The following is a 56,548-nucleotide window of genomic DNA, read 5'->3' as shown; positions in this document are numbered from 1 at the left end:
GCGCCGCGATGCTACGGATGATGGGCGGCGCCCCGGATGCGGGCGAGCACGCGGGTCACGACCACCACTGACAACACGTGCGCGAGAAGTCGGCCTGGCCGACTTCTCGCGCAGGGGCGTTCAGGCGTTGGGGATATCCCCGGTCTTGATGGAGGTGACGAAGGCCGTCCAGGCGTCGGTGGGGAAGGTGAGCGCCGGACCGTGGGGGTCCTTTGAGTCACGGACGGGAACGATGCCGCTGTTGAGGAACGCGACCTCAACACATGCGGATTGTCCGTTGCTGCGGCTGGACTTGAACCACGCCGCTCCTGTCAGGTCAACCGTGTCCATAGCTTCCTGCCACTTCGGAGATCAGCAGCTTTCGACGCCTGTTCACTGAGCGCGGACGACATGTGTGAGAAGTCGGCGTGGCCGACTTCTCACACAGAGGCGTTCAGGTGCTGGGGAGTTCGCCGGTCTTGATCGCGGCGACGAAGGCCGTCCAGGCGTCGGGGGGGAAGATGAGCGCCGGACCGTGGGGGTCCTTGGAGTCGCGGACCGGGACGATGTCAACGAAGCCGTCCGCGACCTCGACGCAGTTCCCCTGGTTGGCGCTGAACCTGCTCTTTCGCCAGATGGCGCGGTGCAGGTCCTGGCTGCTCTGGTCGATGATCATCACTCAAGTTCCTTTGCGATCTGCGCGATAAGCCGCCGTGACGGCGCAACGTCGAGTGCTGCTGCCCGCAGCCGATCAAACGCCTGATCATAGGCAGCGACGTCGTTATCTCGTTCGAGATAGAGGCTACTCGTCAGCGCCTCGGTGTACACCACGTCGAGATCTCCCCGAACAGGAAACTCCAGAGTCGCGAACGACCCATGGACGCCAGCGTGAGCCCCAGCAGAGAACGGCACTACCTGCAAGGTCACGTGTGGCTCGCGGGAGGCGGCGATGAGCTGCTGCAACTGCTTGGCCATGGTGGCTTGGCTGCCGATCAGGCGCCGGAGCGCGGCCTCATCCACGATCGCCCATAGCTTCAGCGGATTCTCTCGCCGAAGTGTCGCGTTCTGGCGAGCCAAACGCACATCGACCAGTGCGTTGATCTCGTCAGGTGTGGCGTCGGACTCAAGCTGTCGGATCAAAGCACGCGCGTAGTCGGCAGTCTGGAGCAGCCCCGGCACGAGCGACGACTCGAAGTTCCGAATCGCCACGGCTTCCGCCTCGAAGCTGATGAACGAAGCGTAGTGCTGCGTGATCACATCGGAGTAGGGCTGCCACCACACCCTGCGTTTGCCCTCGCGTGCCAACGTCGCGAGAGCTTCGCGGGTCTCGGGATCGCTGACCTGGTAGACGTCGAGCAGCATCCCGACCTCGTTCGCGCGCACGCCATAGCGGCCGTTCTCCAGCCGGCTGACCTTGGATTGGTGCCAGCCGAGCCGGGCCGACACCTCGTCAACCGTGAGGCGCAGGTCCTCCCGAATCTTCCGGAGCTTCGCACCCAGCATTCGGCGGCGCACCGTCGGCATTGCAGTCACGCTCCGGCCTCCCCTCATCGCGTTCTGTCGTTGCATCACAGTTTGGCGTGACGGACGGAGTGTCGTCACATCAGATTTGAAAGAGCATATGCGAATTGACGTTCAGGGTTGCGAGATGACATCCGCAAGGGGCATGCTACTTGGCGTAGTGAACCGAGCTACACAGCGTGATCTTCGCGGCTCATCGCTCGGGCATCCCTTTGCCCTCCGCCGCCCTTCGGATCGCGAACTTTCCCACCACTCCCGGAGGAGGCCCCGCCATGCCCGGAACGTTGGAGAAGCCGCCCGCTCCCACCAATCCGTACTCCTGGTGGCTGCCCAGGCACCACAAGTCCGCCGGCTTCGCCCGGCGGCTGCTCCGAACCTTCCTCACCAACCAGCTCGATGGTGAACGGTTCCTCGACACCGGCGAGTTGGTGCTCGGTGAGCTCGTCACCAACGCAGTCCTCCACGCCAAGACCCCGCCGGGGCGGCTCATCTTCATCTGGTTCGAGCTGTGCCCCGACTCGCTCCGCATCGAGGTGCACGACGCCGACGCCAACCGGCCGCCCGTGCCGCACCCCGCTGCCGAGTACGACGAGACGGGGCGCGGGCTCTGGCTGGTCTCCCAGCTGGCGTCCGGCTGGGGGTGCTGCCCGCGTGCGGGTGGCGTCGGCAAGGTGATGTGGGCGCTGATCGGTGGGGGCGCGCAGTGAGTGTCGAACTCCCCTTCCCCGTCATCGTCGAGATCAAGGGCGTTACGAAGGTCGCCACCTTCGCCAAGCTCGCCGACGCCCTCGACGCCATCCGGACCAGCCTGGCCCGGCTCCCGTTGGACGACGATCAGGCCGGCTACCTCGCCGACTACTTCTCCCCGGCCTCCGAAGCCCGAATCGCCCACCAGCTGGTCGAGTTCGGCGAGGTGCGTGCGATCGCCTTCATCGGCGTCGAGTCCGCCCACCCGATCTGCCTGTGCGCGACGGCCCCCGAGTGATCCGTCGCCCCATCTGGGCCCGCATCGAGATGTGGTGGTGCCTCAGTGCCCAGTTCTCCCGTCCGGTCCGGGCCGTCAGCCCCCGCCGCCAGGCCGCCCACGCCGAGATACAGCTCTGGGCGGCCACCCCGGGTAACCCGGAAGCCCTTCTCCGCTCGGTGCTCCGGCAAGCCGCCCGACACCCGTTCGGGTAAACGCCGGTGCCGGGCGATCCCGTGTGGATCGCCCGGCCCTGTTCGTGCGGGTGTTGCTCAGTGCTGGTGGGCGCCGGCCGCCTCGGTCGGGTGGGTGGGGGCGGTCGGGGTGCCGTTCGTCGTCACGGTGAAGGCCGCCGTGTGGACGGTGTCCTGGTGCTGGAAGTCCAGGAAGAGGCGGTAACTCCCGGTGCTCGGGGCGGTGGTGGTGAAGCCGATCTCCGGGCCCGGGGTGGTGGTGTCCGGGTGGACGTGGAGGTAGGCGAGGTCGCCGGCGCGGAGCGCGACGAGGTGGCCGTAGGCGCCGAGGTAGGGCTGGAGGTCGGTGACCGGCGTGCCGTCCTTGCTGACGTTCAGGGTGAGCCGGCCGCTTCGCCCGGGGGTGAGGTCGCCGCCGAGGGTGACGGTGTAGCCGTCGACGGTGACGGTTCGTCCGGCCTCCGGCAGCGGGGCCGGGCTCAGGTCGCCGGCGGCGTGCAGGTCGGCGCCGAGGGTGAGGCCTTCGGCGTCGCCGGCCGGGGTGAAGTCGGCGAAGACGCGGTACTCCCCTGCGGCGGGTACGGCGGTCGGGGCGCTCCAGGTGCCGTCGGCGGCGAGGGTCGGGTGCAGGTGCTGGAAGGTGGACAGGTCGCGCGGGGCGACGATCAGGTGCAGTTCCTTGTCGTGCTGCTGCTGGTAGGCGGTGACCGGCTTGCCGTTCGCGCCGAGGATCCGGAACCGCAGGTCGGTGGGGGAGCCGGCGGTGACGAAGGGGTTCTCGACGCTGAGCGTGTAGCCGCGTTCGGAGATCTGTAGCCCGCCCGGCAGGTGCTCGGCAGTCTGACCGGCGTCGTGATCCGCGTGGCCCGCGTGCCCGGCGGTGGCGGGCTTGGGGGAGGGGCCGCTGCCGGTGGCGTTGCCGACGCCGAGGGCGAGGCCGAAGGCGGCGGCGAGGACGGCGGTGAAGGCGGTGATGCGCAGCGCGGTGTTCATGGCGGGTTCTCCTCGGGCGGTCGTGTCGGCGGTCGTACGGACGGAACGGAAGGGGCTCAGGCGCGCATGAGCCGGGCGATGGCCTGGGAGGCCTCGGCGACCTTCGCGTCGGCTTCGTCGCCGCCGCCCGTGATGGCGTCGTGGACGCAGTGGGCGAGGTGGGAGTCGAGCAGTTGCAGTGCGACGGACTGGAGGGCTTTGGTGGCGGCCGAGACCTGGGTCAGTACGTCGATGCAGTAGGTGTCGGTGTCGACCATGCGCTGGAGGCCGCGGATCTGGCCCTCGACGCGGCGCAGTCTGCGCAGGAGCTGGTCCTTCTCGGTGCGGTAGCCGGCCATGTGGTCCTCCTCGGGATTCCGGCGGGGTGTGCGGGGGTGCAGGAGGCGCGGGGTTGCGCGGCCCCGGCTCGACACCCTCGAGTGAATACCCCCATGGGGTATCAAGTCAAGCAGTCGGGCGCCTCGAGAAATACCTGCCAGGGGTATCCACCGGGGCTTGCCCTCGATACCCCATGGGGGTATAAATGAACCCGGCACCGCCCGCTACCCCTCCTGGGTATGAAGGCCCGGCCGCCGAACGAACCGCACGACGACTGTGACGAGGAGCGACGATGACTACGCAGGCACCCGCCTCCGCGGAGGTGGAACTCTCGATCGGCGGAATGACGTGCGCCTCCTGCGCGGCCCGCATCGAGAAGAAGCTCAACCGGATGGACGGGGTCACCGCCAGCGTCAACTACGCCACCGAGAAGGCGAAGGTCTCCTTCGAGGACGGCGTCGAGGTCACCGACCTGATCGCCACCGTCGAGGCCACCGGCTACACCGCGGCGCTGCCCAAGCCCCCGGCCACCGACGGCCGGGCCGACGCCGGCGAGCCGGCCGAGCCGGCGGACGACCTGGCCCCGCTGCGCGCCCGGCTGTTCACCGCGCTGGCGCTCGCCGTGCCCGTGATCGCGATGGCGATGGTGCCGGCCCTGCAGTTCGACAACTGGCAGTGGCTGTCCCTGACCCTGGCCGCCCCGGTGGTCACCTACGCCGCCTGGCCGTTCCACCGCGCCGCCTGGACCAACCTCAAGCACGGCGCCGCGACGATGGACACCCTGGTCTCGCTCGGCACCGGCGCCGCGTTCCTGTGGTCGCTGTGGGCCCTGTTCTTCGGCGACGCCGGGATGCCCGGCATGCGCCACGGCTTCGAATTCACCATCGCCCGCAGCGACGGCGCGTCCAACATCTACCTGGAGGCGGCGGCCGGCGTCACCGCCTTCATCCTGGCGGGCCGCTACTTCGAGGCCCGCTCCAAGCGCACCGCCGGCGCCGCGCTCAAGGCGCTGCTGGAACTGGGCGCCAAGGACGTGACGGTGCTGCGCGGCGCGACCGAGGTTCGCATCCCGATCGCCGAACTCGCCGTGGGCGACCGCTTCGTGGTCCGGCCGGGCGAGAAGATAGCCACCGACGGCGTGGTGGTCGAGGGCGCCTCCGCGGTGGACGCCTCGATGCTGACCGGCGAGTCCGTCCCGGTCGAGGTCGGGGCCGGCGATCCCGTCACCGGTGCCACCGTCAACGCGGGCGGCCGACTGGTGGTCGAGGCCACCCGGGTCGGCTCGGACACCCAGCTGTCCCGGATGGCCAAGCTCGTCGAGGACGCGCAGAACGGAAAGGCCGCCGCGCAGCGCCTCGCGGACCGGATCTCCGCGGTCTTCGTGCCGATCGTGATCACCCTCGCGGTGGCCACCCTCGGCTACTGGCTGGGCACCGGCGAGGGCTGGACCGCCGCCTTCACGGCAGCAGTGGCCGTGCTGATCATCGCCTGCCCGTGCGCCCTCGGCCTGGCCACCCCGACCGCGCTGCTGGTCGGCACCGGCCGCGGCGCCCAGCTCGGCATCCTCATCAAGGGCCCGGAGGTCCTGGAGTCCACCCGCAAGGTCGACACCATCGTCCTCGACAAGACCGGCACCGTCACCACCGGCCAGATGACCCTGCTCGCCGTCCACACCGCCGGCACCACCACCGAGGCCGAGGTGCTGCGCCTGGCCGGCGCCCTGGAGCACGCCTCAGAGCACCCGATCGCCCGGGCCGTCGCCAACGCCGCCGCCCAAGCCGGCGAACTGCCCGCCGTCGAGGGCTTCGAGAACGTCCCGGGCCTGGGCGTCCAGGGCGTGGTGGACGGCCATGCGGTGGTGGCCGGCCGGGAGGCGCTGCTCAACGAGTGGTCGCAGTACCTCCCGGAGGGCCTGGCCGAGGCCAAGCGCACCGCCGAGGCCGCCGGCCGTACGGCGATCGCGGTCGGCTGGGACGGTGAGGCGCGGGCCGTCCTGGAGGTCGCCGACGCGGTCAAGCCGACCAGCGCCGAGGCGATCCGCAAGCTGCGCGAACTGGGCCTCACCCCGGTGCTGCTGACCGGCGACAACCGGCTGGTCGCCGAGGCCGTGGCGGCCGAGGTCGGCATCAAGCCGGAGCATGTGATCGCCGAGGTCATGCCCCAGGACAAGGTCGACTCCGTCAAGCGGCTGCAGGCCGAGGGCAAGGTCGTCGCGATGGTCGGCGACGGCGTCAACGACGCCGCGGCCCTCGCCCAGGCCGACCTGGGCCTGGCGATGGGCACCGGCACCGACGCCGCGATCGAAGCCGGCGACCTCACCCTGGTCCGCGGCGACCTGCTGGCCGCGGCGGACGCCATCCGGCTCTCCCGCAAGACCCTCGGCACCATCAAGAGCAACCTGTTCTGGGCCTTCGGCTACAACGTCGCCGCGCTGCCGCTGGCCGCCGCCGGGCTGCTCAACCCGATGATCGCGGGGGCGGCCATGGCCTTCTCCTCGGTCTTCGTGGTCGGCAACAGCCTCCGGCTCCGCCGCTTCCGCTGAGTCCGACTCCTGCGGGCGAGGCCCCGGAACCGACACCGGTTCCGGGGCCTCGGTGCGTCCGGGGCCGCCGGGCTGCCGGGCCGCCGGGTCTCGGGGCTGCCGTTACGCACCGTAGCGGGGGGCGATGGCCGGCCGACTCCTCCCAGGTGGGCGCTTCCTCCCGTTCCGGCCTGTTCTTGAAGGGTGTTTTGCGTTCACTTGGGGTAGCGCTCACCAAAGTCCTACCCTGTCGCGACCGGACCGAGATGTGACGCTCCGACACTTGTTAGGCAAGCCTTCCCTGCCCTAGGTTCTGGTGTCGCCAGCCCGGTCCCCCGCGTCGATCGCGGGCCCGTACGGCCGACCCCCGCCACCCTCGGAGGACCCTCACCATGCCCGGAACCACCCTGCCCGGCACCGTCCGACCCCTCGCGGCCCTGTCCCTCCTCGCCGCCTGCGCGCTCGCCCTCACCGCCTGCGGCAGCAGTGGCTCCGGGAACACACCCACGGACTCCGGCACGGCGTCGGCCGGCCAGACCATCACCGTCTACAGCGGCCAGCACGAGCAGACCGTCAAGGCCCTCACCGAGGACTTCACCAAGCGCACCGGCATCAAGGTCGAGCTGCGCTCCGGCGACGAGGCCGAGCTCGCCAACCAGATCCTCCAGGAGGGCGGCGCCTCCCCGGCCGACGTCTTCTACGCCGAGAACCCGCCCGCACTCACCGTCCTCGGCGACAAGGGCCTGCTCTCCAAGGTCGCCCCCGACACCCTCAAGTCCGTTCCGGCCGCCGACAGTTCCGGCAACGGCGACTGGGTCGGCATCTCCGCCCGCACCTCCGCCTTCCTGGCCGGCACCGGCAAGGGCGCCGACACCGCGCCGCCCGCCTCGGTGCTCGACCTGGCCAAGCCCGAGTGGAAGGGCCGCCTGGGCATCGCCCCCGGCGAGACCGACTTCGCCCCCGTCGTGACCCAGGTCCTCAAGGCCAAGGGCGAGGACGCCGCCAAGCAGTGGCTCAAGGGCCTCAAGGACAACGCCAAGGTCTACGACAGCAACGAGGACCTCTCCGCCGCGATCAACAGCGGCGAGGTCGAGGGCGGCGTCATCGACCACTACTACTTCTACCGGATGCGCGACGAGAAGGGCGCCGCCGAGACCCACGCGACCCTGCACTACTTCCCCAAGGGCGACCCGGGCTCGCTGGTCGACGTCTCCGGCGCCGGCGTCCTCAAGCACGGCAAGCACCAGGCCGCCGCCCAGGCCTTCCTCGGCTACCTCGCCTCCGCCCCGGCCCAGACCGTCATCGCCGACTCCGCCAGCTACGAGTACCCGCTGGTCCCCGGCGTCCAGGGCAAGCCCGAACTGCCCGCCCTGGACGGCCTCGGCACCGTCGCCGACCCGGCCCAGCTCGGCGACGGCAAGCAGGCCCTGGCCCTGCTGCAGGACGCCGGACTGCTCCAGTGACATTCCCCCGCGACCCGCTTCGCGCCAAGGGCCCGTCCCCGCTCCGGCGGTGGCGGGCCACCGGCCTGCTCGCACCCGTCGCCGTCGCCGTCGTCGCGGTTGTCGCCTCGCCGCTCGGCTTCGTCATCGCCCAAGCCGCCCAAGCCGGTTGGGGTCAGACCCGGCGGCTGCTCGGCCGCCCGCTGATCGCGACCCTGCTCGGGCACACCCTCGGCCTGGCCGCCGCCGTCACCCTCGCCACCGCCGTCCTCGGCTTCGGCGCCGCCTACCTGGTCGAACGCACCACCATTCCCGGCCGCCGCGCCTGGACCGTCGCGCTCGCCCTGCCGCTCGCCGTACCGGAGTTCGTCCGCGGCTACTCCTGGGTCTCGCTGTTCCGCTCCGTCCACGGCTACTGGGGCGCGGTCCTGGTGATGACCTGCTCGCTCTACCCCCTGGTCTTCCTCCCGGTCGCCGCCGCCCTGCGGCACGGCGACGCCGCCGCCGAGGAGGTCTCCCGCTCGCTCGGCCGCGGCCGGCTCGCCACCCTGTGGCGAGTCACCCTCCCGCTCACCCGGCCCGCCCTGGCCGGCGGCGTCCTGCTCGTCTCGCTCTACCTGCTCGGCGAGTACGGCGCCTTCGCGATGCTGCGCTACACCACCTTCGCCACCGCCGTGTTCACCCAGTACAAGCTCGGCTTCGACGCGGCCTCCGCCTCCCTGCTCACCCTGGTGCTGGTCGGACTCGCCCTGCTGCTCGTCGCCCTCGAGGCCTGGGCCGGCCGCCAGGCCCGGATCACCCGGGACGGCGCCCTCGCCCGCCCCGCCGTACCCGTACGCCTCGGCGGCTGGACGCTCCCGGCCCTGGTCGCACTGGCCACGCTGGTCGGCGTCTCGCTCGGCGTGCCGCTGTACGCGCTGGCGTACTGGCTGGTCAAGGGCAGCTCCACCACCCTGCCCTCCGCCTCCGTCCTCGGTGCCACCCTCGCCACCCTCGGGTACGCCCTCGGCGCGGCCCTGGTCGCGACGGTCTGCGCCATCCCCGTCGCCCTGTACGGCTGGCGGCGCGGCACCCGGCCCGCCCGCGCCGTCGAGCGGATCGCGTACCTCACCCGGGCGCTGCCCGGCATCGCGGTCGCCCTCTCGGTGGTGTTCTTCGCCGTCCGCTGGGCCCAACCCCTGTACCAGCAGCCGCCGATGCTCATCCTCGGGTACGTCCTGCTGTTCTTCCCCCTCGCCCTGACCGCGGTACGCGCCGCCCTCGCCCAGGTACCGCCCGGCGTCGAGGAAGCCGCCCGCTCGCTCGGCACCCGGCCCCTCGCCGTCCTCGGCCGGGTCACCCTGCCACTGGTCCTGCCCGGCCTCGGTGCCGCCGTCGCCATGGTCGGCCTCACCGCCTCCACCGAACTCACCGCCACCCTGCTGCTGCGCCCGACCGGCACCCAGACCCTGGCCACCCAGTTCTGGGTCTACACCAGCGGCCTCGCCTACGGGGCGGCCGCGCCGTACGCGGCGCTGATGGTGGCACTGTCCGTCCCCTCCGTCCTGCTGCTGACCCGTCGAAGCCTAGGGAGCACCCGATGACCGGGTTGTCCGTCGTCGACCTGCACGCCGCCCACGGGCGCAGCCCCGTCCTGCACGGCATCGACCTGACCGTGCCGGACGGCGCCCTCGCCTGCGTCCTCGGCCCCTCCGGCTGCGGCAAGTCCACCCTGCTGCGCGTACTGGCCGGCTTCCATCCGGCCGCCGCCGGGCAGGTCGTGCTGCACGGCCGCGTCCTGGACGACGGCCGCAGCCGGCTCGCCGCCGAACGCCGGGGCATCGGCCTCGTCCCGCAGGACGGAGCCCTGTTCCCGCACCTGAGCGTCGCCGCCAACATCGGCTTCGGACTGCCGCGTTCGCAGCGCCGTGCCCGGGTCGAGGAGCTGCTGGAGCTCGTCGGCCTGCCCGGCCTCGGCGAACGCCGCCCGCACCAGCTCTCCGGCGGCCAGCAGCAACGCGTCGCCCTGGCAAGAGCGTTGGCGCCCCGCCCCCGACTCCTGCTGCTCGACGAGCCGTTCGCCGCCCTGGACGCCGCGCTGCGGGCCGAACTGCGCCGCGAAGTCGCCAGTACCCTGCGGCAGTCCGGCACCACGGCGGTCCTGGTCACCCACGACCAGGACGAGGCGCTCTCCTTCGCCGACACCATTGCCGTGCTGCGGGATGGCCGGATCGCCCAGTCCGGCAGCCCCGACGAGCTCTACCACCGCCCGGCCGACGCCGCCGTCGCCGGCGTCCTCGGCGAGGCGAACCTCATCCCCGCCGAGGCCGGGGGAGTCGACGCCCGCACCGCCTTCGGTGTCCTCCCGCTCGCCACCCCCGCCTCCGGAAGTGCCCTCGCCCTGCTCCGCCCCGCCCAACTCCGCCTCACCGCCACACCGGTGGCGGGCGCCGTCCCGGCCAAGGTGCTCGGCAGCGACTTCCGTGGCCACGACCACCGGGTCGAACTGCGACCCGAGGCCGTCGACCTGCCGGACGGCCTGATCGCTTCCGCCGACCGCCCGTGGCCGGTCGGCGGCGAGGCGTACGTGAGTGCGGTCGGCCCGGTCCACGTCCTGCCGGAGGCCTGATCGGGCCTCGACCCGGGCCGCCTTCGGCGCGGTGAACGACGCGGCCGACCTCCGCTGAGCAGACGGGCGGCCCTACGGCTCCTCCGGCAGCTCGACCGCCTGCCAGCGGTAGGCCGCGTCCTCCTGCCACACCTGCAACTCGCCCTCCACCACCGCCGCCAGGCAGAGCCGCCAGTCGTCGCCCATCGCGAGCGCGACGCGGGTGGCCGGGCGCAGGGTCGGCCGCCACCAGCGCGGCCGGCGGGAGGCGCCGCCGGCCGGCAGCCGCAGCCGTACGCCGCCCGCACCGGCCAGCGCGATGGTCGGGCCGCCGCGGTGGCCCGCCATGGCGATGCCGAGGGAGGGCTCGCCGTCGCCGATCTCGGTGCCCGGCCCGGCGGTGCCGAGGGTGTGCAACTGGACGGAGCCGTCGGGTCGCAGGGTGGCGGCCTGCGATCCGGCGGAGGTGCGGGCCAGTGCCCCGGCGCGCGGCGCGCCGTTCGGGCCGAGCGGGGCGGGCGGTTCGGCGGAACCGGGCCGCCAGCTCAGGACCCGGCCGCGGTGCTCGACCAGGACCAGCCACCAGCCGGGCCGCTCCTCGACGGCCGCGAGCACCCGGTCGGCGGGGCAGCCGGGCAGCTCCTGGCCGGTGAGGGTGAGGCCGGGGGCCCAGCGGTAGGAGCGCAGCGCGCCGCCGACGGCCGTCCAGACCGTCATCTCCCCGGCCGGACCGACCGCTCCGGCCAGCCCGTTGACCCCGCGCGCGGCCTCCCACCAGCCGGCCGACGTGCCGATCCACAGGGTGTTGCCGCGGTCCTCGGCGCAGACCACCAGCTCGCCCTGGCGTCCCGCCCAGCCGGCCATCAACTCCCGTACGGCGCCCGGCCCCTGGCCGGTGGGCAGTCGGTGCCCGGCGCGGCCGGGGCCGGCCAGCGCGGTGCCGTCACCACCACCGGTGACCACCAGGGGGCGCCCGGCCCGGTCGGGCAGGACGGCCAGGCCGGCGGTGCGGGCCACCGGCCGGTGGGCGCGGAGCAGTTCGCGGCCGCGGCCGGCCCACGGGCCGAGCGGGGAGGGGCGGCGTTCCGGGGCGCGGGCCAGCGGCTCGCACGCCCAGCGCGCCAGCTCCTCGCCGTAACCGGCCGCGAGCAGTTCGGCGCGGGCCTGTTCGGCGGCGAGCCGGTGGTCGAGCCGGCCGTGGTCGGGCAGCAGCAGGGTGCGGGCGAGGGTGCCGACCGCGAACAGGTCCTTGGCGGTGGTCGGGAAACCGCCGACCTGTTCGGCCTCCGGCGGGACGTGCCCGGGGGTGAACACCGCGACGGTCAGGGTGTGGTCGAGCGGGGCGAGGAAGGTCAGGTCGATCAGCTTGACGTTGCCCTGGCCGTCCACCAGGACGTTGGCGGGGGAGATGTCGCGGTGCACCCAGCGCTTGCGGTGCAGCTCGTCGACGATCCGGCAGAGCCCGGCCAGGACCTCGGCCACCGCCGCCGGACCGCCGCGCTGGGAGCGGGCCCAGGTGTGCAGCGGCACGCCCTCGACCCAGGGCGAGATCTGGTAGCCCAGCAGCGCGCCGGAGGGCACCGCGCCGGGCCGGTGCGGGGAGGGGCCGAGCAGGAAGCTGGGCACCACCAGGTCGGTGACGTCCAGCCGGTGCGCGTTGTGCGAGACGTCGTCCCAGCGCCCGAGCCAGCGCCGGACCTCGGAGGGATCGCGCTCCAGCATGATCTTCGCGGCGACCAGCTCCTTGCGGCCGTTGTGGCCGGTGCGCACCGCCCGCCACACCTCGGCCTCGCCGCCCCGGTGGTGGAATTCGAGGAGTTCGTACTGCTCGGGGTCGAACTCCGGCCCGAACCGGAGCCCGGGTACCCAACGAGACTCGGACACAGGACCCCCGACGCTTCTGACCGCTCGACGCTGACCGCTCGACGCTTCCGACTGCTCGGCGCTTTTGACCGCCCGCCGCTTCCGACCGCAGTTGACGCGCTTGTTCACGTCCTGCTGACGCGTTGCCCAGGATAGTGCTCTTCGCTGTTCGTCTGTCCGACCGAGGGCCTATTCTGATGGCGCCCGAGCAACATCACGACACAACGTCAACTCATGATCGGTCGAACCTCATTGATCATGGAGTGGGCGACATCCTGACACAGGGGGACGGTGCATGGCGCTGCTAGCGGTGCTGCTGATCGTGGTGGCACTGGCCGGAGCGGCCGCCGTCGTACTGGCGCGCCGCCGACGGGCCCTGGACGCCGCGACGGTGACGAAAGCCCTGGCCACGGCCGCCGAACGGCTCGCCGCCGGCAAGGCCGCCCAGGCCCGGCGCCGCTACGCCCGGCTGGCGAAACAACTGGCCGCCGGGCCCGCGGAACTGGGCCCGCAGCGCGGCCTCGCGCTGATCGGCCAGGCCGAGGCCACCCTCCCCACCGGCGACCAGCAGGCCACCCTCGCCCTGCACCGCGAGGCCTTCCCACTGCTCCCCGACCCGGCCCGCCAACTGCCCCGGTGGAGCCTGCGCCTCCTCGCCGAGGAACGGATACAGGCCCCGGACGGCGACCTGGGACCGCTGCTCGCCTTCCTCCAGGCCACCGCCGCCGGCGCCGAGCCCGGCGAGGAGACCGACGCCGCCGCCCGCACCCTCGACTGGCTGCAGCGCCGGTGCCGCGACGGCGCCCCCGGGCAGCGCGACGACGCCACCGCCCGCGCCCTCGCCGCCCTGCCCGGCCGCGACTGGCCGGTGCTCGCCCGCGCCGCCCTGCTCCGCGACACCGACCGGGCCGCCGAGGCCGAGGCCCTGCTCGCCGCCGCGGCCCCCGCCGGCAGCGGCGAACTCTGGTTCCGCTGGGGCGCCCAGCTGTACACCCTGCACCGGGACGAACCCGCCATCGCGGCCTTCGACGAGGCGCTGCGGCGCGACCCCGGCGAGCCCTCGCCATGGGGACGCGGCCCGGCGCTGCGCACCGACAGCCTGCTCTTCCGCGGCCTGGCCCGGCAGCGGCTCGGCGCCACCGGGACCGCCTGGACCGACTTCGCGTCCGCCACCGTCGAGAACCCGACCGACCCCCGCCCCCGCTACGCCCTCGGCCGGCTCGCCCTGCTGCTCGGCGCCGACGACCAGGCCCGGGAACAGTTCACCGCCGCCCTGACCGTCCAACCCTCCTTCGCCCCGGCCCGGTTCGGCCTCGCCCTGGTCCACGAACGGGCCGAGCGCCCCGCCGAGGCCGCCGCCGACTACCGCGCCGGCCTCGGCCAGGCCCCCGACTGGCGCCCCGCCCGGGTCCGGCTCGGCGCCGCCCTGCTCGCCGCCGGGCAGGCCGAGGAGGCCCAGCCGCTCCTGCGCGCCGAATCCGACACCGAACCCGGCTCCCGCTGGACCCGGATCGCCGCCTTCCACCACGGCCTCGCCCTCGCCCGCACCGACGACCCGGCCGGCGCCCTCGCCCGCTGGGAACCCCTGGACGACGCGGACCTGCGCGAGCGCCAGGCCCTGGCCCGCGACACGCTCGCCCGCACCCGCCTGGCCACCGACCCGGTCGCCGCCCGCGCACTCTGGCAGCGGGCCACCGCCGAACACCCCGCCGCCCCCGGCTACCGCACCGCGCTGCGCGAAGCCGCCCTGCGCGAGGCCGCCCACCTGCTGGTCACCGGCCGCGACCGCCCCGGGCAGCGCGAGCGCGCCACCGCCGCGCTCGCGCTCGCCGACACCCTGCCCGGCGCCCTCACCCACCGGCAGGCCCGGCTGCGCGCCGCCCTCGCCCTCGCCGAGGGCACGCCGGAGACGGTCACCACCCTGCTGGACGCCGCCGGCGGCCTGCGCGACCGCTACCACCTGGCCGCCGTCGCCCTGCTGGCCGGCCGCCCGGCACAGACGATCGCCCTGCTCGGCCCGCCCGACCCGACCGGCGACCCGGCGATCGCCCGGCTGCGCGCCCTGCTCGCCGAACGGGCCGGCAACTGGGCCGCCGCACTGGACTGGTACCGACACTTCCTGACCGCAGGCACCGCCCCTTCCCCGGGCACCGCCCCGTCGGGTTCAGCGGAGGCCGCCGGCGACTGCGCGGTCTGCGACCGGCCCACCACCGGCTCCTGCGGCGGCTGCGGCCGCGAGGCCTGCACCGACCACCTGCACACCCCCGACGGCGCCGGCTCACCCCGCTGCGTCCGCTGCGCCGGCCCCGCGCTGCGCGCCGTCCTGGACTGCGCCCGCCGCGTCGGCACGCCCGAGCAGGCCGAACCCGTCCTCGCCGCCTGGGCGGCGGCGCTCGGCGACAGCGCCGCCGCCGCGCCCGTCCGGCTCGACCTCGCCCTGCTGCGCGCCGAACTCGGCCGCCACGACGAGGCGCTGGCCGAACTACCGCCGGACGCCACCGCCGTCCGCGCCGCCGTCCTGGTCCGCCGGGCCGGCGCCGCCCTCGCCGCCGAACAGCCCGGACGGGCCGCGGGGGACCTGCGCCAGGCCCTCGCCCTCGCCCCCGTTCACCCGCAGGCGGCGGGCACCCTGGTCCTGCTCGCCGAGCACGAGGCGCACCAGCACGCCACCGAGGGCCGCCACCGCGAGGCCTGGGAGGCCTACCGCGAGCTGCTGCTCAAGGACCCGGCCCACCCACGGCTGCTGCACGCCCTCGGCCTGGCCGGCTACCGCCTCGCCGCCGCGTCCGCCGCCGCCTCCGCCGCCGCCGACGACGCCACCACCGCCTCCGGGACAGCGGACGAGGAGGTCTGGGCCTGGACGCTCGGCTGCCTGGTCGCCGCCCTCTACCAGCCCGAGCTGTGGGCCGAGTCCGCCCGGATCACCGGCCGCACCGCCGAACCGCAGCGGCTGGCCGCCGCCCGTACCGGGCTCATCGACCGCCTCCGGGACGACCTGCGCGCCGTCGACCGGGCCGCCGGCCGCAGCGGCGACGAGGTGAGCGCCTGGACGCTGCTCCTCGGCATGGAGGCCCACAGCGCCGACGCCTTCGCCGGCGAGGACGTCCGAATAGCCCTGCCCGGCCGCCCCGCCCGCCGCCTGACGGCCGGCCCCACGCTCGACCGGCTGCTCCGCGCCGAGCCCGAACTCGCCGCCTGGGGCGAGGCCTTCGAGCAGGCCGTCCGGGCCTGGCGGCGGCCCGCCGGCCCCGACGCCCCCGCGCCCACCCGCGCCCTCGCCCTGTTCGGCGTCCTCGGCCCGCAGCGCTACCTGCAGCTGCAGGGCCGGCAGGCGGCCGCCGTCGCCGCCCTGGACGCGGTGGCAGAGAGCGAGCGCGGCGAGGGCTGGCAGGCGCTGCTCGGCGAGTCCCTGGTCAGCCAGGCCCGCGAGCACCACCGCAACCAGGACTGGCGCGAGGCCCTGGACTGCCTCACCCGCGCCCGTTCCGTCCCCGGCGCCGTCCTGCCCGCCGACGCCGCCGCCATCGCCGCCGAGTCCGGCGTGCGGGCCGCCCGCGCGCTGCTCAAGAAGACCGTCGACGACCAGCCCGGCGCGGCCGAGCTGCTGGAGAAGGCGTTCGCGCTGGCCCCCGACGACCCGGAGGTGCGCGGCGACCTCGGCGCCACCTACGCCCAGTGGGCCCGCAAGATCAACAACGAGGACAAGGACTACACCCGCGCCCTCGACCTGCTGCAGAAGAGCATGGAGCTCGTCCCCGGCGACCCGACCGCCCGGCACTTCCTGGAAGCCGCCCTCGGCAACCGGGCCGGCCAGCTCAGCCGCCCCGAATCGACCGACGCGGAGCTCGAGGAGGCCGCCGACGCCTGGCGGAAGCTGATCGACCTCAACTCCGACCCGGACCACAGGCTCGGCCTCGCCTTCGTGCTGCGCCAACTCGCCCGCTCCGCCGCCTTCGCCGACGACCGCGTCCGCGCGGTGCGGCGGATGGCCGAGGCGCTGGACGCCGACCCGGAGTGGGACGGCGACGTCGAGCGCGAGGCCCCGCGCCGGGTCGCGGTGATGCTCGCCAACCACGTGCTGGACGCCATGCAGGACAAGCCGTTCACCGCCCAGGCCGCCATGCTGCAGAAGGCCAAGTCCTACGACGACTCGACCGACATCCGCCGCCTGATGGTCAGCGTCTGGCGCGGCGAGGCCATCGGCCACTACGAGGCCCGCCGCTACCCCGAGGCGATCCGGCTGCTGGAGGAGGCGGTCAGCCTCTCCGACACCCCGGAGGACACCGGCAAGCTGCACCGCGAACTGGGCATCGTCTGCGGCTCGTTCGCCGTCCAGCGGGCCAACGCCCGCCAGCTGCGGGAGGCCCGCGACCTGGCCCGCAAGGCCGTCGAGTACAGCCCGGAGGACACGGAGCTGCGAGCGATGCAGCGACGGATCAACTCGCTCTACTGACCACCCCGACCGGCGGCAACCGCAGGGCAGTTGCCGTCGTCCTAGACCGTGCGCGCCACCGGCCCGTCCGACCGTCGTCCCAGCCGTACCGATCGACCGGCCGTACCGATCGACCTGCTGCACCGAGCGTCCCCGTCGTACCGATCGACCCCGTCGCCGTGAGGAGAGAGACCGCCCGCCATGCCACTGCCTGAACCGTCGCCGTACGAGGTCCTGGGCATCCCGCTCACGGCCGGTGTGCGCGAGATCAACCTCGCCGTCGGACCGGCGATGCGCACGGCCCGCTACACCCGCCAGCAGATCCAGGAGGCCGCCGCGCTGCTGCGGAACCCGGACCGGCGGCTGGAGTCGGACCTCCAACAGCCTCTCCCGCCGGAGCCCGTCGGCCAGGCCGCCGAACTGCTCGCGCCCGCCCTCGCCGAACCGCTGCTGGTGATCGAGCGCCCGCCGCTGCCGCCTGTCCCCGCCCTGCTGGCCCTGCACCGTGCCGAGCTGGCTGCCGACTTCGCCGAGCCCGCCCCGGGCGGCGCCGACCCCGAACCGCCCGTCCCCGCCCGCTACGCGGCCGACCTGTCCGTGCTGCCGCAGATCGAGGTACCCGAGTGACCGACGCAACGACCGCATCCCTGCTCGACGGCCATCAGCGGCTGGAGCTCCCCACTGGCGTCGAGGATGTCGACCTGGAGCAGAAGTTCGGCCAACTGCTCTTCCGGGCATCCCTGTTGGGGAACAAACTGGCCGAGCAGCGGCAGACCGCCCGGGCCGAGCAGCGCGAACTGCTGGGCATCCTGGTCGACGTGGACGACGCGCTCGCCGCCCTCGGCCTGGACCGCGAACTGGTCGCGCTCGGGCGCGGCGAGGGCATCGAGGCCACCCGGCGACGGCTGCTCGGCCGGCTCGCCAAGGCCAAGGTCCGCCCGATGCGGCTGGAGGGCATGACGGCGGACCCGGATCTGGCCGAGATCGTCGGCGTCGAGGCCCGGCCGGGGGTGGCACCGGAGACGGTGGTGCGGACGGTCGTCACCGGGTTCTTCTGGGAGAACGAAGTGCTGCGGCGGGCCCAGGTTGTGGTCGCCGCACCGGAGTCGGAGCAGGAGCCCGCCGTGCCCGTGGCACCCGCCGAGCCGGACGTGCCCGTGGCACCCGCCGAGCCGGCCGTGCCCGAGGCACCCGCCGAGCCGGCCGTGCCCGAGGCACCCGCCGAGCCGGCCGTGCCCGAGGCACCCGCCGAGCCGGACACGCCCGAGGCAGTGTCGCCCGACAGCGCCGACGCCAGTACGCCCGAATCCGCCGCCGCACCAGCCGTCCGCGCCCAGCCCAAGGCGGCCCCGCCCCGGGCCCGTCGCAAGGTCACGGTCGCGGGCAAGCGGGCCAAGCGCAAGAAGTAGCCAGAACCACGAGGGGCAAGAGGGGAACGACATGTACCGCACACTCGGCATCGACCTGGGCACCACCAACTCCGTGGTCGCCCACCTGCGCCGGGGCGAGCCGGAGATCATCTTCAACCGGCAGAACCAGGAGGCCACGCCCTCCGTGGTCGGCAGCGGCCGCAAGGGCGAGCTGCTGGTGGGCTCCACCGCGCGCGGCCGGGTCGCCATCGACGGCGCCAACGTGATCCGCTCGGTCAAGCGCTTCATGGGCCGCAAGTTCAAGGACCCGCAGGTCCAGGCCGCCCTGAAGGAGGTCGACTACAAGGTCACCGCGGGCACCGACGGCGACGTCAACGTCTGGTTCAACGGCCGCTCCTACACGCCGATCGAGATCTCCGCGATCATCCTGCACCGGCTCAAGGAGGACGCCGAGCAGCGCTTCGGCGAGCCCTTCCCCCGGGCCGTCATCACCGTCCCCGCCTACTTCGGCGAGCGGCAGGTCGCGGCCACCCAGGAGGCGGGCCGGATGGCCGGCCTGCACGTGCTGCGGATCATCAACGAGCCGACCGCGGCGGCGCTCGCCTACGGGATCACCTCGGAGGCGGGCGACGAGGGCAAGACCGTACTGGTCTACGACCTCGGCGGCGGCACCTTCGACATCTCCATCCTGCTGCTGGTGCCCGGCTCGGTCTCGGTGCTCGGCATCGAGGGCGACAACCTGCTCGGCGGCGACGACTTCGACCGCGCGATCACCACCGCGCTGCTGGAGGACATCCGCGAGGAGTACGGCTCGGACTACCAGCCCGACCTGCGCGACCGCCCGAAGATCGCCTCCACCGCCGAGACCATCAAGATCGAGCTGTCCAACCAGGAGTCCTCCGAGGTCATCCTGCCCGGCCTCGGCGCCGGACAGCTGGTGCTGGAGACGGAGTTCGAGCGCGCCCGCTTCGAGGAGCTGATCGAGGCCCAGATCGAGCGCACCATCGAGCTGACCCACAAGGCCATCATGCAGGCCAACCTGACCGTCGGGGACATCGACGAGGTGGTGCTGGTCGGCGGCTCGACCGCGATCCCGCTGGTCGCGCGGCGGCTCGGCGAGGTGTTCGGCCCCCGCCGGATCCGGCGCGGCGTCAACCCGATGCAGTGCGTGGCGCTCGGCGCGGCCGTGCAGTCCGCGCTGGTCGGCGAGGTGGAGTGCCCCGAGTGCCGGGCCCCCGGCGACCTCTCCGCCTCTAACTGCGCCAACTGCGCGACCTCCCTGCTCGGCGGCGACCGGGTCTCCTGCCCGACCTGCCACATCCCGGTCCACTCCGAGGCCGCCGACTGCCCCAAGTGCGGCCAGGACATGGCCGGTTCGGGCGCCGGCGGCACGGCCATCCCGAAGCAGGCGCAGGCCGCCACCGTGGTGCGCAGCGACAACTGCCCGCGCTGCGGCACCCCGGCCGCGCCCGGCGTCACCGCCTGCGAACTGTGCGGCGAGGCACTCAACTCGGCGGCCCCCGGCCAGACCAAGGTGATCTCCACCGCCGCCGAGGACGTCGGCCTGCGCTGCGCCTCCTGCGGCCAGGTCAGCCCGCCAGGCAGCGAAATCTGCACCGGCTGCGGGGAGTTGATGCAGGTCACCAACCCCTTCGACATCACCCCGAAGAACCTCGGCATCGAGCTCAACGACGGCCGCCTCGCCGTCATCATCCCCAAGAACTCCAGCTACCCGACCAGTTCGCCGGTCAGCCGGGAGTTCGTGGTCTCCGGCAGCGGCCGCCAGCGGCTGGAGATCGCGGTCTACGAGGGTGAACACGAGATCGCCCAGCAGAACGAGCTGATCGGCCACCTCACCCTGCGCCTGCCCGAGGGCCTCGGCGGCCGCACCCCGGTCGACGTCTCCTTCGGCCTCGACCGCGACCGCACCATCACCCTGTCCGTACGGATCCAGGGCGGCGCGGAGAAGACCGTCAAGCTGGAGCGGGTCACCCTGGACCCCGAGCTGAAGGTCCAGGTCGAGGAGCAGCAGCGGCAGATCGAGACCTTCACCGACCGCTGGGGCGGCGAGCTGACCGAGGCCGAGATGCGCGAGGCCCAGCGGCTGATGGACGCCCTGGACGACCTGGCGGCCGGCCAGACCCGCGGCCAGTCGGTGGACGAGGCGCTGGAGCGGGCCCAGCGCCAGCTCAAGGCCCAGCGCTGGGTGCGCGGCTCGGAGGCGTACCTGAGCCTGTTCATCCACTACTGCGAGAAGCACCTCGACCCGAGCGACCTGGACCGGCTCCGGTCGGTCTCCGCCGAGCTGCGGCTGCGCCGCGAGGCCGCCGACTGGGAGGGCGCGATGCGCGCGGCCCAGCGCGCGGACGAGCTGTGCGACGCGCTCGGCCACACCATGCGGATGCTCACCATGTGCAACGTCTACGTGACCCAGAACATGGTCTCGCCCGCCCTGGGGCAGCTGATCATGGCCGAGCTGCGGGGTCTGGACGCCGCGGTGGAGGCGCCCAACATGGAGGAGGTCAACAAGCACATGTCGAACCTGCTGGCCCTGTACGCGCAGGCGCAGCGCGAGCTCGGAAGTGAGCCGGCCGCCGAGTCGCTCGGCCCGGTGCGCCCGGAGGAGGCGGGGCCGCGATGAGCGCCGTGGCGGACCTCGAGGTGCCCTGCCCGCTGTGCAAGGTCGCGGCGGACCCGCAGAGTCTGTGCTGCCCGTCCTGCCGGGAGGACCTGTCCGCGCTGTTCCGGCTGCGTTACGCCGGTCGGATCGATTACAACCGGGCGCTGGAGGCCCTGGCGGCCGGTGACGAGGCGACGGCGCGGTTCCGGCTGCGCGGCGCCCTGGAGGCGGAGCCGGGGCTGCATCCGGCCCGGGAGCTGCTGGAATCACTGAGCGTGGCTGGGCCCGCCGGGCCCGCGCCGGCGGGGCGGGACGGCGACACGCCCTCTGAGTGACCAATTCGGACGCTCCCGGCCTGCCGTCGAGTTCGATCGGTGCGAGTGTGATCGTCACACGGATGTTCGCCACCCTCACAAGGAGTGACGCAATGCGTCTTCGCACCTACCTCGCCGCCCCGGCCCTCGCCGCGGTGTGCGTGCTCGCCGGTGCCGGTACCGCCGCCGCCGACGCCAACGCCCATGGTGTCGCCGTCGGCTCGCCGGGTGTCCTGTCCGGCAACGTGATCCAGATCCCGATCCACATCCCGATCAACGTCTGCGGGAACTCGGTCAACCTGTTCGGCATCGCCAACCCGGCCATCGGCAACACCTGCGTCAACGCGTGACCCGAGCACTGGGGCCGTCCGTCGAGCACGACGGACGGCCCCAGCGCTGTGCCCGGCTCGCGTCGTGCCCGGCTCACGTCGTGTCGTGCGCGGGTACCCCCGTTCGGGGGTGGCGGGGTGGCCCGTGGACCGGGACCATGGTCCCCGACCCGCCCCGCCGTACCCAGGAGTCACCACGTGCCGACCACGCCGACCCCGCGCAGCTACGCCTCCGGCACCTCGGACGTCCCGCTGCTCGGCGACACCATCGGGGAGAACCTCGACCGCGCGGTACGCGCCTTCCCCGACCGCGACGCCCTGGTCGACCGCCCCACCGCCCGCCGCTGGACCTACGCCGAACTCGCCGCCGACGTTGACGCCCTGGCCCTCGGCCTGCTGGAACTCGGCATCGCCAAGGGCGACCGGGTCGGCATCTGGGCACCCAACTGCCCCGAGTGGACACTCACCCAGTACGCCACCGCCAAGCTCGGCGCGGTCCTCGTCACGGTCAACCCCGCCTACCGCGCGCACGAGTTGGAGTACGTGCTGAACCAGGCCGGCATCCGTTTGCTGGTCGCCGCCGATCGGTTCAAGACCTCCGACTACGCCGCGATGGTCGAGGAAGTCAGGCCACGCTGCGCCGAGTTGGAGCGCGTGCTGCTGATCGGCAGCCCGGCCTGGGACGACACACTCGCCGCAGGCCGACAAGCCACCCCGGCGCTGGCCGCGGAATTCGCGGAACGCCAGGGCGAGTTGGCCCCCGACGACCCGATCAACATCCAGTACACCTCGGGGACCACCGGATTCCCCAAGGGTGCGACCCTGTCGCACCACAACATCCTCAACAACGGGTACTTCGTCGGCGAGCTGCTCAACTACACCGAGCAGGACCGGATCTGCATCCCGGTGCCCTTCTACCACTGCTTCGGCATGGTGATGGGAAACCTGGCCGCCACGTCGCACGGCGCCTGCATGGTTATCCCGGCCCCCTCCTTCGAACCCGGCGCCACCCTGGCCGCCGTCGCCGCCGAGCGCTGCACCTCGCTGTACGGCGTGCCGACCATGTTCATCGCCGAACTCGCCGACCCCGACTTCGAGCGCCACGACCTCGGCAGCCTGCGCACCGGCATCATGGCCGGCTCACCCTGCCCGAGCGAGGTGATGAAGGAGGTCATCGGGCGGATGGGCATGGCCGAGGTCTCCATCTGCTACGGCATGACCGAGACCTCGCCGGTCTCCACCCAGACCCGGGTCGACGACTCGGTCGAGCGCCGGGTCTCCACCGTCGGCCGGATCGGCCCGCACCTGGAGGTCAAGGTCGTCGACCCGGCCACCGGCCGCACCGTCCCGCGCGGCGAGCCGGGCGAACTGTGCACCCGCGGCTACTCCGTCATGCTCGGCTACTGGAACGAGCCCGAGCGCACCGCCGAGGCCGTCGACGCCGCCCGCTGGATGCACACCGGGGACCTCGCGGTGATGGACGAAGACGGCTACCTCGCCATCACCGGGCGGATCAAGGACATGGTGATCCGCGGCGGCGAGAACCTCTACCCGCGCGAGATCGAGGAGTTCCTCTACACCCACCCGGACATCCTCGACGTCCAGGTCATCGGCGTCCCCGACCCGAAGTACGGCGAGGAGCTGATGGCCTGGGTCCGGATGCGCGAGGGCGCCGAACCGCTCACCGCCGAGGCCGTCCGGGCGTACTGCACCGGCCGGCTCGCGCACGTCAAGATCCCGCGCTACGTGCACGTGGTCGAGGAGTTCCCGATGACGGTGACCGGGAAGATCCGCAAGGTCGAGATGCGGGAGGCGGCGCTGCGGATCCTGGGGCTGTAACGCCCCGGGGCGGTGGTGCGTCGGGCCGGTGGTTGCGTCGGGCCGGTGGTGCGTCGCATGGCGGGGCGGCGCGTGCCGGTGGTGTGCGCTCGTCCGGGTGGGTGGAAGAGCGGGCCATGGAGAATGCGGCACCGTCGGGGTGCGCACAGTCCAGCCATGACCGCTCACACCCCGGTCCGCTCGCTACTCGCGGACGCCGCCCTCGCCGTGGTCCTCGCCCTGGCCCTCGCGTACCCGGCCGCGCCCGCCCTCGCCGACCCGGCAGGACCCACGGCCGCCTGCGCCCGCAACCCCGTCGACCGGCACCCCGTCGACCGGCACGGCGACGCCGACCCCGCGCCGGCCGGCCCCTGCGCCCGCTGACCGGGCCGATCCGGAGAGCGGACCCGCACACCCGGCGGGACAGTGTGATCATGCCCCTCGACGTCACAGTGGAACACCTGATCCCCCTGCCGCCCGCCACCGTCGCCGGCTACGCCATGGACTGGCGCCACGACCACGAGTGGACCCAGGGCATCCGCAACGCCACCCTCACCCGGGAGGCCGACACCGGCGGCTTCGGCGTCGGCGCCGAGGTCACCCGGACCGCCCACTTCCTCGGGCGGCGCTTCGACTACGTGCTACGGGTGGCGGGCTACCACCCGCCGCAGATGCTCGACATGGTCTCCGTCGCCGGGCCGATGCCCATGCACGTCACCTACACCTTCGAACCCACCCAGGCCGGCACCTTCGCCCGCATCCGCGTCCGCGGCGGCACCTCCGTCCACCACCGGCTCACCGCGCCGCTGATGTCCCGCCAGGTCCGTACCGCCCTCACCAAGGACCTCCGCGCGCTCGAGGCCCGCCTCACCAACTGACCTCCTCACCAACCGGCCGCCTCACCTCCTGGCCGCCGCATCGACGTCGCACCTGCACCTTCGCCCTGTCCCCGCCCCCGCCCGTCCACTGCCGTTCCACTTCCTCCGGTATCGTGCGCCGTCGTCCGGGCCCGACGAGGAGAGGTGCAGGTCGATGAGTGGGGCGGCGCCGGGGTCGGCGGCCGGGTCGGGTGAGCTGCGGCGGCACCTGGGCGTGTTCGACGCCGTGGTGATCGGGCTGGGGTCGATGGTCGGCGCCGGCGTGTTCGCCGCGCTGGCGCCCGCAGCGGCCGCCGCCGGGTCCGGGCTGCTGATCGGGCTGGCGCTGGCCGGCGTGGTGGCGTACTGCAACGCGACCTCCTCCGCCCGGCTCGCCGCCCGCTACCCGCAGTCCGGCGGCACGTACGTCTACGGCCGCGAGCGGCTGGGCGAGTTCTGGGGCTACCTCGCAGGGTGGGGCTTCGTCGTCGGCAAGACCGCCTCCTGCGCGGCGATGGCGCTCACCGTCGGCTCGTACGTCTGGCCGGGCCAGGCGCACGCCGTCGCGGCCGCCGCGGTCGTGGCGCTGACCGCGGTCAACTACGTCGGCGTACAGAAGGCGGCCTGGCTGACGCGGGCGATCGTCGCCGTCGTGCTGGCCGTGCTCGCCGCCGTGGTCGTGGCCTGCCTGACCGGCGGCGACGCGGACACGGCCCGCTGGGCGGTCGGTGCCGACGCCGGCTTCCACGGCGTGCTGCAGGCCGCCGGCCTCCTCTTCTTCGCCTTCGCCGGGTACGCCCGCATCGCCACCCTCGGCGAGGAGGTCCGCGACCCGCAGCGCACGATCCGCCGCGCGATCCCGCTCGCGCTCGGCATCACCCTGGTCGTCTACACCGCCGTCGCACTCGCCGTCCTGGCCGTCCTCGGCCCCGAACGCCTCGCCCACGCCGCGGCGCCGCTGGCCGACGCGGTCCGGGCCGCCGGGGCGCCCGGACTGGTCCCGGTGGTGCGCGCCGGGGCCGCGGTCGCCGCCCTCGGCTCGCTGCTCGCGCTGATCCTCGGCGTCTCCCGCACCACGCTCGCGATGGCCCGCGACCACCACCTGCCGCACCCCCTCGCCGCCGTCCACCCCCGCTTCGGCGTGCCGCACCGCGCCGAGCTCGCGGTCGGCGCGGTGGTCGCCGTCGTCGCGGCCGTCGGCGACGTGCGCGGCGCGATCGGCTTCTCCTCCTTCGGCGTGCTCGCCTACTACGCCGTCGCCAACGCCTCCGCCTGGACCCTCACCCCCGCCGAAGGCCGCCCGGCAAGGCCCGTCCCGATCGTCGGCGCGGCCGGCTGCCTCACCCTGGCCCTCGCCCTCCCGGCCGCCTCGGTCCTCTGGGGCGCCGCCGTCCTCACCCTCGGCGCCGCCGCCTACGGCGCCCGAAAGGCGGCGGCCCGCCGCTGACGGCTGCTCGGCCGACGCAGCAGACGCTGCCCGGCACCTCGGCGAACGCGTCGCCGTTCGCGGTGACGACGCACACCTCCCAGCGCTCACGGCCCGGGCACCGCCGCTTGCTCGTACGTCCGAAAACGCCGACGGCCGGCGCGGCCTTTCCGCCTCGCCGGCCGTCCGTGGGTCGTGCGAGTTACCGGGCGCCCCACTCCTGGTCGGTGTGGACGATCTCGCGGCCGAGCGGCATCAGGGAGATCGGGATCATCTTGAGGTTCGCCCAGCCGAAGGGGATCCCGATGATCGACAGGAACAGCGGAACGCTGGTGATCAGGTGTGCGAGGGCCAGCCACCACCCGGCGAACACCAGCCAGATGACGTTGCCGACGCAGGACGCGGCCCCGGCGTCCGGCCGCTCGACCGCCGTCCGCCCGAACGGCCACAGGATGAAGCCGGCGATCCGAAAGGACGCAATGCCAAATGGGATGGTAATGACAAGCAGGCAACAGATAATTCCGGCGACAATATAGGCCAGGGCCATCCAAATTCCGCAGAAAACCAGCCAGATGACATTGAGAATGAATTTCACCGCACTCATACTTGGCACCTTCTCACGGCTGATGGCGTTGCACTACGACCGTGCCATGCCCACTGGCGAGCGTGTCTACGCCCTCAGGGGTTGTTCCTCAGGGGGCGGTCCGGGTGCCAGCCTCAGGTAGGGGTTCCTTCGGCCTCGGCAGCCGCCAAGGAGGGCCACGTGTGCGGGGCCGACTTCGAGGAACTGTGGATTGTCCTCCTTCTCTCCGTGGCAGTGTTTCGGACGGTCCTCCGGGCGGGGCACGACGCTGCTCCCGTTCACCGAGCGTTCCTGAGCTGCAGCCACTGTCCAAGAGGATCGCGCGGCTGGAATCCCTGCTCGGTACCGAACTGGACGGTCACCACTTCTCCGGGGGTAGTCGGGGACGGCCGGGGTGGCCGGTCATGCGCCGTCTCGGGTCGGCCGCCGGTGCGCTGGCCATCGTCGTGGGCGGCGGGCTGCTCGCGGCCGCTCCGGCCTCGGCCGCCGACCGGCCTCCAGTGGACAGCTACGGCCGGTTCGCATGCCGGTGCCCCGGTCCGACGGCCGTCGGCCGGGGCACCGCCGTCGTGCCGTGGGGTCAGGCCGGGCGGGGGAGGTACGCCAGGCCGTGGGCGCCGGGTTCGGCGAGCTTGGGGACGGTGAGGCGGGAGACGGGGGTGAGGGTGTCGAGGTCGATGACGTCGACGGTGGAGGAGACGACGCAGGAGACGTAGCCGAGGCGGCCGTCGGGGGAGGAGGTGATCGTCAGGGGGAAGAGGCCGACCTCGACGGAGCCGAGGCGGCGGTGGTCGTCGGCGGAGAAGACGGTGAGGCGGCCCGGGAGTTGGCGGGCCGGCTTGGAGTCGGGGTCGGGCGCGGAGCGGACCTCGCCGGCCAGGAGCTTGCCGGTGGAGGTGAGGTGGACCGGGAGGGCGGCGGACTCGGTGGGGAGGGTGGCGACGACCGAGGCCGACCGGGCGTCGATCACGCGGATACCGGGGGTCGCGTCGGGCAGCGCTGCGTAGCCGAGGTAGGGCCCGGCGACGTAGGCCCGGGTGCCGTCGGGGGAGACGGCGAGGCCCTCGCTCCCGGGGACCTCGACCTTGGTGGTCATGACACCCCGGTCGAGGTCCACGATCGAGACGAACGAGGCCTCCTTGTTGGTGGCGAAGCCGGTGCGCCCGTCCGGGGAGATGGCGAACCAGTGCGGGCCGGGGGCGCCGGTGTCGATCCGGCCGATCGGGCGGCGGGTCTCGGTGTCGATGACCACGACGCCGCCGGGGCGGTCCGGGCCGCCCTCCACACTGACGTAGAGGCGGCGGTGCTCGGTGTCCAACGCCAGCCCGTGCGGGCCGTGTTCGGGGGCGAGGTCGATCACCTCGACGACGCGGCGGGTGTCGGCGTCGATCACGGTCAGTTCGGTGCGGCGGCCGTTGTGCGCGTGGTAGTAGCCGGAGTTGTAGGCGGTGGCGCACCAGAGCAGCCGCTGGGTCGGGTCGAAGCACAACTCGTGGGGCTCGGCGATGACTTCGAGGGTGTCGAGGAGCCGGTCGGTGGCTGCGTCGAAGAAGGAGACGGTCGGGCCGCTCTGGCTGACGACGGCGAGGACGTCACCGGCGAGGTGGGAACGGTCGGTACGGACGGTTGACACAGGTGCTCCTTGCGGCGGGTTTCCGTGCGGACGCTTCCAGTCTCGGCGCCCCGGGTCGGGCAACACCATGCAAGGATTGGCAGGGAATAGTTGACCAGAACGCAAAAGTGCAGCTCAGGAGCCATGGATGGACCTCAATCTGCTGCGGGCCCTGGACGCCCTGCTGCAGGAGAACAGTGTGACCCGGGCCGCCGAGCTGCTCGGCACCTCGCCGGCGGCGGTGAGCCGGACGCTGGCCCGGCTGCGCCGCGCGGTCGGGGACCCGCTGCTGGTGCGGGCCGGGCAGGGGATGGTGCCGACCCCGCGGGCGCTCGAACTCCGGGAGGAGGTGGGCGCGTTGCTGCGTGGCTGCGAGAACGTGCTGCGGCCCGGGGCGGGGTTCGCGCCCGTGCACCTGGAGCGGACGTTCACCGTGCAGACCAGCGATGTGGTGCTGGTCCGGGTGGCCGGGCCGGTGACCGAGCGGATCCGCGCGGAGGCGCCGAAGGTCGACGTGCTGTTCCTGCCGGAGGCGCTGGAGGGCGGGCCCGCGCTGCGACAGGGGCCGGTGGACGTCGAGGTGGGGGTGCTCGGGCAGTTGGATCCGGAGATCCGCACCCGGCCGCTGGTCCGGGCGCCGCTGGTGGGCGTGGCCCGCAGCGGCCATCCGCTGTTCGAGGGGCGGATCACCGCCCGGCGCTTCGCCGCGGCCGACCACATCGGCATCTCGCGGCGGGGCAAGCAGCTCGGGCCGATCGACGCCGCGCTGGCCGAGCGCGGGCTGCGCCGCCGGGTGGCGGTGGTGGTGCCGAGTCACACCAGTGCGATGCTGCTGGCCCGGGACAGTGACCTGGTCACGCTCGGCCTGGCGGACTGGCTGCCGCAGACGATGGCCGCGCTGGGTCTGCGCACCTTCCCGATCCCGCTCGAACTCGCCCCGCTGGAACTGGGGATGGCCTGGCATCCGCGCAACTCGGCGGATCCGGGCCATCGTTGGTTCCGCGAGCACCTGGCAGCGGCGGTCCGGCAGGCGCGGGGGGACTGAGCGAGGCGTTGAGGGGATGTGGGCCGGGCGCGGTACGGATCCCACTGTCCGTACCGCGCCCGGGAATCAGCTGAACCGTCGGCTACCGGCGGAGCGGTCCCTCGCAGGTGTAGTCGGCGGTTCCGGCCTTGCCGTTGGTCCAGACGTCGACCTTGCCGAAGCTGCAGTTCATGTCGTTGAGGTTGTTCGCTTCCTCGACGTTCTTGGTGCGGGTGAGGATGAAGTAGTCCACGGTGTCGGACATGTCCTTGAAGACCTTGTCCGGGTTCTTGGCGTCGGAGAGGTTGGCGGTGATCTTGCCGGTGCAGATGAAGCGCATCGGCTTGTTCGCCCAGTCGCCGTTGTTCTTGCAGGTGGGGGTGGCTCCGGTGGCGTCGGCGAACTCGTCCTGGACGTCGGAGGCGTCGGAGAGGTCGAGAGCGCCGTCGGCTATGAAGGAGGTCGACGGGACGTACAGGTTGTCGACGTTCTTGATCTGCGCGTCGAGGAAGGCGGAGTACTCGCCCTGCAGGGCGGCGTCGGCGCCGACGCGGTCGCGCCAGGCGTCGAAGCCGGCCGGGTCGTCGGCGCGCTGGTAGCCGTACATCTCGCGCAGCAGCGAGGGGTGCTGCTGCCAGAGGAACTCGAAGAAGGTGCCGGCGTAGTTGTAGAAGTGGAACGCCGGGGTGTCGGTGTAACGGGCGTGCAGGAGTTGGGCGATGGTCATCCGGGGGATGCCGGCGGCCTCGTCGGCGGCGAGTTTGCGGACCAGCGACTTGCGCACCAGGATGCCCTGGTCGCGGGTGGAGCCGTCGAAGAACTCGGCGGTGCCCTCGTCCATCGCGGTGGTCTTGTCGTTGGCGTACCAGCGCGGGTCGCCGAAGTAACCCGGCACTGCCCAGCGGCCGTTGAGGTAGTGCACGTACTCGTGGCGGAACAGTTCCTCGAGGGTGAGCATCGAGTCCTGCGGGACGCGCCGCTGGTAGGTGTAGAAGGTGGCGCCGCTCTCGATGTACATGCCGCCGTTGCTGGTGCTGTAGCCGGTGAGGATCGGCTGGTAGACCTCGTAGTCGGCGCGCGAGGCGTACAGGTGGATGTGCAGGGTGGAGTTGACGTCGCCGGCGAGCGGCTGGTCGGTGCCGAGGACGCGGAAGTACTGGCTCTTGACCTGCTTGCTCGCGTAGTACATCTGGTCGACGGTGGCCTTGTCGAGGGCGGTGCGGACCTCGATGGCGCCGTTGTCGTAGGTGTACGTGTGCGGGAAGAGCTTCGTCTCCAGGTCGGAGATGCAGACGCCGTACTGCTTGCAGACGCCGTAGGTGTTGGCCCAGCCGATGGCCTTGGCCCACGGGTCGGACCACTCGCCGAAGGCGGTCTTGGTGGCGGCGATCACCGGGCCGAGGTCGGCGAGGGTGGCGTCGCGCAGGGCCGGGACCTGCCCGAAGCGGCCGTACTCGGCGACGGCGTCGCGGGCGGCCCAGGCGTTCTTGGTGCCCTTGAGGTGACCCCAGGAGGCGTAGGCGCGGAACGCGGCGCGGTAGTCGGCGTCGGCGGCGACGGCGGCGAGGAAGACCGGGTCCTGGTTGTAGATGCCGAGGTAGTTGAGGTTGAGCGCCTGGAGGACGGCGTTGCCCCAGGGGCCGCTGTCGGCGACGGTGGTACCGGGGGCGAGGACGCCCAGGATGCGCCGGGCGAGGCCGAGGTTGTGCTGGCGCAGGCCGTCGGCGCCGGCGGTGATAGCGGTCTCACGCAGGATGTTCGCGGCGAGGTCCGTGCGGTCGAAGGCGTGCGCGCTGCCCGCGTACGCCGTGATCGCCTGCTGGACGGAGCCGAGGGTGGCCGGGTCGCCGAGGTTCAACTCGTGGTGGCCATAGGCGTGGTAGGCCGTGGCGTGCAGATACGTCCACAGCTCGTAGAGGTGTGAGGCGCCGGTGCCGTCGTCGGTGGCGGACAGCTGGGTGATCCGGTCGGCGACCGCCCGGACGTGGGCGTTGTCCATGGTGGTGGTGAAGCGGGCGTCCCAGGTCCAGAGGACGGAGCGCAGGCAGCCGTCGGCGGTGACGGCCGGGTCGGTGAGGAAGGCGGTCAGCTGGTCGGCGCCGAGTCCGGTGAAGCCGTCGACGGTACAGGGCACGCCGGCGGCGGTGCGCGGTGCGGTGGCGGAGGGTGCGGCGGCCACCTGGTCGGCGGTGGGGGCGGGGGCGCCGACGTGGTCGGGCAGCAGGCCGGGGACGAGGCCGGTGCCGAGCGAGCCGCCGCCGGGGGCCGGGGCGGGGGCGCCGGGCTTGGCGGTGGCGGTGCCGAGGTGTTCGGCGTCGTCGTAGGCGGTGGGCTGGTCGGCCGTGGCCGGGGTGGCCGGGCCGGCCGGGGTGGGGTTGGCAGCGGCCGTTGTGGTGGAGGCAGTGGCGGAGGGGGAGGTGGTCGGGGGTGTCGGGGTGAGGGCCTGGGCCGTCTGCAGGGTGGGCAAAGTGAGGGTGACGGCCATGGCGGAGGCGAGCAGGACTCGCCTGGCAACGCGGGAAGTTGACACCGAATCTCCTGGAGGGGAAGTGGCAGGGCGGTGCGCGGCGGCAGTGCCGTGGGTTCCGGCCCGGGACTGCCAGGGGAGGCGAGGGCGGGCGTTGCGGGGTTGGGGCGCCCTCGAGTGAGCCGTAACATAGCAATGTGAAATTGCACCTGCCAAGAGGGTGAACGGAGTTGACTCCGAGTCGGCCCGCCGCCCCAGTTCGCGATACCCTGCGGGGGTACATGCGGGCGGAAGTGGAAGCGGAAGCGGTCGGGAGGCGGAGGATGGCGCAGCGGCAGCCGTTCGGTCCCCCGGTGCCGTGGGCGCTTCGCCTGCTGCTCCTCGCCGCGCTGCTGCTCGGTGTCGTGACGATGCACACGCTCGGCCATCCGACCGGTGGACACGGGGGTCGTGGCGGACACGGCGGGTACGCGGATCACGGCGGGCACGGGGATCCGGGGCCTCGTGCGGTCGCGGCGCAGCAGCCGCCGGAACGCCACGTGATGGCCGGCCGGCCCGGACCTGCCGAGCCCGTCCGGTCCGCGACCGCCGACCCGGCCTCCTCCGCCGGCGGCATGGACCCGATGACGGTCTGCCTCGCCGTCCTCGCCGGCTGGACCCTGGTGCTGCTCGCCGCCGGCCCGCTGCTGCGCCGCCGTGGCGACGCGGCCGCCGACGTGCGGGCCCGCCTGCTGCGGGCCGTCCGCGCGCTGCCCCCGCCGGGGGGCGGCCGGATACTCCTCGCCCGGCTCTCGGTGCTGCGTCAGTAGGCGCGCGCCCGCCGTCCCGTGCCCGCGGGCGCTCCGAAGCGCTCGCGCCCGCGCGGGGAACGGCTGACGCGACGTCCTGCACGCCCACACCACCACCGCACGAGGTGCACTCCGTCATGCGTACACCCACCCGTCGTACCGTCCTCGGCGCCGCGCTCGCCGCCGCCGGGACCGGCCTGCTCACCGCCTGCTCGTCCGACTCGATGAAGGGCATGGACCACGCGTCCATGAACCACGGCGCCACCGGCGCCACGGCCGGTGCGAGCGCCCCGGCCTCCGCCGCCCCCGCCGGATTCGTCGCCCCGAACGGTCCCGAGGTCGCCGCCGCCGAGGCGAAGCGCAACCCCGGCCCGGAGCGGAAGATCATGCTCACCGCCACCGAGACCACCCTCGACCTCGGCGGCCGCACCGTCCGCAGCTGGGCGTACGGCGACCGTCTGCCGGGCCAGGAGGTCCGCGCCACCGTCGGCGACACGCTCGCCGTCACCCTCGCCAACCACCTGCCGCAGCCCACCTCGCTGCACTGGCACGGCCTCGCGCTGCGCAACGACATGGACGGCGTGCCGGGCTTGACCCAGGCCGCCGTCAAGGCCGGCGCCTCCTTCGACTACCGCTTCGCGCTCGCCCAGCCGGGCACGTACTGGTTCCACCCGCACTCCGGCGTCCAGCAGGACCGCGGCCTGTACGCGCCGCTGATCGTCGAGGACCCGAAGGAGCCGTTGCGCTACGACAAGGAGTGGGTCGTCGTCCTGGACGACTGGGTGGACGGCATCGACGGCAGCACCCCGGACGCGGTCCTCGCCGAACTCGCCAAGGGCATGGGCGGGATGGACCACTCGGGCGGCTCGGGCAACTCCGGCCACGACATGTCGGGGATGACGGGGATGTCGGGGATGCCGACGATGCCCGGGACGGACGCGGGCGGTACGGCGGGCGCAGCCGCCGGCCCCGCCCGGATGCTGATGGGCGCCCGGAGCCCCCTGCTCGGCGGCGACGCCGGCGACGTCGCCTACCCGTTCCACCTGGTCAACGGCCGCCTCGCCACCGCGCCCGAGACCTTCACCGCCAAGCCCGGTGACCGGATCCGGATCCGGCTGATCAACGCGGGCGGCGACACCGCCTACCGGGTCGCCCTCGGCGGCCACGAGCTGACCGTCACCCACACCGACGGCTTCCCGGTCGAACCGGCCACCACCCAGGCGCTGCTGCTCGGCATGGGCGAACGCTACGACGTCCTGGTCACCGCCAAGGACGGCGTCTTCCCGCTGACCGCGCTCGCCGAGGGCAAGAACGCCACCGCGCTGGCCGTGCTGCGCACCGGCGGTGGCGCCGCGCCCGACGCCTCGGTGCGCCCGGCCGAGCTGGGCGGCCGGCTGGTCACCGCCGGGCAGCTCAAGGCCGACCCGAGTGTCCGACTGCCCGCCAAGTCCCCTGACCGCGCGGTGCAGTTGGAGCTCACCGGCGGCATGGCGAAGGCCGACTGGGCGTTCAACGGCCGCCGGTACGACCCGGCGCAGCGCTACCCGGTGGCCGCGGGCGAGCGGGTGCGGCTGGAGTTCCGCAACAGCACGAGCATGTGGCACCCCGTCCACCTGCACGGACACAGCTTCGCGCTGCCCGGCGACGGCCCGCGCAAGGACACCGCGATCGTGCTGCCGGGCACGACCCTGGCCGTCGACTTCGACGCCGACAACCCGGGGCTGTGGATGGTGCACTGCCACAACGTGTACCACGCGGAGGCGGGCATGATGACCGTCCTCGGCTACCGGGCCTGAGCGCGGGGTCCGCCGGCGCCCCCGCGCCCCGAGCCGCCCCGGCGGACCCCGAGCTGCCCCGATGGACCCCGAGCTGCCCCGATGGACCCCGAGCCGCCCGGCGACTCGGGGTCCGCCCGCTGCGCCGCCGGGTCCCGCACCCGGACCACTGCACCGTGCCACCCACGCCGACCTGCGCCTTCATGACGTTTTCTTAACGCGGGCCGATGACATCTCCTTAACGGTGGTCGCATAGCCTGGCGCACTGCCGTCGCCCGACGGCGCTTTTACGGGGTCTTTAAACAAGAGGTGCAAGGTGGTTTCGTCGGGTTCGACGGGGTCGACTGAGAAGCCGGTGGCGGCGTCTCCGTCGGCGCGAATACGGTTGCGCAGCTGGCTGCTGGAGGACGTGAGCGCGGAGAAGCCCGCGCAGCGGTCCGAGGCGGCCGGCGGCCCGGAGGCGTCGCACGAGGGCGCGGCGGCGGGGGAATCCGCCGCGCACGGTGCGCACGCCGGCCAGCGCTGGTGGCGGGTGATGTGCCTGACCGGCCTGGACTACTTCTCGACGCTCGGCTACCAGCCGGGCATCGCCGCCCTCGCCGCGGGTGTGCTGTCGCCGATCGCCACCATCGTGCTGGTGGTCGTCACCCTGCTGGGCGCGCTGCCGGTCTACCGGCGGGTGGCCCAGGAGAGCCCGCGCGGTGAGGGTTCGATCGCGATGCTGGAGCGGCTGCTGTCGTTCTGGAAGGGCAAGCTGTTCGTCCTCGCGCTGCTCGGCTTCGCGGCGACGGACTTCCTGATCACCATCACGCTGTCCGCCGCCGACGCGAGCGCGCACCTGGTGGAGAACCCGCACCTGACCGGCATGCTCGGCGGCAAGCAGGTGCTGATCACGCTGGTCCTGGTGGCGCTGCTCGGCGCGGTCTTCCTCAAGGGCTTCAGTGAGGCGATCGGCCTGGCGGTGGCCCTGGTCGGGGTGTACCTGGCGCTGAACGTGGTCGTGGTGGCCGTCGGCCTCTGGAAGATCATCGAGGCGCCGCACGTGGTCACCGACTGGACGGACGCGCTGACCGTCCAGCACGGCAACCCGATCGTGATGGTCGGCGTGGCTCTGGTGACCTTCCCGAAGCTGGCGCTCGGCCTGTCCGGCTTCGAGACCGGCGTCGCGGTGATGCCGCACATCGAGGGCGACCCCGACGACACCGAGGAGAAGCCCACCGGCCGGATCCGGGGTGCCCGCAAGCTGCTCACCACGTCTGCCGTGATCATGAGCTGCTTCCTGATCGCCACCAGCTTCATCACCACGCTGCTCATCCCCGCCGACCAGTTCAAGCCCGGCGGCGACGCCAACGGCCGCGCCCTGGCCTACCTGGCGCACCAGTACCTCGGCGGCGCCTTCGGCAGCGTCTACGACCTCTCCACCATCGCGATCCTCTGGTTCGCCGGCGCCTCCGCGATGGCGGGCATGCTCAACCTGCTGCCCCGCTACCTCCCGCGCTACGGCATGGCGCCGCACTGGGCGCGCGCGGTGCGGCCGATGGTGATGGTGCTGACCCTGATCGGCTTCCTGGTCACCTGGATCTTCGACGCCGACGTCGACGCCCAGGGCGGCGCGTACGCGACCGGTGTGCTGGTGCTGATCAGCTCGGCGGCCATCGCCGTCACCATCGCCGCGCACAAGAAGCGCGAGCGGGGCTGGACCGTCGCCTTCGCGGCGATCTCCGCGATCTTCCTCTACACCACCGTGCTGAACTGCATGGAGCGGCCGGACGGTCTGAAGATCGGCGCCTGCTTCATCGCCGGCATCATCCTGGTCTCGCTGCTCTCCCGGCTGCGCCGGGCCTTCGAGCTGCGGGTCACGAACGTGGAGCTGGACGATGTGGCGGAACGTTTCATCAGGGACTACGCGCACCGTCCGCTGCGGCTGATCGCCAACGAGCCGAGCCACCGCGACAACGCCGAGTACCGCGACAAGATCCGCCAGATCCGCGCCGACAACGACATCCCCGGCGAGGACGACCTGGTCTTCGTCGAGGTGACCGTCCGCGACGCCTCCGACTTCGAGTCCGCGCTGACCGTCCGGGGCGAGGTCCTGCACGGGCGCTACCGGGTGCTCACCCTGGAGAGCTCCAGCATCTCCAACGCGATCGCCGCGCTGGCGCTCACCGTCCGGGACCGCACCGGGCAGCGGCCGCACCTCTACTTCGAGTGGACCGAGGGCAACCCCTTCGCCCAGTTCCTGCGGTTCTTCCTGTTCGGACAGGGCGAGGTCGCGCCGGTCACCCGCGAGGTGCTGCGCGAGGCCGAGCCGGACCGCTCGCGCCGCCCGCGCGTACACGTCGGCTGACCGGCAGCCCCTGACCCCCTCGGCCCCCCCGGCGCCTGCACCACGGCCCGTCCGCTCCCGGTGAGCGGGCGGGCCGCCGTCGTTCCCGGGGTCGCCGCGGTGCTCGCGGTGGTGCTCCCGGCCGTCTGACGGCGTGGCGCCGCCCACGCCCGGGAGGGGAGGGCGTGGGCGGCGGGTCAGGAGGGGTGGGTCAGGACGGGGTCAGGTCAGGACGGGGGCAGGACGGGTCAGGACGGGAGGTCGAGGACCATGCCGGGCTGGATGAGGTCCGGGTCCTCGCCGACGGTGCGGCGGTTCAGGGCGTAGAGGGCGGGCCAGCCGCCGGGCACGTGGAGGCTCTCGGCGAGGTCGGCGAGGTTGTCGTTCTCGCGGACGGTCCAGGTGCCGTCCGTGGAACCGGAACCGGAACCGGAACCGGAGGCGGAGACAGCGGGGGCGGAATGGGAAGGCCGGGCGGCTGCGGGCGGCGGGGTGGTGGCCGGGGGCGGCAGGGCGCCGTCCCGGTCGTGGCGGCGGGTGGCGCGGGCGCCGCAGACCGGCCAGGGGGAGAGGCCGCGGCGGCCGGCGAGGTGCTGGGCGACGGCGATCTGCTGGTCGCGGGTGGCGAGGTCGGGGCGCGGGGCGTAGGCGAGGCCGCCGTTCTCGCGCCAGGTGGGCTGGTCGAACTGGAGGCCGCCGTAGTAGCCGTTGCCGGTGTTGACGCGCCAGTTGCCGCTGCTCTCGCAGGCCGCCACCCTGTCCCAGTCGTACCGGTCGCCGCCCGGCCGGCCGGGGTCGGACCCGGTGGCGCGGCCCGGTGGTGCGGCGTGGGCCGCAGGGGCGGCGAGGGCCACGGTGAGGGCGCAGAGCGCGGTGGGGACGAGGCGACGGAGACAGGCGGTGGCAGGCATCGGCGGCTCTCAGGTTCGGGGACAGGACGTGCGCCGTCCGGAGGCGGCGCACTTCCACCGACGCACGACTGAGGGCGCCGCGCCGCCGACACGTCCGGCAAGTCACCCGCACGGCCGCCCGGGACCACCCCGCCGGCCCGCGGCCAACCGGCCGTACCCCCCTTCACCCGCCGACCCCAGAGTGACCGGGACGTTCCTCGAAGAAGAGTACGAACGATGACGATCGATCAGGGCACCGTACGGGCCGAGTTGGGCGTGATCGGCGGCTCCGGGCTCTACGTGCTGGGTGATCGAGGGGCCGCGCTTCTCCACCCGCGCCGAATCCCGCTGGTCCACCGCCGACGGCTGGTCGGTGGTCGGTGGTCGGACACCCGGAGGCCGTGCCGGCCCGTGAACTCGGCCTCTGCTACACCTCGTTCGCGCTGGTCACCGACCTCGACGCGGGCGTGGAGAGCGGCGAGGGCGTCACCCACGCGGAGGCGCTGAAGGTCTTCTCCGGGAACGTCGACCGGCTGCGCACCGTGCTCTTCAAGGCGCTGGAGAGCCTGCCCGCCGAGCGGGACTGCGTCTGCTCGCACGCCCTGGACGGGGTCGCCACCGGCCTGCCGGGCGTGGTCGCCGGCTGAGCGCCGCGTTCGTCGGTCGGTTCGCCGGTCAGTCCGCCTGCCAGTTCGCCCGTGAGGTCGCCCGGCAGGTTGTGTACCGAGGTTTTCCGGCCGACCGGTGTTCAGCTGCCGTTCGCCGTCCGCACGGTCGGGTGTGGTCCGGCCGTGCGGTTCGGCTGGGAGCCTCCTGGGCGATTCCCGGAGCCCTGGAGGCGGCAGTGGTGGCACACTCTTCGACACGTCCTTCCCGTAGAACGGTCCTTCGGACGGGGACGGCGGTCGGCGCGCTCGCCGCGCTGCCCGCGTCCACGCTGCTGTGGACGCAGCCGGCGGTCGCCGGCACCCCCGGTCCGGAGCAGATCCACCTGCAGTGGGGCGCCGAGCCGTCCCGCGAGATGACGGTCTCCTGGGCGACGGCCGTCTCCGTACAGCGCCCCCGGGTGCGGATCGGGACCCCGCGCGAAGGCGCCGGCCGTACGGTGGACGCGCGCACCCGCAGCTACGTCGACGGGCTCAACAAGGTCGAGACCTTCACCCACCACGCCCGACTGACCGGCCTGCGGCCCGACACCACGTACGTCTACGAGGTGCTGCACGACGGCGCCCAGCCGGTGCGCGGCACCTTCCGCACCGCGCCCGCGCGCGGCCGGGCCGCGTTCCGCTTCACCAGCTTCGGCGACCTGGGCACCGGCGACAACGTGTTCAGCAAGTCCTCGATCCACGGCGCGGCCGCCGTCCGGCAGGTCGAGCAGTTCGCACCGCTGTTCCACCTGCTCAACGGCGACCTCGCGTACGCCAACAACAACCCGCAGCGCCAACCGCAGGCGTGGAACGCCTTCATGAACAACATGGCGACGTCGGCCGCCAACCGCCCGTGGATGCCCACGCCCGGCAACCACGAAGTGGAGGCAGGCGGCGGCGACCTCGGGTACGCCTCCTACCTGACCCGCTTCGAACTGCCGGACAACGGCACCCGCGACCACTGCGGCAACTGGTACGGCTTCCAGGTCGGCTCGGTGCTCTTCGTGAGCCTGGACGGCAACGAGATCGCGGTCGAGGACGACGCCAGCATCGACCCGGCCACCGGGCAGTCCATCTACATCAGCGACTACAGCGAGGGCGCCCAACTCCGCTGGCTGGACCGGCTGTTGTCACGCGCCCGGGGCGGGCGCTCGGTGGACTGGATCGTCGTCTACCTGCACCAGTTCGCGATGTCCTCGTCGGCCGCCAGCCACGGCGGCGACATGGGCATCCGCGAGAAGCTGCTGCCGCTGCTCGACCGCCACTGCGTCGACCTCGTCCTCGCCGGCCACGACCACGACTACGAGCGCACCCACCCGGTGCGCGGCACCGAACCGGGCGGCCTGCTCACCCCGGCCGTCGCCGACGACGACCAACGGCAGATCGACACCTCGCAGGGCACCGTCCACCTCATCCTGGGCGGCGGCGGCACCGCCGGCCACGACGACGTCTACCTGCCCGCCGACGAGAACGGCGTCCGCGAGGCGAGCGTGCGCACCCAGCGGCTCACCTTCAAGGCCGACCCGGACGCCAAGGAGAAGGCCCACTGGTCGGCCGTCACCGACCCGGACACCCAATTCCCTTACGGCGTCGCCGTCTTCGACGTCGACCCCGGGCTGGTCCCGGGCGGCCGGACGACCATCACGGTGTCCTACTACCACTCGGTGCCGGCTACCGTCGCGAACCCGGCCCCGACGCCGGTGCTGTTCGACCGCTTCACCCTGTACCGCGACCGCAGCGACGGCTGGGACGGCTGGGACGAGGACGACCAGGGCGAGGACGGGAACGCCCGGGGCGAGCGCGCCGCCGCCCGGCGGTAGCCGTTCTTCCAGGAGGGCCCGCCGCTCAGCCCCGGGGCTGAGCGGCGGGCCCTGTCACGTGCCGGTGGCCCGGACGTAGACGTCGGCGGGCCCCGTCGCCGCCTCCGCCAGTGGACGCGCTGTTCGTCAACACCGGCGTCACTGCGTCCGCGCCGTTCGACTCGACGACGGAGGAGATGTAGGACGAGCTGTTCGGCATCAACGCCGAGGGCCCGTACTTCACGGTGCAGGCGTTGGCGCCGCTGTTGCGCGAGGGAAGCGGTGTGGTTCTCACCACGTCGGTGGTGAACGTCCTGGGCCTCGACGCGCTCAGTGTCCACTCGGCGAGCAAAAAGCATCCCTGCGGTCGATGTGACGCAACCTCAGCTACCTGCTGTCATGAGCTCGCAATTCAGCCCTTGTAGGCACTCTGCGGGTACGAAATGATCACCCGATTGGTGCTCTTCGCCCCTCAGGCGGTGCGGAGTGCCCGAAACACCGCCCCGGCACGTGACTTCGTGTTCCGGGATCCTTTGCTGTTGAGGAGTGATGGGCAGCATGCCCGGATCAGGAATGGCGAGAACACGTCCCGGCGGGCGCAGGCGGCAGAGGCGCCTGCGCGGCAATTGCCTCATTGCGTTCACCTTGACGGTGGCGCTGCTGATGGTCGGGTCCGCAGGACCCGCCGTGGCGCAGGGGCCCAGCAAGGGACCTGTCGAGGCGTGCGGCGCGCACGCCACGTCCTTCACCGTCGAACAGGACGCGCCCGTGACGCTCCGCATGGGCTGCGCCCGTGACGCCGGGACGCTCCGGGAGTTGGGGCAGGCCGATGACGACTTGATCATCGCCCTCGATTTCCACGTTCCCCCCGAGGGCCAGGAGCAGTTGGACAAGGTCAAGTCGAGCTGGGCCGGCTCGATACGTGCCGACCAGGCCGCGGGCATGAGCGTGGGCGAGTCGGTGGCCAAGCGGCTCCAGCAGAACAGCGTGGGTATCTACCCCCCGAAGGACTGGAGCCCCACCACCGAACACGACGGGCGCGTGGTCTCCGTCGCGGACAGCCTCGTGTTCGTGGTGCCCAAGGCGGAGGTCGGTACCACGGCGAACTGGTGGCAGAAATTTATCGCCGGTGGTGTCGCCCTCGGTGTCACCATCGTCTCCGGAGCCGTGTGCCTGCTCGCGTTCAACGTGGGGGCTCCGGCGGCGGCCCCGGTGTGCGGAGCGGTGAGCGGGGCGATGGGCGCACTCGTCGGTGAGCTGATGAACGCCTATTACGACAACCGTTCGCTGGGTGATGCCGACGTGTGGAAGGAGGCGCTGGCCGTCGCGATGTGGGGCGGCGTCAGCGGCGGCCTCGGCGGCCAGCTGCTGAAATGGGCTGCCACGGGCACGTCCTCCCTGGTGACGAATGCTCAGAAGAGCCTGCGAGGCTTCGCGACGAAGCTGGGGAACATGGGCAATGTCCTCGGATTCATGGCCGACAGCCTCCACGGTATGGGGCCGAATCTGTACGAGGCCCTGCAAAGGATTTCCCGCGGTGTCGGCCAGTCCACGGTGCCGCTGAAGGTCATGGTGGTGGGCGATTCGATGACTCAGGGCTATGAAGGCGACTGGACCTGGCGCTACCGCCTGTGGGAATGGTTCAAGCAGGAGCACATCGACGTCGATCTCGTCGGCCCGTACGAGGGAACCCGGCCGCAGGCGTCCCCCCAGGCCCCGCCCGTGCCGCCCCTGCAGGGGCAAGCCCCGCAACCGGCTGACAGCGCTCCCGTCACCTCGGGCGGGTACACCGACGGAGTCGCGGCGGACTTCGACACCGACCACTTCGCGGTCTGGGGACGGCAGGCGGCGCAGGACCAGAAACTGATCGCCGAACAGGTGGCGAAGTACCAGCCCGACCTGCTGCTGGTGGGGCTCGGGTTCAACGACATGGGCTGGTTCGTCAGTGGCCCGGAAGGCACTCTGGACAGCATGCGGGCGCTGGTCGACCGGGCCCGCGCCGTCAAACCGGACCTCAACTTCGCCCTGGCCAACGTTCCGCAGCGGACGTTCATCGGCGGCCGGGACGACCTGCCCGCCAACACCACGACGTACAACAGCATGCTCGCGGACGCGATCCCGTCGTGGAGTACCGGCAAGTCCCGCGTGGCCCTGGTCGACTGGGCGGGAAACTACAGCTGCGACAGGAACAGCTGTCCTGCCGGCTACGACGGGCTGCACCCCAACGCCCTGGGCGAATACCAGATCGCCCAGGCATTCGTGCGCACCTTGCACGACAGCTACGGTCTCGGCAGCCAACTGATCAGCATCCCCGCGCATGTCCCCGACCGGCCGACGCTCGCGCCGGGCACGATCTGGGTCGACTCCGGACCGAGCGGAATCACCCTGAAGTGGAAACCGGTCTACGGTGCCCGCGGTTACACCGTCCGGCACCGGATCAAGGGCTCCGGCACCTGGACCGAGACGCCGGTCAAAGCGGCCCGCTTCGACACCACCTGGACCCTCGACGGCTGGGAGTGGGAATACCAGGTCCGCACCGACAACTGGATCCCCGGCGCCGATGCCGTCCTCACCGCCACCGTCTCCAACCTCGGCGCCACCCCGCCCGCCGCCGCCGACGCCAAACGCGCCACCCTCACCACCCTCGCCACCACGACCTGAGCCCGGACTGCCCTACGCTCGTTCCCTGCGTGGCCCGATCGAGTTGTCGGAGTTGACGGGGAGCTTGCCCGGAGGATCGGCGACGCCCTGGCCCGGGTGCCCCTGGCCGACCCCTCGTAGGTGTGACCCCGCCGGTGATCAGGGCTGCTGTGGTGCGCCGTGATGTTCTACAGTGCTGTAGAAATAAACGACCGGTGAACGGGGACGCACCATGTACAAGCCGCTTCGGCTGCCGCAGCAGGATCGGGCCGACTTCGAGACGGAGCTCGGGCGGGCGCTCGCCGCGCCGCAGGTGCGGGAGGCGCTGCGGGATGCCGTGGGTGGCGCGCGCGGGGTGGAGTGGTTGCGGGGGGTGGCGCGGGAGAACGCGGAGTTCGTGCTGGCCGCGGCGGCGCCGGAGTACGAGCGTTATGCGGCCCTGCGCGCGGATGTGGACGCGGTGGCGCGGCTGCCGGTGGACGTGCCGGCGCGGGAGCGGGCGTCGGGGTGGTGGGGGGTGCTGGGGGTGATCGTGCCGATCATCGGGGTGGCGGCGGCCCTGGCGTTCCTGCTGCTCGGGTACGCGCTGGGGCTGTCCGAGGACTTGGAGGTGCCGGCCCACGGGCTGCTGACCGCGGGGTGGGTCGCGGCCGGCGTGGCGGCGGTGAGTCTGCTGGTCGGCGGGCTGGGGTTGCTGGGTGCGGCGGCCCGGTCGGCGGAGGCGGCGGACGGGGAGGAGGAAGGGCCGGGGGAAGGGCCGGGGGAGTTGCTGCGGGCGCGCAACGCCTGGCGGGTGGCGTTGGCGGAGCGCGGGCTGGTGCCGTACCTGGTGGCGCAGGCGAATGCCGTGCCCGGTCAGTGACGCCGGTCGAGTTTCGGTGAGCGGGCGGCGTCGACGAGGAGGTGGACGGTGTCGAGGGGGATGCCGAGGCGGCGGGCGATCCAGGGGGCGGGGCGGCCGGCCTTGGCGAGCATCCAGGCGGAGTACAACTGACCGAGCTGGGGCGCGTCTTCGGCGAGCAGGAGGGGGCGGATGGCCTCCATGGGGAAGCCTTCGAGGGCGCGGGCGCTGTACTCGCGCCCGTTGGGTCCGACCGGGGGCAGGGGGAGCGGGCGGCGGGCATCGAGCCAGCGGCTGAAGAGTACGGCGCCGACGACCAGCAGGCCGGCGCCGGAGGCACCGATGAGGATGCCGCCGATGACGGGCCGGTCGTCCTCCTCGGCCATGCCGAGGGCGATCTCCTCCAGAATGAGCAGGCCGAGCACGGCGAGCAGGGCCGCGGTCTCGCCGGGGCGCGGGTGGAGCCGGGACGTCGTCATGCGGAACCTCTTCCTCGGCGGGGTGGCCGGGGCGTTCGGGCGGGCGCGGCGATTCACCTTCCGTACAACGGCGGCGGGCGGCGCGGGGCACGCCCCGACAGGCCTGGTGGTGAACGCCGGATAGATGTTGACGTACCGTCAGAGAGCGTGCACAAGAGGCTGGTTGGCTGAAATCCGGAGGCCGCCTCGGGCCAGAATAGCCCGGACATGACAACTTCGACAGAGTTGTCGAAGTTGCGGAACCCGACCGTACGGCAAGGCGTCGACCCACGTCGGCCTGACCGCCCCGCGTGTGGACCTCCGGTTTCGCGACCGGCACTCCACAGCGCGAGGGGAGGCCGGTACTGATGGGACTCACCGGTCACGCGACGGCGGCAGCGGACCGGCCTCAGCGGGCCAGGAGGGGGAGGGGTGCGCCGGTGCGGGCCGGGAGTTCGAGGCGGGTGAGGAGGGCTGAGGGTGAGACCTCGACGACGCGGCAGCCGGCCCGGTGGCGGCAGTGGCGGGCGACGGAGCCGTGGCGCAGGCGGTCGAAGCGGCGGCGGGTGGCGGCGCCGAGGACGAGCAGGTCGTCGGGGCCGGTGACGGTGCCGATCAGGGCGGCCCCGGGGCCGGCGTTGATCACCAGCGGGCGGATGACCAGGCCGGACGGGTAGCCGCCGTAGGCCTGCTCGAAGGCGACGTCGAGGCGGCGGCGGGCGGCGTGTTCCGGTTCGGAGCGCGGTCGCAGCCCGTCGCGCTCGCCGGCCGTCCACGCGGCGACGGGCACCAGCACAGCTTCGTTCCGGGCCGCCTCGCCGACGGCGTGGTAGAGGGCGGCCAGACTGCTGAGTGATCCGCTCAGGCCGACGATCACTCGGGTGGTCCCGGTCATGGCCGTTCGCCTCCGTCTCTCCGGATTCGCTCCGGATCCGCTCTCTGGGGTTCGCTCCAGTGGGGCCGTCCGGTGGGGTTCTCCGGGTTGGTGCTCCTCGCTTCGGATGACTCCAGTGAACCCCGGAACGGCCTCCTCCGTACCGGCGCTGACACGACCATGACGCCGGTCACACGCATCTTGACGACCTCCTGACGACCTTCTGGCGACCTTCTGCCGGGGCGACGCCGACGTCTGCCTGGGCGAGCGGGGGGCGTTGGTGCCGTCGCCGGTGACCGTCACCGCGCGGATGCCCATCCTGCGCACCACCTCCCTGACAGTGCGTTCGAAGGAGCGTCAGAAGAGTGTCAAGGTCGGCGGCGACGGCGTAGGCGCTGCGTCAATGACGGGTGCGGTCGGTGTGCGGAGGGTCTCCACTGGAGAGGTCCGGCCGTACGGCCACCGCTTGAAGGGATCCCGCCATGACCGACGCCACCCTCGCCGTCGAGCCGCCGCTACGGCGCGTGGTGCGGCTGATCGACCGCCCGGCCGATCCGGAACCGCCGGCCCGGAGGCCGGAACCCGGGCCCGGGGCCGAGCCTGCCCACGACCGTAGCCGCCCGGCCCACTGCCGCATCGCGATGCAGTTCGAAGACTGACCGAGGAGCGCCGCCATGACCCAGCTCATCGCCCCACCCGTTGTCGGTGACGCCCGCGCCGCCGGGCACGCCGCACCCGCCGCCGATGCGCTCGGCGCCCCCTGGCCGGCCTCGGCGCGGCCCGGCCGGGGAGCCGATCTGCTGGTCGGCGGGGTCGGGCTGGCCGAGGCCGCCGAGCGGTTCGCCACCCCGCTGTACGTGCTGGACGAGGGCGAGGTCCGGGCCCGAGCCCGGGCGTACCGGCGGGCGCTGCCGCACGCCGAGGTGCTGTACGCGGCGAAGGCCTTCCTGTGCAGCGCGATGGCCGACTGGGTCGCCGACGAGGGCCTGGGCCTGGACGTGTGCTCCGCCGGTGAGCTGTGGCTGGCGGTCGCGGCCGGATTCCCGGCGCAGCGGATCCTGCTGCACGGCAACGCGAAGTCCCCGGAGGAGCTGCGGCTGGCGCGTCGGCTGCGGGTGGGGCGGATCGTCATCGACGGCCCGGCGGAGATTGCGAGGCTGGCCGCGCTGGTGGCCGCCGACACCCCGCAGAGGGTGCTGGTCCGGGTCGTCCCGGGGATCGCGGCCGGGCACCACGCGGCGGTGCGGACCGGCGTCGGCGGGCAGAAGTTCGGCTTCCCGATCGAGGGCGGTGAGGCGGCCGACGCGATCGCCCGGGTGCTCGATCAGCCGGGGCTCGAACTCGCGGGCCTGCACTGCCACTTGGGCTCGCAGATCACCGAGGTGCAGCCGTACCTGCGGGCGGTGGACGCGCTGGTGCGGCTGCTGGCCGAGGTCCGGGAGCGGCATGGTGGTGTGGAACTGCCCGAGCTGGACCTGGGCGGCGGCCACGGCATCCGCTACCGGTCGGGGGACACGGAGTTGGACCTGGCCGAGTTCGCCGTACGGGTGACCGACCGGCTGGCGGTGCGCTGCGCCGAGGCGGGCCTGGAGGTGCCACGGCTGCTGGTCGAGCCCGGTCGCGCGATCGCCGGGCCGGCGGCGGTGGCGGTGTACCGGGTGCTGTCCGTCAAGCACGGAGCGGACGGCCGCTGCTTCGTCGCGGTGGACGGCGGGATGAGCGACAACCCGCGCCCGGCCCTGTACGGATCGCCGTACGCGGTGCGGTTGGTCGGCCGCCGCTCGGAGGCGGGAGAGGCGACGGTGGACGTGGTCGGCCGCCACTGCGAGGCCGGTGACGTGCTGGTCCGGGATGCGGTGTTGCCCGCCGACCTGCGCCCGGGCGACCTGCTGGCGATGCCCGCCGCCGGCGCGTACCAGCTGTCGATGGCGTCCGGCTACAACCTGGTCGGCCGCCCGGCGGTGGTAGCGGTGCGCGACGGCCGGGCCCGCCTGCTGATCCGCCGGGAGACGGTCGAGGACTTCCGCCTGCGCGAAGTCGGCCGCTGAGGAGGCCGGGTGCGCGAGAAGTCGGCCCTGCCGACTTCTCGCGACACGGCACCCGTGTGGGCTTGGATTTCCGGCGGCAGCGCTCGCGAGCTCAGGCGGCGGGCCCTCGGCGGAGCGCGGTCAGGCGGTCTTGAGGGTGCCGCCGTCGATGACGTGGTCGGCGCCGTGGATGTTGGCGGCGCGGGCCGACAGCAGGAAGGCGACCAGGTCCGCCACCTCCTCGGGGGCGGTGAGGCGGCCCGAGGCGATGCCGAACTGCCCGGGCAGGGCCGCGAGCAGGTCGTCGTGGTCCACGCCGGACGCTGCGGCCACCTTGCCGCCGAACCCGGCCGGGTCGGTCCACAGCGGACTGGCGGTGAGGCCCGGAGTGACGGTGTTCACGCGGACACCGCGCGGCGCCAGTTCCTCGCTGAGCCGCTTCCCGAAGTGGGTCAGCGCTGCCTTGGCCTCCCCGTAGCCGACCGGCGAGCCGGTGGGCATGCGGGCGTTGATCGAGGAGATGTTCACGACCGCGCCCTTGCGCTCCAGGATGCTCGGCAGCGCCGCCTTGGTGGTCCACACCGCGCTGAACAGGTTGAGATCGAACATCCGCTGCCACTGTTCGTCGTCGGTGTCCAGGAACCCGCCGAGGGACAGCGAATTCGCGTCGCCCGCGCCGACGTTGTTGACGAGGAAGTCGATCCCGCCGACCGCGGTGAGCGCCTGGTCGACGATCGACCGCGCCCCCTCGCGGGTGCTCAGGTCGACGGACACCGCCGCGGCGGCGACCTTCTCCAACTCGGGTGTGACGGTGCGGGCGGCACCCACCACCCGGACACCCTCCGCAGCCAGGGTCCGAGCGATCGCGAGGCCGATGCCGCGACTCGCGCCGGTGACCAGAGCGGTCCTGCCGTTGATACCGAGGTCCATGACTTCCCCGTTCGTGGATGACGAATTCTTGAACTGCAGGTCTAAAATAAGGGCGCAAAAAAGCGCCGTTGCTTGAGGCGGCGTGGTTCAGAGGCCTTGAGGTGGTGTGCCTCAGAGGCCTGCCAGGGTCGTGTCGATGATCTGGTGCAGGACCGGCCGGTCGAACGTCCTGGCCATGACCCGGAGCCCGGCAAGGGCGGTCTGGAGGAACAGCGCCTGCGCCCTGGCGTCCAGGGCCCGGTCGATGTCACCGTCCCGCTGCCCCTGCTGGAGGCGGGCGGTGAACAGCCCGATCATGCGCTCCTCCATGCGCCGCACCGCGCGGGTGGCCTCCTCGTCCCGTCGGCCGAGCTCCGAAACGGTGTTCTGGGCGAGGCATCCGCGGCGGACCGGGCCGTCCAGGTCCATGTCCACGAGCAGGACGAAGTACGCGCGGATGCGTTCCTTGGTGGTGCCGGGCCGCGCCAGGAACTCCTCGGTCACCTCTGCCGCGGTTCGGTCGTAGAGGTCCAGAGCCCTGGCGAACAGCTCACGCTTGGAACCGAAGGAGTGGTACAGGCTGCCCTTGCCGATGCCGGTCGCCTCGGCGAGGTCGGCGGGGGAGGTGTCGGCGTAGCCCTTGGTCCAGAACGTCTCCATCGCCTGTGCGATGACCACGTCCGGTTCGAAGCTCTTCGGCCTGCCCATGGCACTACCGTAGCGAGTACTTGACCTCCAGGACAAGTACTAGGCGTCGGCGGGACCGCGGGGCGGGGTCGTCGTTACGCGAGAAGTCGGGCCGGCCGACTTCTCGCGCAAGGGCGTTCGGGAGTTGGGAACTCCGCCGCGCTTGATGGCAGTGACGAACCCGCGCCGACCCGTAGCGACGCCATTCGGGTGAACGGTCGCCAGGTTCCTTCGTTCACGCCCGACGGGCACGCCAAGCTGGGCGGCGCAGTTTCCGAACTGCCGATTCCGAACTTCCGAGGAAAGGCCGGCCGATGACCCGTGCGCTGATCGTGGTGGACGTACAGAAGGACTTCTGCGAGGGCGGAAGTGTGCCGGTCGGGGGTGGTGCCGACCGGGCGCGGGCGATCGCCGACCTCGTTCAGGGGCCGGACCGCAACGGGTGGAGTCGGGTGGTCGCCACCCGGGACCACCACATCGACCCGGGCGGTCACTTCTCCCCGAACCCCGACTTCCGCGACTCCTTCCCGGTGCACTGTGTGGCGGGGAGCGAGGGCGGCGAGTTCCATCCGCTGTTCGCGCCGGCCGTCGAGTCCGGCGCCGTGGACGAGGTGTTCTTCAAGGGTGCGCACTCGGCCTCCAAGAGCGGCTTCGAGGGTTTCACCGCCGACGGCACGCCGATGGCCGACTGGTTGCACGACCAGGGCGTGGACGCGGTGGACGTGGTCGGCATCGCCACCGACCACTGTGTGAAGGCCACCGCGCTGGACGCCGTCAAGGCCGGGTTCGCCACCCGTGTCCTGCTGGACTACACGGCGGGCGTCGCCGCCGACACCACGGACGCCGCGCTCGGGGAGCTGGGTCGTGCGGGGGTGGACCTGGCGGGCACTCCGGTCGTCCTGGCCGGGTAGTCGCCCTGGCCGGCCGGTCGTGCCGGCCGGATAACAGAACGGTTGCGGAGCCCACCCTTCACGCGTCCAGGGGTTGACGGCGCGGGGAGGGTGGGCGTTTGCTGTGTCCCGCTCGTTGGAACCTGTTTGGTTCTGGTTTGTTTTGTGTGTTTGAACGTTCAAAACGTTGCAAAGCATCAAATGGCGAGCGCCACCCACTCCCCTCCCTGCTCTCCAGCGCCGCCCCACCGAGAGGAATGCAATGTCACACCTTTCCCGACGCGACCTGTTCCGCGCCTCCGGAGCCGGCCTGCTGGCCCTCACCGCCGGAGGCGCCCTCACGGCCTGCGGCGGCGGCTCCGGCTCGGGCGGTGCCTCGGGCGGGGACGCCGACACCGGCACCATCACCGTCTGGTCCTGGGCCACCGCCGCCGACGCCCTGCGCGGCATCGTCCCGGCCTTCGAGAAGGACAACCCCGGGATCAAGGTCGACGTCCAGGACATCGGCGAACCCGCCATCTGGGACAAGATCACCGTCGGCCTGGCGGCCGGCGGCCAGGGCCTCGGCGACGTCCTGCACATCGGCTGCGACTACCTGCCGGGGTACATGGAGAAGTTCCCCGGCGGCCTCGCCAACCTCTCCGAGTTCGGCGCCGACGCCCACAAGGACAAGTTCGCCAAGGGCCTGTGGCCGGTCGTCACCGGCAAGGACGGCCACGCCTACGCGCTGCCCTGGGAGGTCAACCCGCTCGGGTTCTACTACCGCAAGGACTACTTCGACCGGGCCGGCATCGACCCCGAGTCCCTCGCCACCTGGGACGACCTGATAGCCGTCGCCGACCGCTTCAAGGCCGCCAACCCCGGCATCGCCATGATCGGCCTCAACAAGGCCGCCAACCCCACCCCCGACCTGGACTTCCTCCAGGGCCTGATGCAGCTCCAGGGCGCCTTCTACTTCGACCTCCAGGGGAAGATCACCGTCGGGTCCGAGCCGGCCGTGCGCGCCCTGACCATCATCAAGCGGCTGGAGGAGGCCGGGATGATCGGCGACACCCCCGGCGTCCAGAGCTGGCCGCCCGTGATGAAGACCGGCAAGCTCGCGGTGGCCGCGATGCCCGCCTGGGCCGCGCACTACCTGGAGAAGAAGTTCCCCGACCAGAGCGGCAACTGGCGCCTCACCAAGCCCCCGGCGGTCACCCCGGGCGGCAAGCGCACCGCCCTGGTGAACTCCACCCACCTGGCCGTCGCCGCCTCCAGCCCGCGCCGCCGCGCCGCCTGGAAGTTCGTCGAGTACGCGCTCACCCGCCCCGTCTCGCTGAACGCCATGTTCAACGCGGGCGGCGTCTTCCCCGCCCTCACCGAGGCCTACACCGACCCGCTGTACTCCGCGCCGAGCGCCTTCTACGGCGGCCAGCCGGTGCTCAAGACCTTCGCCGACCTCGCCACCGACGGCGGCGACCCCACCAACTACTCCGGCGACTACGCCCGCGCCCTCAAGCTCGTCAGCGACGCCCAGACCAAGATCCTGCTCAAGGGCGGCGACCCGGCCGCCGTCCTCCAGGACGCCGCCAAGCAGCTCGCCCAGCAGACCGGGCGCGGTATCGCATGACCGCCGCCACCCCGTCCGTCGCCCTCGCCAAGGAGGCCGCGCGGGCGCACCGCACCTTCCGGTGGCGCCGCACCGCCCTGCCGTACCTGCTGCTCGCCCCCGCCCTGCTCACCTTCGGCGTGTTCAAGGCCTACCCGGTCATCGACTCGCTGCTGCTCTCCTTCACCACCGGCTCCGGGGCCGCCACCCGCAACGCCGGCGTCGCCAACTACCGGCGCCTGCTGGACGATCCGCTGTTCTGGACGGCGCTGCGCAACACCGCCGAGATCCTGATCGTGCAGGTCCCGCTGATGCTCGGCCTGGCCCTGCTGATGGCCGTCGGCATCAACTCCGTCGTGGTGCGCTGGCGCGCCGTGTGGCGGCTCGGCGTCTTCATGCCCTCCGTCACCGGCCTGGTCGCCACGGGCGTGATCTTCGCCTTCCTGCTCAACACCGACAACGGCGCGGTCAACTGGCTGCTGAACGCCGTCGGCCTGCCCGCCGTCGACTGGCTGGGCGACCCGTTCTGGGCCCGGATGTCCGTCGTCCTGGTGCTCACCTGGCACTACACCGGCTACAACGCGGTCATCTACCTGGCCGGCCTGCAGGGCATTCCCAAGGAGCTGTACGAGGCCGCGATGGTCGACGGCGCCGGACCGATCCGTCGCTTCACCGCCATCACCGTCCCCGCGCTGCGCCCGGTGTTGCTGTTCACCGTCGTGCTGTCCACCATCGGCACGCTCCAACTCTTCGACGAGCCCTACGTGCTGACCGGCGGCGGCCCGGACAACGCGACCCTCACCGTCTCGATGTACCTGTACCAGAACGGCTTCCGGTACTTCGACTTCGGCTACGCCTCCGCCATCGCCTACGCGCTCACCCTGCTCGTGTCGGTGCTCGGAGCGGTCCAGATGCGCCTGATGGGAGAGCGTGACCGGTGAACCTCAAGAAACTGCGGGGCTGGCCGCTCACCTTCGCCCTGGCCGCCGTCACGGGCCTGTCCATCGGACCGTTCTACTGGCTGGTGATCTCCTCGACCCGCCAGGACACGGAGATCTTCGACTGGCCGCCCAAGCTGCTGCCCGGCGGCCACCTGGGCGAGAACCTCGACCACCTCCAGCAGAAGATCGGCCTGCTCCGGGTGGTCGGCAACTCGCTGCTGGTGGCCGGGATCCAGACGATCGGCGCGCTGATCGTCGCACTGCTCGCCGGGTACGCCTTCGCCAAGTTCCGCTTCCGGGGCCGTACCGTGCTCTTCGCGCTGCTGTTCTCCACCCTCGTGGTGCCCGAACAGGTCATGCTGGTACCGCTGTTCAAGATGATGACGTCCTTCGGGCTGCTCGACACCTACCAGGCGCTCATCCTGCCCGGGCTCTGCGTGCCGTTCGCCATCTTCCTGATGCGCCAGTCGCTCTCCAGCATGCCGGACGAACTCCTGGACGCCGCCCGGGTCGACGGCGCGGGCGAGTTCCGGGTGCTGTGGAGCGTCGTCGTGCCGGTCATGCGGCCGGTGCTCGCGGCCCTGTCGATCTTCCTGTTCCTGGGCTCCTGGAACCAGTTCGTCTGGCCGCTGGTGGCTCTACGCAGCCCCGAGATGCACACCCTGCCGGTGGCCCTCGCCACCCTGCACGGCAACAAGAGCAACACCGACTACGGCGCGATCCTCTCCGGCACCGCGCTCTCCACCCTGCCGATGATGGTCCTCTTCCTGGTCCTCCAGCGGCAGTTCATCTCCGGCCTGCTGGCCGGCGCCACGAAGGGTTGATCATGACCGAGATCTGGGAACCGCACGCCCCGACGGTCGCCGGCGGCCTGCGCCCGCTGTACGCCGAGGGCGTGGAGCTGCGGGTCAGCGGTGCGGCGACCGCCCGCTCGGTGGGCGACGGGGTGGTGGAGGTGAGCGCCGAGGGCACGGGCGAGGTGCGGATCGAGTGGCGGGTGCCCTGCGTCGACGCCACCTCCCTCTGGACCCCTGAGCCGCGCGGCACCGGCTGGCTGCCCGCCGCCTGGAGCGCCCCGCGCCGCACCGGCCTGGCCATCGGCGCGCCGATCGCCGCCCTGGTCGGCACCGGCGACGTCACGCTGTGCGCCTTCGCCGCCGGGCGCCCCGACGTGCTGGCCGGGGCCGGAGTGGTCGAGGAGACCGGCGAGTTCCGGTTCTGGGCGCAGGCCACCGACCGGCTCACGGTGCGGATCGACACCTCGCGCCGGCACTACGCCCGCAGCCTGGCCGAACTCGCCGCCTGGTGGGGCGAGGACTTCCCGGCCGACATCCCCGAGCCCGCCCGCCGCCCGGCCTACTCCACCTGGTACTCGATGCACCAGGACGTCTCGCCCAAGGGCGTCGAGACCCAGGCCGCGCTCGGCAAGGAGCTCGGCATGGACGTGATCATCGTGGACGACGGCTGGATGACCGCCGACCGTACCCGCGGCTACGCCCACTGCGGCGACTGGGAGCCGGTCTCGCTGCCCGACACCGCCGCCCACGTGCGGCGCGTCCACGAGCTCGGCGTGCGCTACCTGCTCTGGTACGCGCTGCCGTTCATCGGCAAGGACAGTGCGGCGTACGAGCGGATCGGCCGCTACGCGCTCGCCGACGTCGCCCACATGGGCGCCATCGTCGCCGACCCGCGCTACCCCGAGGTCCGCGACTTCCTCACCGACCGGCTCGCCCGCGCCGTCGAGGAGTGGGGCATGGACGGCCTCAAGGTCGACTTCGTCGACTGGTTCGCCCGCGCCGCCGACAGCGCCGACGCTCCGGAGGCCGGCCCCGAGGCGGACTGCGCGAGCGTGGACGAGGGCGTGCAGCGGCTGCTCGCCGCCATCCGGCGCCGGATCACCGCCGCCGACCCGGAGGCGATGATCGAGCACCGCCAGCCGTACGTCAGCCCGGGTCTGTGGCCGTACGTCACCATGGTCCGCGCCACCGACTGCCCGCTCAGCCCGCAGGAGAACCGGCAGCGGACCATCGACGTACGCCTCGCCGCCGGGCCCGTCCCCGTCCACGCCGACATGCTGATGTGGCACCCGGCCGAACCGCCGGAGCAGATCGCCTGCCACCTGATCAACGTCCTGTTCTCCGTCCCGCAGGTCTCCGTCGACCTCACCACGCTGAGCGACGCGCAGCGCGAGGCCATCGCCTTCTGGCTCGGCGTCTTCCGCGACCACACCGCCACCCTGCAGCTCGGCGAACTGCTCCCCGCCCGGCCCGACCTCGGCTACCCGATGGTCACCGCGCGCGGAACCGACACCGTCGCCGTCGCCCGCTACGCCGCGCTGCCGGTGGACGCCTCCGACGACGGCTGGCGCACCCTGCTGGTGGCCAACGCCGACGCCGACCCGGACGTCCGGCTCACCGGCGGCAGCGGGACCGCCGCGATGACGGTGCGGGACGCCCGAGGGCGTATCGTCCGGCAGGGCGAGGTCGAGCTGGACCGGGCGGACACCATTCCTGTGCCGCGCGGCGGGCTGCTGACCCTGCGCCGCTGACCCCGTGCCGCCGCCGGCCGTGCACTGCCGCTGACCGTGTACTGCCGCCGACCGTGCACCGCCGCCGACCATGCCTGGAGGAGACCGCGTGCCCGAGGGACCGCAGCGACCGCGCCGCGGCGCCACCACGATCGAGGAGGTCGCCCGCGCGGCCGGGGTCTCCCGGCAGACCGTCTCCAACGCGCTCAACGCCCCGCACCGGGTCCGCCCGGCGACCCTGGACCGGGTGACCGCCGCGATCCGCGAACTCGGCTACCAGCCCGACCAGTCGGCCCGCTCACTGCGCAGCGGCGCCCGGCGCACCCTCGGCTACCTCGCCCCGGTCGACGACCCGCTCGACCCCAACCCGCTGATGGCCGGCTTCCTGGAGGCCCTGGTCGACGCGGCCGGGGCCGAGGGCCAGCGGGTGCTGCTGTTCCGGGCCGCCCCGCCGGCCGGGAACCCGGCCGCCGCGATCGACGAACTGGTGGCGGCCCGCCAGGTGGACGGGCTGGTGCTGGCCGACGTGCTGGCCGACGACGCCCGGATCGCGCACGTCGCCCGGCTCGGCGTCCCCTTCGTCAGCTTCGGGCGCACCGGCCCGGGGGAGCCGCAGCACTGGGTGGACATCGCCAACGACGCGGCGATGGCGGCGGTGGTGCGGCACCTCGCGGCGCTGGGCCACCGCCGGATCGGCTACCTCGGCGCCGCCGAGGACCTGCCCTGGATGGCGGCACGGCGGGCGGGCTTCCTCGCCGAGGCAGGGCGGCTGGGGCTGTCCGCGGTGACGGTGGGCGCTCCGGAGACGCCGGTCGGTCCGGCCGGGACAGTCGGTCCGGACGGGGCGGGGGCCGTCGGCGGGGCGGGCGCGGCGGGCTCGGCAGGGGTGGATGCCGCGGAAGGCGCCGCGGGTTCGGGCCCGGCGGAGGGCTCGGGGGCGCCTCGGTCGGCGGTCGCCGCCGTCCGGGCGCTGCTGCGCCGCCCCGACCGGCCGACCGCCTTCGCGGCGGGCAGCGACCTGCTGGCGCTGGACGTGTACGAGGCGGTCCGGGCGGAAGGGCTGGTGGTCGGGCCCGGCGGAGTGGCCGTCACAGGCTTCCACGACACCCCGCTCTGCCGCCACCTGCACCCCGCGCTGACCTCCGTCCGGCTGCCGCTGCGGGCGATCGCCGGCGCCCTGGTGGGCCGACTGCTCGGCCAGGTGCGCGGGGAGGCGGGGCCGGTGGCGGGGCTGGAGCTGCCTGCCGAGCTGGTGGCGCGGGGGAGCAGCGGGTAGGCGGACGAGTCCTACTCGGTGGCCGGTGCGACGATCAGTTCGCCGACCAGCCCGGCGGCCGTCGCGCGCTGCTCGGCGGGCAGGGCGTCGTCGGTGACCAGGACGTCCAGCTGCTCCAGGGTGGCGAAGGAGGCCAGGCCGACCGCGTTCCACTTGGTGTGGTCGGCCACCACGACCACCCGGCGGGCCGACTGCAGGAAGGCGCGGTTGGTCTCCGCCTCGGCCAGGTTGGGCGTGGTCAGCCCGGTCTCGGGGGAGAGGCCGTGGCAGCCCAGGATCAGGAGGTTGACGTGCAGGGAGCGGATCGCCTGGTCGGCCACCGGTCCGACCAGCGCGTCCGAGGGCGTCCGGACGCCGCCGGTGAGGATCACCGTCGTGGTGGCGGGGGTGCCGTCCTCGTCGGGCTGTTCGAGGAGGTCGGCGATCCGCAGCGAGTTGGTGACCACGGTGAGGCCCTCGACCGCCCGCAGGTGCCGGGCGACCGCGAAGGTGGTCGTTCCGGCGGCCAGCCCGACCGCCGAGCCGGGCGGCACCAGCGCGGCGGCCGCCCGGGCGATCGCCTCCTTGGCGGGCATTTCCCAGTGCGCCTTGGTCTCGAACCCGGGCTCGCCGCTGGCCGGCGCCTCGACCCGCACCGCGCCGCCGTGCACCTTCTGCACCAGGCCGCGGCGGGCCAGTGCGTCCAGGTCGCGGCGGATCGTCATGTCGGACACCCCGAGGTCCCGGACCAGCTCGGTCACCCGGACCCCGCCACGCGCGCGGACCTGCTCCAGGATCTGCACGCGACGCTGCCCGGCGAGCGGTTGGGCGCTGTCAGCCATCGGGAGGCCTCCTTCGACCACTTCCGGTGAGTGGTCCTGGTGGATAATGTTTGAGAGTGTAGCTTTATGTTGATTCCAACGGCTTCACTCAGAGGAAGAAGGCCATGCCCGGGACGACCCTGGCTCAGCCCACCGTCAGGACCGCGACCACCCTCGCGGACGGTCGGCAGCTGATCTACTACGACCGCGGCACCGCCGCCCCCCGAACCGCCCCCGACCGGCGCCCGCTGGACCCCCAGGCCCCCGGGTCCGAGGTCCGGCTCGACCCGGCCACCGGCGACTGGGTCACCATCGCCGCCCACCGTCAGGCCCGCACCTACCAGCCACCGGCCGAGGAATGCCCGCTCTGCCCGTCCCGGGACGGGCGGCTCAGCGAGATCCCGGCCGAGGACTACCAGGTGGCCGTCTTCGAGAACCGCTTCCCCTCGCTCGCCGGCCCGCCGGCCGACCCCTCCCCGGACGCCGACGGCCTGTGGACCGGCGGTCCCGGCGCCGGCCGCTGCGAGGTGGTCTGCTTCACCGCCGACCACGACGCCTCCTTCGCCGACCTCACCCCCGAGCGGGCCCGCCTGGTCCTCGACGCGTGGACCGACCGCACCGCCGAACTCTC

General features: G+C 72.8%; 47 protein-coding genes and 3 pseudogenes (1 of these 50 cut by a window edge). 35 read left to right on the top strand and 15 right to left on the bottom strand.

Going from position 1 to position 56,548, the window contains the following annotated elements; genetic code table 11:
- On the top strand, positions 1 to 71 hold the 3' end of the coding sequence (locus ACZ52R_RS35470) for a permease (protein WP_465754845.1). It extends 1,093 nt beyond the left edge of the window; 71 of the gene's 1,164 nt are visible here — the last part of the coding sequence; its start codon lies beyond the left edge, outside the window; it ends in the stop codon at positions 69 to 71.
- Between the two features lie 49 nt (positions 72 to 120).
- On the opposite strand, the gene ACZ52R_RS35465 is transcribed toward ACZ52R_RS35470, so the two are convergent.
- The 3 genes from ACZ52R_RS35465 to ACZ52R_RS35455 form a co-directional block, all read right to left on the bottom strand.
- Positions 121 to 330: a DUF397 domain-containing protein gene (locus tag ACZ52R_RS35465; RefSeq protein WP_465661966.1), complete on the bottom strand. Its 210-nt coding sequence runs from the start codon at positions 328 to 330 to the stop codon at positions 121 to 123.
- 103 nt (positions 331 to 433) lie between these two features.
- Complete coding sequence (locus ACZ52R_RS35460; protein WP_465661968.1) at positions 434 to 655, bottom strand: DUF397 domain-containing protein; 222 nt, start codon at positions 653 to 655, stop codon at positions 434 to 436.
- On the bottom strand, positions 655 to 1,503 hold the full coding sequence (locus tag ACZ52R_RS35455) for a helix-turn-helix domain-containing protein (protein WP_465662039.1): 849 nt from the start codon (positions 1,501 to 1,503) through the stop codon (positions 655 to 657). Before ACZ52R_RS35455 ends, ACZ52R_RS35460 begins: the two co-directional genes overlap by 1 nt.
- 269 nt (positions 1,504 to 1,772) lie before the next feature.
- Here ACZ52R_RS35455 and ACZ52R_RS35450 point away from each other — a divergent pair, with 269 nt between their 5' ends.
- Positions 1,773 to 2,207 (top strand): ATP-binding protein, encoded by a 435-nt coding sequence (locus tag ACZ52R_RS35450; protein WP_465754844.1) that lies wholly within the window; start codon positions 1,773 to 1,775, stop codon positions 2,205 to 2,207.
- The gene (locus tag ACZ52R_RS35445) at positions 2,204 to 2,485 is read left to right on the top strand and encodes a hypothetical protein (protein ID WP_465754843.1); all 282 of its coding nucleotides are present in this window, start codon (positions 2,204 to 2,206) and stop codon (positions 2,483 to 2,485) included. Before ACZ52R_RS35450 ends, ACZ52R_RS35445 begins: the two co-directional genes overlap by 4 nt.
- A 251-nt stretch (positions 2,486 to 2,736) precedes the next feature.
- On the opposite strand, the gene ACZ52R_RS35440 is transcribed toward ACZ52R_RS35445, so the two are convergent.
- The gene (locus ACZ52R_RS35440; protein ID WP_465754842.1) at positions 2,737 to 3,651 is read right to left on the bottom strand and encodes a hypothetical protein; all 915 of its coding nucleotides are present in this window, start codon (positions 3,649 to 3,651) and stop codon (positions 2,737 to 2,739) included.
- Between the two features lie 56 nt (positions 3,652 to 3,707).
- On the bottom strand, positions 3,708 to 3,989 hold the full coding sequence (locus tag ACZ52R_RS35435) for a metal-sensitive transcriptional regulator (RefSeq protein WP_465754841.1): 282 nt from the start codon (positions 3,987 to 3,989) through the stop codon (positions 3,708 to 3,710).
- Positions 3,990 to 4,261: 272 nt separating this feature from the next.
- Here ACZ52R_RS35435 and ACZ52R_RS35430 point away from each other — a divergent pair, with 272 nt between their 5' ends.
- The 4 genes from ACZ52R_RS35430 to ACZ52R_RS35415 all read left to right on the top strand — a co-directional run bounded on the left by ACZ52R_RS35430 (position 4,262) and on the right by ACZ52R_RS35415 (position 10,540).
- Positions 4,262 to 6,511: a heavy metal translocating P-type ATPase gene (locus tag ACZ52R_RS35430; RefSeq protein WP_465754840.1), complete on the top strand. Its 2,250-nt coding sequence runs from the start codon at positions 4,262 to 4,264 to the stop codon at positions 6,509 to 6,511.
- Between the two features lie 371 nt (positions 6,512 to 6,882).
- Positions 6,883 to 7,953, top strand: coding sequence for an iron ABC transporter substrate-binding protein (locus ACZ52R_RS35425; protein WP_360492067.1), 1,071 nt, complete (start codon positions 6,883 to 6,885; stop codon positions 7,951 to 7,953).
- Positions 7,950 to 9,515, top strand: coding sequence for an ABC transporter permease (locus tag ACZ52R_RS35420; protein WP_465754839.1), 1,566 nt, complete (start codon positions 7,950 to 7,952; stop codon positions 9,513 to 9,515). The genes ACZ52R_RS35425 and ACZ52R_RS35420 overlap by 4 nt, the downstream gene beginning before the upstream one ends.
- Complete coding sequence (locus ACZ52R_RS35415) at positions 9,512 to 10,540, top strand: ABC transporter ATP-binding protein (RefSeq protein WP_465754838.1); 1,029 nt, start codon at positions 9,512 to 9,514, stop codon at positions 10,538 to 10,540. Before ACZ52R_RS35420 ends, ACZ52R_RS35415 begins: the two co-directional genes overlap by 4 nt.
- 72 nt (positions 10,541 to 10,612) lie before the next feature.
- Here ACZ52R_RS35415 and ACZ52R_RS35410 read toward each other — a convergent pair whose 3' ends face one another.
- Entirely contained in the window at positions 10,613 to 12,403 is a 1,791-nt protein-coding gene (locus ACZ52R_RS35410) for a protein kinase domain-containing protein (RefSeq protein WP_465754837.1), read from the bottom strand.
- Positions 12,404 to 12,677: 274 nt separating this feature from the next.
- On the opposite strand from ACZ52R_RS35410, the gene ACZ52R_RS35405 reads away from it, so the two are divergent.
- From ACZ52R_RS35405 to ACZ52R_RS35360, 10 genes are all read left to right on the top strand, one after another.
- Positions 12,678 to 16,835 (top strand): CHAT domain-containing protein, encoded by a 4,158-nt coding sequence (locus tag ACZ52R_RS35405; RefSeq protein WP_465754836.1) that lies wholly within the window; start codon positions 12,678 to 12,680, stop codon positions 16,833 to 16,835.
- A 180-nt stretch (positions 16,836 to 17,015) separates the two neighbouring features.
- Positions 17,016 to 17,441 carry a hypothetical protein gene (locus tag ACZ52R_RS35400; RefSeq protein WP_465617349.1) on the top strand — a complete coding sequence of 142 codons (426 nt, stop codon included), beginning with the start codon at positions 17,016 to 17,018 and terminating at the stop codon, positions 17,439 to 17,441.
- Entirely contained in the window at positions 17,438 to 18,223 is a 786-nt protein-coding gene (locus tag ACZ52R_RS35395; RefSeq protein ID WP_465754835.1) for a nucleotide exchange factor GrpE, read from the top strand. The genes ACZ52R_RS35400 and ACZ52R_RS35395 overlap by 4 nt, the downstream gene beginning before the upstream one ends.
- Before the next feature lie 31 nt (positions 18,224 to 18,254).
- On the top strand, positions 18,255 to 20,825 hold the full coding sequence (locus tag ACZ52R_RS35390) for an Hsp70 family protein (protein ID WP_465617353.1): 2,571 nt from the start codon (positions 18,255 to 18,257) through the stop codon (positions 20,823 to 20,825).
- Positions 20,822 to 21,139: a hypothetical protein gene (locus tag ACZ52R_RS35385; protein ID WP_465617355.1), complete on the top strand. Its 318-nt coding sequence runs from the start codon at positions 20,822 to 20,824 to the stop codon at positions 21,137 to 21,139. Before ACZ52R_RS35390 ends, ACZ52R_RS35385 begins: the two co-directional genes overlap by 4 nt.
- 92 nt (positions 21,140 to 21,231) lie before the next feature.
- On the top strand, positions 21,232 to 21,468 hold the full coding sequence (locus ACZ52R_RS35380; RefSeq protein ID WP_465617357.1) for a chaplin: 237 nt from the start codon (positions 21,232 to 21,234) through the stop codon (positions 21,466 to 21,468).
- A gap of 177 nt (positions 21,469 to 21,645) precedes the next feature.
- Positions 21,646 to 23,286 carry an AMP-binding protein gene (locus ACZ52R_RS35375; RefSeq protein ID WP_465754834.1) on the top strand — a complete coding sequence of 547 codons (1,641 nt, stop codon included), beginning with the start codon at positions 21,646 to 21,648 and terminating at the stop codon, positions 23,284 to 23,286.
- A 156-nt stretch (positions 23,287 to 23,442) separates the two neighbouring features.
- Positions 23,443 to 23,649: a hypothetical protein gene (locus ACZ52R_RS35370; protein WP_465754833.1), complete on the top strand. Its 207-nt coding sequence runs from the start codon at positions 23,443 to 23,445 to the stop codon at positions 23,647 to 23,649.
- Positions 23,650 to 23,699: 50 nt separating this feature from the next.
- Complete coding sequence (locus tag ACZ52R_RS35365; protein WP_465754832.1) at positions 23,700 to 24,143, top strand: SRPBCC family protein; 444 nt, start codon at positions 23,700 to 23,702, stop codon at positions 24,141 to 24,143.
- Positions 24,144 to 24,297: 154 nt separating this feature from the next.
- On the top strand, positions 24,298 to 25,569 hold the full coding sequence (locus ACZ52R_RS35360) for an APC family permease (RefSeq protein WP_465754831.1): 1,272 nt from the start codon (positions 24,298 to 24,300) through the stop codon (positions 25,567 to 25,569).
- A 181-nt stretch (positions 25,570 to 25,750) separates the two neighbouring features.
- Here the strand turns inward: ACZ52R_RS35360 and ACZ52R_RS35355 are convergent, their stop codons facing one another.
- Both ACZ52R_RS35355 and ACZ52R_RS35350 read right to left on the bottom strand, forming a co-directional pair.
- Positions 25,751 to 26,152, bottom strand: a complete 402-nt coding sequence (locus tag ACZ52R_RS35355; RefSeq protein ID WP_465617365.1) for a YccF domain-containing protein — start codon at positions 26,150 to 26,152, stop codon at positions 25,751 to 25,753.
- Positions 26,153 to 26,711: 559 nt separating this feature from the next.
- Entirely contained in the window at positions 26,712 to 27,764 is a 1,053-nt protein-coding gene (locus ACZ52R_RS35350; RefSeq protein WP_465754830.1) for a YncE family protein, read from the bottom strand.
- 127 nt (positions 27,765 to 27,891) lie between these two features.
- Between ACZ52R_RS35350 and ACZ52R_RS35345 the strand changes: the two genes are divergently transcribed.
- Positions 27,892 to 28,788, top strand: a complete 897-nt coding sequence (locus tag ACZ52R_RS35345) for a LysR family transcriptional regulator (protein WP_465617369.1) — start codon at positions 27,892 to 27,894, stop codon at positions 28,786 to 28,788.
- An 82-nt stretch (positions 28,789 to 28,870) separates the two neighbouring features.
- Here ACZ52R_RS35345 and ACZ52R_RS35340 read toward each other — a convergent pair whose 3' ends face one another.
- On the bottom strand, positions 28,871 to 31,297 hold the full coding sequence (locus ACZ52R_RS35340) for a collagenase (protein ID WP_465754829.1): 2,427 nt from the start codon (positions 31,295 to 31,297) through the stop codon (positions 28,871 to 28,873).
- 260 nt (positions 31,298 to 31,557) lie between these two features.
- On the opposite strand from ACZ52R_RS35340, the gene ACZ52R_RS35335 reads away from it, so the two are divergent.
- From ACZ52R_RS35335 to ACZ52R_RS35325, 3 genes are all read left to right on the top strand, one after another.
- Positions 31,558 to 32,043 carry a hypothetical protein gene (locus ACZ52R_RS35335; RefSeq protein WP_465754828.1) on the top strand — a complete coding sequence of 162 codons (486 nt, stop codon included), beginning with the start codon at positions 31,558 to 31,560 and terminating at the stop codon, positions 32,041 to 32,043.
- A 116-nt stretch (positions 32,044 to 32,159) separates the two neighbouring features.
- Positions 32,160 to 33,818: a multicopper oxidase family protein gene (locus ACZ52R_RS35330; RefSeq protein ID WP_465754827.1), complete on the top strand. Its 1,659-nt coding sequence runs from the start codon at positions 32,160 to 32,162 to the stop codon at positions 33,816 to 33,818.
- A 388-nt stretch (positions 33,819 to 34,206) separates the two neighbouring features.
- Positions 34,207 to 36,144 carry an APC family permease gene (locus ACZ52R_RS35325; protein ID WP_465754826.1) on the top strand — a complete coding sequence of 646 codons (1,938 nt, stop codon included), beginning with the start codon at positions 34,207 to 34,209 and terminating at the stop codon, positions 36,142 to 36,144.
- Positions 36,145 to 36,371: 227 nt separating this feature from the next.
- Here the strand turns inward: ACZ52R_RS35325 and ACZ52R_RS35320 are convergent, their stop codons facing one another.
- Positions 36,372 to 37,034, bottom strand: a complete 663-nt coding sequence (locus ACZ52R_RS35320; protein WP_465617377.1) for a transglycosylase family protein — start codon at positions 37,032 to 37,034, stop codon at positions 36,372 to 36,374.
- A 271-nt stretch (positions 37,035 to 37,305) separates the two neighbouring features.
- Between ACZ52R_RS35320 and ACZ52R_RS35315 the strand changes: the two are divergent.
- The 5 genes and pseudogenes from ACZ52R_RS35315 to ACZ52R_RS35295 form a co-directional block, all read left to right on the top strand.
- A pseudogene (locus tag ACZ52R_RS35315) lies at positions 37,306 to 37,660 on the top strand (phosphorylase family protein); the annotation flags it as partial.
- 200 nt (positions 37,661 to 37,860) lie between these two features.
- Positions 37,861 to 39,480 carry a purple acid phosphatase family protein gene (locus tag ACZ52R_RS35310; RefSeq protein ID WP_465617379.1) on the top strand — a complete coding sequence of 540 codons (1,620 nt, stop codon included), beginning with the start codon at positions 37,861 to 37,863 and terminating at the stop codon, positions 39,478 to 39,480.
- A 110-nt stretch (positions 39,481 to 39,590) separates the two neighbouring features.
- Positions 39,591 to 39,812 (top strand): annotated as a pseudogene (locus ACZ52R_RS35305) (SDR family NAD(P)-dependent oxidoreductase); the annotation flags it as partial.
- A 298-nt stretch (positions 39,813 to 40,110) separates the two neighbouring features.
- On the top strand, positions 40,111 to 42,120 hold the full coding sequence (locus ACZ52R_RS35300) for a GDSL-type esterase/lipase family protein (protein WP_465754825.1): 2,010 nt from the start codon (positions 40,111 to 40,113) through the stop codon (positions 42,118 to 42,120).
- A 211-nt stretch (positions 42,121 to 42,331) separates the two neighbouring features.
- Positions 42,332 to 42,961: a hypothetical protein gene (locus ACZ52R_RS35295; RefSeq protein WP_465617385.1), complete on the top strand. Its 630-nt coding sequence runs from the start codon at positions 42,332 to 42,334 to the stop codon at positions 42,959 to 42,961.
- On the opposite strand, the gene ACZ52R_RS35290 is transcribed toward ACZ52R_RS35295, so the two are convergent.
- Together ACZ52R_RS35290 and ACZ52R_RS35285 are read right to left on the bottom strand one after the other, a co-directional pair.
- On the bottom strand, positions 42,955 to 43,419 hold the full coding sequence (locus ACZ52R_RS35290; protein ID WP_465617387.1) for a hypothetical protein: 465 nt from the start codon (positions 43,417 to 43,419) through the stop codon (positions 42,955 to 42,957). The genes ACZ52R_RS35295 and ACZ52R_RS35290 overlap by 7 nt on opposite strands.
- A gap of 388 nt (positions 43,420 to 43,807) precedes the next feature.
- On the bottom strand, positions 43,808 to 44,293 hold the full coding sequence (locus tag ACZ52R_RS35285; protein WP_465617389.1) for a universal stress protein: 486 nt from the start codon (positions 44,291 to 44,293) through the stop codon (positions 43,808 to 43,810).
- A 461-nt stretch (positions 44,294 to 44,754) separates the two neighbouring features.
- On the opposite strand from ACZ52R_RS35285, the gene ACZ52R_RS35280 reads away from it, so the two are divergent.
- Positions 44,755 to 44,931 (top strand): hypothetical protein, encoded by a 177-nt coding sequence (locus ACZ52R_RS35280; RefSeq protein ID WP_465617391.1) that lies wholly within the window; start codon positions 44,755 to 44,757, stop codon positions 44,929 to 44,931.
- Between the two features lie 15 nt (positions 44,932 to 44,946).
- Positions 44,947 to 46,320: a diaminopimelate decarboxylase gene (lysA, locus tag ACZ52R_RS35275; RefSeq protein ID WP_465661976.1), complete on the top strand. Its 1,374-nt coding sequence runs from the start codon at positions 44,947 to 44,949 to the stop codon at positions 46,318 to 46,320.
- 120 nt (positions 46,321 to 46,440) lie between these two features.
- On the opposite strand, the gene ACZ52R_RS35270 is transcribed toward lysA, so the two are convergent.
- Both ACZ52R_RS35270 and ACZ52R_RS35265 read right to left on the bottom strand, forming a co-directional pair.
- Entirely contained in the window at positions 46,441 to 47,229 is a 789-nt protein-coding gene (locus ACZ52R_RS35270) for an SDR family oxidoreductase (RefSeq protein WP_465617395.1), read from the bottom strand.
- A gap of 111 nt (positions 47,230 to 47,340) precedes the next feature.
- Positions 47,341 to 47,916 (bottom strand): TetR/AcrR family transcriptional regulator, encoded by a 576-nt coding sequence (locus ACZ52R_RS35265; protein WP_465754824.1) that lies wholly within the window; start codon positions 47,914 to 47,916, stop codon positions 47,341 to 47,343.
- 293 nt (positions 47,917 to 48,209) lie between these two features.
- Here ACZ52R_RS35265 and ACZ52R_RS35260 point away from each other — a divergent pair, with 293 nt between their 5' ends.
- From ACZ52R_RS35260 to ACZ52R_RS35235, 6 genes are all read left to right on the top strand, one after another.
- Positions 48,210 to 48,806, top strand: a complete 597-nt coding sequence (locus ACZ52R_RS35260; protein ID WP_465617399.1) for an isochorismatase family protein — start codon at positions 48,210 to 48,212, stop codon at positions 48,804 to 48,806.
- Positions 48,807 to 49,047: 241 nt separating this feature from the next.
- Positions 49,048 to 50,394: an ABC transporter substrate-binding protein gene (locus tag ACZ52R_RS35255; RefSeq protein WP_360491949.1), complete on the top strand. Its 1,347-nt coding sequence runs from the start codon at positions 49,048 to 49,050 to the stop codon at positions 50,392 to 50,394.
- The gene (locus ACZ52R_RS35250) at positions 50,391 to 51,314 is read left to right on the top strand and encodes a carbohydrate ABC transporter permease (RefSeq protein ID WP_465617403.1); all 924 of its coding nucleotides are present in this window, start codon (positions 50,391 to 50,393) and stop codon (positions 51,312 to 51,314) included. The genes ACZ52R_RS35255 and ACZ52R_RS35250 overlap by 4 nt, the downstream gene beginning before the upstream one ends.
- Complete coding sequence (locus ACZ52R_RS35245; protein ID WP_465617405.1) at positions 51,311 to 52,138, top strand: carbohydrate ABC transporter permease; 828 nt, start codon at positions 51,311 to 51,313, stop codon at positions 52,136 to 52,138. Before ACZ52R_RS35250 ends, ACZ52R_RS35245 begins: the two co-directional genes overlap by 4 nt.
- Before the next feature lie 2 nt (positions 52,139 to 52,140).
- On the top strand, positions 52,141 to 53,862 hold the full coding sequence (locus ACZ52R_RS35240; RefSeq protein ID WP_465661977.1) for a glycoside hydrolase family 36 protein: 1,722 nt from the start codon (positions 52,141 to 52,143) through the stop codon (positions 53,860 to 53,862).
- An 88-nt stretch (positions 53,863 to 53,950) separates the two neighbouring features.
- Positions 53,951 to 55,117: a LacI family DNA-binding transcriptional regulator gene (locus ACZ52R_RS35235; RefSeq protein ID WP_465617409.1), complete on the top strand. Its 1,167-nt coding sequence runs from the start codon at positions 53,951 to 53,953 to the stop codon at positions 55,115 to 55,117.
- A gap of 11 nt (positions 55,118 to 55,128) precedes the next feature.
- Here ACZ52R_RS35235 and ACZ52R_RS35230 read toward each other — a convergent pair whose 3' ends face one another.
- A complete protein-coding gene (locus tag ACZ52R_RS35230) occupies positions 55,129 to 55,938 on the bottom strand; it encodes a DeoR/GlpR family DNA-binding transcription regulator (protein ID WP_465754823.1) in 810 nt (269 codons plus the stop codon).
- 104 nt (positions 55,939 to 56,042) lie between these two features.
- Here ACZ52R_RS35230 and ACZ52R_RS35225 point away from each other — a divergent pair.
- Positions 56,043 to 56,548: pseudogene (locus tag ACZ52R_RS35225) on the top strand (galactose-1-phosphate uridylyltransferase); the annotation flags it as partial.

The organism is Kitasatospora sp. NPDC034023 (assembly GCF_055575795.1).
The sequence above is the reverse complement of the archived record's forward strand: the minus strand, read 5'-3'. Positions and strand labels throughout refer to the sequence as shown.

What these genes read in the sequence shown, in the direction of transcription:
- ACZ52R_RS35380 (WP_465617357.1), top strand. Translation starts at nt 21,232, where the DNA reads ATGCGTCTTCGCACCTACCTCGCCGCCCCGGCCCTCGCCGCGGTGTGC.
- ACZ52R_RS35390 (WP_465617353.1), top strand. Translation starts at nt 18,255, where the DNA reads ATGTACCGCACACTCGGCATCGACCTGGGCACCACCAACTCCGTGGTC.
- ACZ52R_RS35335 (WP_465754828.1), top strand. Translation starts at nt 31,558, where the DNA reads ATGGCGCAGCGGCAGCCGTTCGGTCCCCCGGTGCCGTGGGCGCTTCGC.
- ACZ52R_RS35250 (WP_465617403.1), top strand. Translation starts at nt 50,391, where the DNA reads ATGACCGCCGCCACCCCGTCCGTCGCCCTCGCCAAGGAGGCCGCGCGG.
- ACZ52R_RS35440 (WP_465754842.1), bottom strand. Translation starts at nt 3,651, where the DNA reads ATGAACACCGCGCTGCGCATCACCGCCTTCACCGCCGTCCTCGCCGCC.
- ACZ52R_RS35285 (WP_465617389.1), bottom strand. Translation starts at nt 44,293, where the DNA reads ATGACCGGGACCACCCGAGTGATCGTCGGCCTGAGCGGATCACTCAGC.
- ACZ52R_RS35460 (WP_465661968.1), bottom strand. Translation starts at nt 655, where the DNA reads ATGATCATCGACCAGAGCAGCCAGGACCTGCACCGCGCCATCTGGCGA.
- ACZ52R_RS35330 (WP_465754827.1), top strand. Translation starts at nt 32,160, where the DNA reads ATGCGTACACCCACCCGTCGTACCGTCCTCGGCGCCGCGCTCGCCGCC.
- lysA (WP_465661976.1), top strand. Translation starts at nt 44,947, where the DNA reads ATGACCCAGCTCATCGCCCCACCCGTTGTCGGTGACGCCCGCGCCGCC.
- ACZ52R_RS35255 (WP_360491949.1), top strand. Translation starts at nt 49,048, where the DNA reads ATGTCACACCTTTCCCGACGCGACCTGTTCCGCGCCTCCGGAGCCGGC.
- ACZ52R_RS35405 (WP_465754836.1), top strand. Translation starts at nt 12,678, where the DNA reads ATGGCGCTGCTAGCGGTGCTGCTGATCGTGGTGGCACTGGCCGGAGCG.
- ACZ52R_RS35365 (WP_465754832.1), top strand. Translation starts at nt 23,700, where the DNA reads ATGCCCCTCGACGTCACAGTGGAACACCTGATCCCCCTGCCGCCCGCC.
- ACZ52R_RS35345 (WP_465617369.1), top strand. Translation starts at nt 27,892, where the DNA reads ATGGACCTCAATCTGCTGCGGGCCCTGGACGCCCTGCTGCAGGAGAAC.
- ACZ52R_RS35240 (WP_465661977.1), top strand. Translation starts at nt 52,141, where the DNA reads ATGACCGAGATCTGGGAACCGCACGCCCCGACGGTCGCCGGCGGCCTG.
- ACZ52R_RS35280 (WP_465617391.1), top strand. Translation starts at nt 44,755, where the DNA reads ATGACCGACGCCACCCTCGCCGTCGAGCCGCCGCTACGGCGCGTGGTG.
- ACZ52R_RS35400 (WP_465617349.1), top strand. Translation starts at nt 17,016, where the DNA reads ATGCCACTGCCTGAACCGTCGCCGTACGAGGTCCTGGGCATCCCGCTC.
- ACZ52R_RS35320 (WP_465617377.1), bottom strand. Translation starts at nt 37,034, where the DNA reads ATGCCTGCCACCGCCTGTCTCCGTCGCCTCGTCCCCACCGCGCTCTGC.
- ACZ52R_RS35465 (WP_465661966.1), bottom strand. Translation starts at nt 330, where the DNA reads ATGGACACGGTTGACCTGACAGGAGCGGCGTGGTTCAAGTCCAGCCGC.
- ACZ52R_RS35260 (WP_465617399.1), top strand. Translation starts at nt 48,210, where the DNA reads ATGACCCGTGCGCTGATCGTGGTGGACGTACAGAAGGACTTCTGCGAG.
- ACZ52R_RS35450 (WP_465754844.1), top strand. Translation starts at nt 1,773, where the DNA reads ATGCCCGGAACGTTGGAGAAGCCGCCCGCTCCCACCAATCCGTACTCC.
- ACZ52R_RS35430 (WP_465754840.1), top strand. Translation starts at nt 4,262, where the DNA reads ATGACTACGCAGGCACCCGCCTCCGCGGAGGTGGAACTCTCGATCGGC.
- ACZ52R_RS35295 (WP_465617385.1), top strand. Translation starts at nt 42,332, where the DNA reads ATGTACAAGCCGCTTCGGCTGCCGCAGCAGGATCGGGCCGACTTCGAG.
- ACZ52R_RS35360 (WP_465754831.1), top strand. Translation starts at nt 24,298, where the DNA reads ATGAGTGGGGCGGCGCCGGGGTCGGCGGCCGGGTCGGGTGAGCTGCGG.
- ACZ52R_RS35370 (WP_465754833.1), top strand. Translation starts at nt 23,443, where the DNA reads ATGACCGCTCACACCCCGGTCCGCTCGCTACTCGCGGACGCCGCCCTC.
- ACZ52R_RS35270 (WP_465617395.1), bottom strand. Translation starts at nt 47,229, where the DNA reads ATGGACCTCGGTATCAACGGCAGGACCGCTCTGGTCACCGGCGCGAGT.
- ACZ52R_RS35385 (WP_465617355.1), top strand. Translation starts at nt 20,822, where the DNA reads ATGAGCGCCGTGGCGGACCTCGAGGTGCCCTGCCCGCTGTGCAAGGTC.
- ACZ52R_RS35435 (WP_465754841.1), bottom strand. Translation starts at nt 3,989, where the DNA reads ATGGCCGGCTACCGCACCGAGAAGGACCAGCTCCTGCGCAGACTGCGC.
- ACZ52R_RS35425 (WP_360492067.1), top strand. Translation starts at nt 6,883, where the DNA reads ATGCCCGGAACCACCCTGCCCGGCACCGTCCGACCCCTCGCGGCCCTG.
- ACZ52R_RS35355 (WP_465617365.1), bottom strand. Translation starts at nt 26,152, where the DNA reads ATGAGTGCGGTGAAATTCATTCTCAATGTCATCTGGCTGGTTTTCTGC.
- ACZ52R_RS35230 (WP_465754823.1), bottom strand. Translation starts at nt 55,938, where the DNA reads ATGGCTGACAGCGCCCAACCGCTCGCCGGGCAGCGTCGCGTGCAGATC.
- ACZ52R_RS35290 (WP_465617387.1), bottom strand. Translation starts at nt 43,419, where the DNA reads ATGACGACGTCCCGGCTCCACCCGCGCCCCGGCGAGACCGCGGCCCTG.
- ACZ52R_RS35265 (WP_465754824.1), bottom strand. Translation starts at nt 47,916, where the DNA reads ATGGGCAGGCCGAAGAGCTTCGAACCGGACGTGGTCATCGCACAGGCG.
- ACZ52R_RS35455 (WP_465662039.1), bottom strand. Translation starts at nt 1,503, where the DNA reads ATGCCGACGGTGCGCCGCCGAATGCTGGGTGCGAAGCTCCGGAAGATT.
- ACZ52R_RS35415 (WP_465754838.1), top strand. Translation starts at nt 9,512, where the DNA reads ATGACCGGGTTGTCCGTCGTCGACCTGCACGCCGCCCACGGGCGCAGC.